At 50.5% G+C, this 57,671-nt stretch carries 49 protein-coding genes (1 of these 49 running past the window's edge); 20 read left to right on the top strand and 29 right to left on the bottom strand.

Annotated features, from left to right (window positions below):
* From wcaJ to galU (IMQ33_RS01295), 12 genes are all read right to left on the bottom strand, one after another.
* A protein-coding gene (gene wcaJ, locus IMQ33_RS01350; protein WP_098931682.1) for an undecaprenyl-phosphate glucose phosphotransferase crosses the window boundary here: on the bottom strand, positions 1-697 show its 5' end (the start). It extends 698 nt beyond the left edge of the window; only the first 697 of its 1,395 coding nucleotides appear in the window; its start codon is at positions 695-697; its stop codon lies beyond the left edge, outside the window.
* Between the two features lie 190 nt (positions 698-887).
* Positions 888-1,988: a DUF1972 domain-containing protein gene (locus IMQ33_RS01345; protein ID WP_196062897.1), complete on the bottom strand. Its 1,101-nt coding sequence runs from the start codon at positions 1,986-1,988 to the stop codon at positions 888-890.
* An 8-nt stretch (positions 1,989-1,996) separates the two neighbouring features.
* Entirely contained in the window at positions 1,997-3,079 is a 1,083-nt protein-coding gene (locus tag IMQ33_RS01340) for a glycosyltransferase family 4 protein (RefSeq protein ID WP_196067745.1), read from the bottom strand.
* 37 nt (positions 3,080-3,116) lie between these two features.
* Complete coding sequence (locus tag IMQ33_RS01335; protein WP_196067744.1) at positions 3,117-3,962, bottom strand: glycosyltransferase; 846 nt, start codon at positions 3,960-3,962, stop codon at positions 3,117-3,119.
* 24 nt (positions 3,963-3,986) lie between these two features.
* Entirely contained in the window at positions 3,987-5,294 is a 1,308-nt protein-coding gene (locus tag IMQ33_RS01330; protein WP_196067743.1) for a hypothetical protein, read from the bottom strand.
* Entirely contained in the window at positions 5,291-6,487 is a 1,197-nt protein-coding gene (locus tag IMQ33_RS01325; protein ID WP_192958275.1) for a polysaccharide pyruvyl transferase family protein, read from the bottom strand. The genes IMQ33_RS01330 and IMQ33_RS01325 overlap by 4 nt, the downstream gene beginning before the upstream one ends.
* Positions 6,474-7,739, bottom strand: a complete 1,266-nt coding sequence (locus IMQ33_RS01320; protein WP_196067742.1) for an oligosaccharide flippase family protein — start codon at positions 7,737-7,739, stop codon at positions 6,474-6,476. Before IMQ33_RS01320 ends, IMQ33_RS01325 begins: the two co-directional genes overlap by 14 nt.
* Before the next feature lie 97 nt (positions 7,740-7,836).
* Positions 7,837-10,017 (bottom strand): tyrosine-protein kinase Wzc, encoded by a 2,181-nt coding sequence (wzc, locus tag IMQ33_RS01315; protein WP_196062638.1) that lies wholly within the window; start codon positions 10,015-10,017, stop codon positions 7,837-7,839.
* 15 nt (positions 10,018-10,032) lie between these two features.
* Positions 10,033-10,464 (bottom strand): protein tyrosine phosphatase, encoded by a 432-nt coding sequence (locus IMQ33_RS01310; protein ID WP_098927952.1) that lies wholly within the window; start codon positions 10,462-10,464, stop codon positions 10,033-10,035.
* 3 nt (positions 10,465-10,467) lie between these two features.
* The gene (locus tag IMQ33_RS01305) at positions 10,468-11,604 is read right to left on the bottom strand and encodes a polysaccharide export protein (RefSeq protein WP_098927954.1); all 1,137 of its coding nucleotides are present in this window, start codon (positions 11,602-11,604) and stop codon (positions 10,468-10,470) included.
* A 306-nt stretch (positions 11,605-11,910) separates the two neighbouring features.
* The gene (galU, locus tag IMQ33_RS01300; protein WP_161739093.1) at positions 11,911-12,807 is read right to left on the bottom strand and encodes a UTP--glucose-1-phosphate uridylyltransferase GalU; all 897 of its coding nucleotides are present in this window, start codon (positions 12,805-12,807) and stop codon (positions 11,911-11,913) included.
* Positions 12,808-12,853: 46 nt separating this feature from the next.
* The gene (gene galU, locus IMQ33_RS01295) at positions 12,854-13,753 is read right to left on the bottom strand and encodes a UTP--glucose-1-phosphate uridylyltransferase GalU (RefSeq protein ID WP_196062637.1); all 900 of its coding nucleotides are present in this window, start codon (positions 13,751-13,753) and stop codon (positions 12,854-12,856) included.
* A gap of 667 nt (positions 13,754-14,420) precedes the next feature.
* Here galU (IMQ33_RS01295) and IMQ33_RS01290 point away from each other — a divergent pair.
* Positions 14,421-16,007: a TerC family protein gene (locus IMQ33_RS01290; protein WP_196062636.1), complete on the top strand. Its 1,587-nt coding sequence runs from the start codon at positions 14,421-14,423 to the stop codon at positions 16,005-16,007.
* A 76-nt stretch (positions 16,008-16,083) separates the two neighbouring features.
* Here the strand turns inward: IMQ33_RS01290 and dcuC are convergent, their stop codons facing one another.
* Positions 16,084-17,439 carry an anaerobic C4-dicarboxylate transporter DcuC gene (gene dcuC, locus IMQ33_RS01285; RefSeq protein WP_024528573.1) on the bottom strand — a complete coding sequence of 452 codons (1,356 nt, stop codon included), beginning with the start codon at positions 17,437-17,439 and terminating at the stop codon, positions 16,084-16,086.
* 569 nt (positions 17,440-18,008) lie between these two features.
* Here dcuC and IMQ33_RS01280 point away from each other — a divergent pair.
* The 7 genes from IMQ33_RS01280 (at position 18,009) to araD (ending at position 25,825) form a co-directional block, all read left to right on the top strand.
* On the top strand, positions 18,009-19,076 hold the full coding sequence (locus IMQ33_RS01280) for an alcohol dehydrogenase catalytic domain-containing protein (RefSeq protein WP_024528572.1): 1,068 nt from the start codon (positions 18,009-18,011) through the stop codon (positions 19,074-19,076).
* A 133-nt stretch (positions 19,077-19,209) separates the two neighbouring features.
* Positions 19,210-20,127 carry a substrate-binding domain-containing protein gene (locus IMQ33_RS01275; protein ID WP_024528571.1) on the top strand — a complete coding sequence of 306 codons (918 nt, stop codon included), beginning with the start codon at positions 19,210-19,212 and terminating at the stop codon, positions 20,125-20,127.
* 172 nt (positions 20,128-20,299) lie between these two features.
* A complete protein-coding gene (locus tag IMQ33_RS01270) occupies positions 20,300-21,790 on the top strand; it encodes a sugar ABC transporter ATP-binding protein (protein WP_196062635.1) in 1,491 nt (496 codons plus the stop codon).
* Positions 21,787-22,776: an ABC transporter permease gene (locus tag IMQ33_RS01265; protein ID WP_024528569.1), complete on the top strand. Its 990-nt coding sequence runs from the start codon at positions 21,787-21,789 to the stop codon at positions 22,774-22,776. The genes IMQ33_RS01270 and IMQ33_RS01265 overlap by 4 nt, the downstream gene beginning before the upstream one ends.
* Positions 22,777-22,792: 16 nt before the next feature.
* Complete coding sequence (locus tag IMQ33_RS01260; protein WP_196062634.1) at positions 22,793-24,283, top strand: FGGY-family carbohydrate kinase; 1,491 nt, start codon at positions 22,793-22,795, stop codon at positions 24,281-24,283.
* Positions 24,270-25,139, top strand: coding sequence for an L-ribulose-5-phosphate 3-epimerase (locus tag IMQ33_RS01255; RefSeq protein ID WP_024528567.1), 870 nt, complete (start codon positions 24,270-24,272; stop codon positions 25,137-25,139). The genes IMQ33_RS01260 and IMQ33_RS01255 overlap by 14 nt, the downstream gene beginning before the upstream one ends.
* A complete protein-coding gene (gene araD, locus IMQ33_RS01250; protein WP_024484885.1) occupies positions 25,133-25,825 on the top strand; it encodes an L-ribulose-5-phosphate 4-epimerase in 693 nt (230 codons plus the stop codon). Before IMQ33_RS01255 ends, araD begins: the two co-directional genes overlap by 7 nt.
* A gap of 354 nt (positions 25,826-26,179) precedes the next feature.
* On the opposite strand, the gene IMQ33_RS01245 is transcribed toward araD, so the two are convergent.
* From IMQ33_RS01245 to udk, 4 genes are all read right to left on the bottom strand, one after another.
* Positions 26,180-27,184 (bottom strand): LacI family DNA-binding transcriptional regulator, encoded by a 1,005-nt coding sequence (locus IMQ33_RS01245; protein WP_065686908.1) that lies wholly within the window; start codon positions 27,182-27,184, stop codon positions 26,180-26,182.
* A gap of 157 nt (positions 27,185-27,341) precedes the next feature.
* Complete coding sequence (gene asmA / locus IMQ33_RS01240; protein WP_196062633.1) at positions 27,342-29,183, bottom strand: outer membrane assembly protein AsmA; 1,842 nt, start codon at positions 29,181-29,183, stop codon at positions 27,342-27,344.
* 34 nt (positions 29,184-29,217) lie between these two features.
* Complete coding sequence (gene dcd / locus IMQ33_RS01235) at positions 29,218-29,799, bottom strand: dCTP deaminase (protein ID WP_024484888.1); 582 nt, start codon at positions 29,797-29,799, stop codon at positions 29,218-29,220.
* Positions 29,800-29,925: 126 nt separating this feature from the next.
* The gene (gene udk, locus IMQ33_RS01230) at positions 29,926-30,567 is read right to left on the bottom strand and encodes a uridine kinase (RefSeq protein ID WP_021180590.1); all 642 of its coding nucleotides are present in this window, start codon (positions 30,565-30,567) and stop codon (positions 29,926-29,928) included.
* A gap of 254 nt (positions 30,568-30,821) precedes the next feature.
* Between udk and IMQ33_RS01225 the strand changes: the two genes are divergently transcribed.
* Entirely contained in the window at positions 30,822-31,463 is a 642-nt protein-coding gene (locus IMQ33_RS01225) for a phosphatase PAP2 family protein (protein WP_065686906.1), read from the top strand.
* 244 nt (positions 31,464-31,707) lie between these two features.
* Here the strand turns inward: IMQ33_RS01225 and apbC are convergent, their stop codons facing one another.
* Positions 31,708-32,820, bottom strand: coding sequence for an iron-sulfur cluster carrier protein ApbC (gene apbC, locus IMQ33_RS01220; RefSeq protein ID WP_021805051.1), 1,113 nt, complete (start codon positions 32,818-32,820; stop codon positions 31,708-31,710).
* Positions 32,821-32,980: 160 nt separating this feature from the next.
* Here apbC and metG point away from each other — a divergent pair, with 160 nt between their 5' ends.
* Complete coding sequence (gene metG / locus IMQ33_RS01215) at positions 32,981-35,011, top strand: methionine--tRNA ligase (RefSeq protein WP_196062632.1); 2,031 nt, start codon at positions 32,981-32,983, stop codon at positions 35,009-35,011.
* A 204-nt stretch (positions 35,012-35,215) separates the two neighbouring features.
* Here the strand turns inward: metG and IMQ33_RS01210 are convergent, their stop codons facing one another.
* On the bottom strand, positions 35,216-35,581 hold the full coding sequence (locus IMQ33_RS01210; protein WP_196062631.1) for an endonuclease domain-containing protein: 366 nt from the start codon (positions 35,579-35,581) through the stop codon (positions 35,216-35,218).
* A gap of 228 nt (positions 35,582-35,809) precedes the next feature.
* Between IMQ33_RS01210 and IMQ33_RS01205 the strand changes: the two genes are divergently transcribed.
* From IMQ33_RS01205 to sanA, 7 genes are all read left to right on the top strand, one after another.
* A complete protein-coding gene (locus IMQ33_RS01205; protein WP_196062630.1) occupies positions 35,810-36,883 on the top strand; it encodes a sugar ABC transporter substrate-binding protein in 1,074 nt (357 codons plus the stop codon).
* A gap of 135 nt (positions 36,884-37,018) precedes the next feature.
* Positions 37,019-38,242: an MFS transporter gene (locus IMQ33_RS01200; RefSeq protein ID WP_065686903.1), complete on the top strand. Its 1,224-nt coding sequence runs from the start codon at positions 37,019-37,021 to the stop codon at positions 38,240-38,242.
* Positions 38,243-38,381: 139 nt separating this feature from the next.
* On the top strand, positions 38,382-38,789 hold the full coding sequence (locus IMQ33_RS01195; RefSeq protein ID WP_059200306.1) for a CidA/LrgA family protein: 408 nt from the start codon (positions 38,382-38,384) through the stop codon (positions 38,787-38,789).
* The gene (locus IMQ33_RS01190) at positions 38,786-39,481 is read left to right on the top strand and encodes a CidB/LrgB family autolysis modulator (RefSeq protein ID WP_021180583.1); all 696 of its coding nucleotides are present in this window, start codon (positions 38,786-38,788) and stop codon (positions 39,479-39,481) included. The genes IMQ33_RS01195 and IMQ33_RS01190 overlap by 4 nt, the downstream gene beginning before the upstream one ends.
* A gap of 137 nt (positions 39,482-39,618) precedes the next feature.
* Positions 39,619-40,503, top strand: a complete 885-nt coding sequence (cdd, locus tag IMQ33_RS01185) for a cytidine deaminase (RefSeq protein WP_024485744.1) — start codon at positions 39,619-39,621, stop codon at positions 40,501-40,503.
* Positions 40,504-40,659: 156 nt separating this feature from the next.
* Entirely contained in the window at positions 40,660-42,357 is a 1,698-nt protein-coding gene (locus IMQ33_RS01180; RefSeq protein ID WP_021805059.1) for an NAD-dependent malic enzyme, read from the top strand.
* Between the two features lie 165 nt (positions 42,358-42,522).
* Positions 42,523-43,275, top strand: a complete 753-nt coding sequence (gene sanA / locus IMQ33_RS01175; protein ID WP_074028798.1) for an outer membrane permeability protein SanA — start codon at positions 42,523-42,525, stop codon at positions 43,273-43,275.
* A gap of 297 nt (positions 43,276-43,572) precedes the next feature.
* On the opposite strand, the gene mglC is transcribed toward sanA, so the two are convergent.
* From mglC to IMQ33_RS01140, 7 genes are all read right to left on the bottom strand, one after another.
* On the bottom strand, positions 43,573-44,583 hold the full coding sequence (gene mglC / locus IMQ33_RS01170) for a galactose/methyl galactoside ABC transporter permease MglC (protein WP_021805061.1): 1,011 nt from the start codon (positions 44,581-44,583) through the stop codon (positions 43,573-43,575).
* Positions 44,584-44,594: 11 nt separating this feature from the next.
* Positions 44,595-46,103, bottom strand: a complete 1,509-nt coding sequence (gene mglA / locus IMQ33_RS01165; RefSeq protein ID WP_024528554.1) for a galactose/methyl galactoside ABC transporter ATP-binding protein MglA — start codon at positions 46,101-46,103, stop codon at positions 44,595-44,597.
* A gap of 127 nt (positions 46,104-46,230) precedes the next feature.
* A complete protein-coding gene (gene mglB / locus IMQ33_RS01160; protein ID WP_021180577.1) occupies positions 46,231-47,223 on the bottom strand; it encodes a galactose/glucose ABC transporter substrate-binding protein MglB in 993 nt (330 codons plus the stop codon).
* A 257-nt stretch (positions 47,224-47,480) separates the two neighbouring features.
* Complete coding sequence (gene galS / locus IMQ33_RS01155; protein ID WP_161711791.1) at positions 47,481-48,518, bottom strand: HTH-type transcriptional regulator GalS; 1,038 nt, start codon at positions 48,516-48,518, stop codon at positions 47,481-47,483.
* A 129-nt stretch (positions 48,519-48,647) separates the two neighbouring features.
* The gene (yeiB, locus tag IMQ33_RS01150) at positions 48,648-49,829 is read right to left on the bottom strand and encodes a DUF418 domain-containing protein YeiB (protein WP_098927983.1); all 1,182 of its coding nucleotides are present in this window, start codon (positions 49,827-49,829) and stop codon (positions 48,648-48,650) included.
* 269 nt (positions 49,830-50,098) lie between these two features.
* Complete coding sequence (gene folE / locus IMQ33_RS01145) at positions 50,099-50,764, bottom strand: GTP cyclohydrolase I FolE (protein WP_065686896.1); 666 nt, start codon at positions 50,762-50,764, stop codon at positions 50,099-50,101.
* 316 nt (positions 50,765-51,080) lie between these two features.
* Positions 51,081-52,238 carry a YbfB/YjiJ family MFS transporter gene (locus tag IMQ33_RS01140; protein ID WP_065686895.1) on the bottom strand — a complete coding sequence of 386 codons (1,158 nt, stop codon included), beginning with the start codon at positions 52,236-52,238 and terminating at the stop codon, positions 51,081-51,083.
* Between the two features lie 105 nt (positions 52,239-52,343).
* Here IMQ33_RS01140 and IMQ33_RS01135 point away from each other — a divergent pair, with 105 nt between their 5' ends.
* From IMQ33_RS01135 to fghA, 3 genes are read left to right on the top strand one after another with little or no spacing between them, the layout of a single operon-like run.
* Complete coding sequence (locus IMQ33_RS01135) at positions 52,344-53,246, top strand: LysR family transcriptional regulator (protein ID WP_161711789.1); 903 nt, start codon at positions 52,344-52,346, stop codon at positions 53,244-53,246.
* A 39-nt stretch (positions 53,247-53,285) separates the two neighbouring features.
* Positions 53,286-54,410, top strand: coding sequence for an S-(hydroxymethyl)glutathione dehydrogenase/class III alcohol dehydrogenase (locus IMQ33_RS01130; protein WP_024485753.1), 1,125 nt, complete (start codon positions 53,286-53,288; stop codon positions 54,408-54,410).
* Positions 54,411-54,425: 15 nt separating this feature from the next.
* A complete protein-coding gene (gene fghA / locus IMQ33_RS01125; protein ID WP_065686893.1) occupies positions 54,426-55,268 on the top strand; it encodes an S-formylglutathione hydrolase in 843 nt (280 codons plus the stop codon).
* A gap of 33 nt (positions 55,269-55,301) precedes the next feature.
* Here fghA and gsiD read toward each other — a convergent pair whose 3' ends face one another.
* The 3 genes from gsiD to IMQ33_RS01110 form a co-directional block, all read right to left on the bottom strand.
* On the bottom strand, positions 55,302-56,207 hold the full coding sequence (gsiD, locus tag IMQ33_RS01120) for a glutathione ABC transporter permease GsiD (protein WP_025119541.1): 906 nt from the start codon (positions 56,205-56,207) through the stop codon (positions 55,302-55,304).
* A gap of 12 nt (positions 56,208-56,219) precedes the next feature.
* Entirely contained in the window at positions 56,220-57,140 is a 921-nt protein-coding gene (gene gsiC / locus IMQ33_RS01115; RefSeq protein ID WP_024531414.1) for a glutathione ABC transporter permease GsiC, read from the bottom strand.
* A 292-nt stretch (positions 57,141-57,432) separates the two neighbouring features.
* The coding region (locus IMQ33_RS01110; RefSeq protein WP_196067741.1) for a transposase at positions 57,433-57,671 on the bottom strand (239 nt) is incomplete at its 5' end.

Genomic DNA, 57,671 nt, shown 5'->3' with positions numbered 1-57,671 from the left:
AGCATGTAGTATCTGTTAGAGCTTCAATCACTTCTTGAATAATAACTTCATCTCTCATTGGCATAGCGATGTATATCGTATCTATCAGCCCCTTACGAGCTTGATCAACTAGATTCGAAATATTTCCACCAAAAGGAATCATATCAGGCAAATCAACACCCGTTCTATTTGAGAACACTCCAATTATGTTGAAACCTAGCCAAGGTGACTTAATGAGATCCTGGGCTAAATTTACACCAACAGGCAATGTACCCAGTATGGCAACATTTTTTGTGTTATAACCAAGTTGACGAAGAAACCCAATTAATCGTCGGATTGCATAACGACTTAATATTAATCCCAAAGACACGAATATATACCATTTCGCGTAAGTTACTAACTCAGTATCTATTAGTTCAAATAGTGAAGTAATGCCTGAAGTTATTAATATACACAGTGTCCAGTTCTTTATAGCCAACTTCACTTCATTTCCAAAGCTGACTCCTCTCCATGAGCGATAAAAATCGGTAACACCGCCAAGCATCTGAAATACAACTAAAGCTGATAAAATCATCAACCAATGTGTATAGATAAAACTCTCACCCTTAAAAAGACAGACAACATAAAGCATCGATACCATTACCAAAATATCTGAGAATCTTTGAACAATAGATATCATGGATGCATTGGCCCGAAATGTACTTCTTTTATATTTCATAGGGCATATTTCCAAGTAAACCTTTATTATAGGAGTGATCATACATAGTATTCACATACGATAATCTTGTATTTATCCATATAATGAAAATCATTGATTAACTTCATTACATGAAAGATAAAGCGCTAGAGATATAATATAAGAAGAACAGACTAAAATTTTAATTGCTAGAAATCACCATTAATAGGACCTATTTTCTAGCCCATGCTAATAATAGTTCCTCATAACTCTGCAGAACATTTTCCCAAGTGAAATTGGCTCTGTACTTCGATATCGAAGAATGTCTCATTCTCTGAGCAAGATCCTGGCTGGATATTATCATTCCAATCTTTTCAGAACAACTTTCAGCATCAGAAAAGAACATTGTTTCCTCACCCACAACCCACCGGTTAAATTCATTATCATGGGCTATAACTGCATTGCCAGCACCCAACGCTTCCACTAATGAAGGGTTTGTCCCACCAACACGATGCCCGTGAATATATGCTAGTGCGTGAAATCTTAACTCTGAAACAACCGCGGAGTCATAGATAGCACCAGCAAAGATCACTTCTTCATTTGCTGCCTTTTGTATGAGTTTATGATAACTATTATTTACAAAATCATAATTTCCGAGTATAAGTAACTTAACATCTCTTTTCTGATTAGAAAAGCCCGTTACAATTTCTAGAATAGAGTTTTCTGGCTCGGCTCGAGCAATGATGATTAAATATTCTTTTTTTCTAAGACCTAATTTATTTAACGACTCACTACCTACATTATCTATAAATTTTGCACCATAAGGGATCATGGTAATCTTTTCACTATTCACTCGACTTTCTAGATGGGTCTTTATTTTTGGATGATCTGCAATTAAATGAGAACCGAACCAACATCCTAGCCGTTCATTAATCCAAAACCACCCCTTTGCAACTTTACCCCATTTGTCTCTTTTCCACTCAATACCATCCATATTTATGATGTTTTTTCTTCTTGTTATTGAATGTAAAACATTGAAAATTGCAGTATTATAACCCAAAGTTAAAATAATATCATCTGACTTAAGTGACGCTACAATAGATTTAAAATCAAAAATAACCGTCCCAAGAGAACCCCCTTGTTTAACCGGTATATTAATAAGATTCACACCATTCCACACAGTGCTTGAAACCTCTCCCTCTTCTACTTGACAATATACTGTCACCTCCCATCCTTTACTGACTAAATAAAGAGATAAATACTCAGCAAATGTTTCAAAACCGCCATGGGCTGCAGGAATGCCTCTAATACCTAAGATTGATAACTTTTTCATCTGTGGACTCATTCTTCGATAGCCTTTTTTATTTCATCTTGATATATTCTAACAGAAAATTTATTTTCATAATTTTTTCTTGCATTAGTGCTCATGATTAAATATTTCTCATCATGTGTAATATCTATTTGATTAAAAACACTAATCAGATCTTCCTTATTATTTGGCTGAAATAAATATCCGTCATGTTGGTTGATAACAATTTCGGACAAACCTCCGTGGTTTGCAGCAATAGCAGGTTTACCCGCGGAAAAGGCCTCAACAACAACGCGCCCAAATGGCTCAGGTTTAATTGACGGTACAACAATATAATCTGTCCACAAGTAATGCTCATTTGGAAAGTTCGTGAATGGAATGAGTGAAACAGTGTCCTGCAACCCAAGTTCAACGATTCTTTTTTCTAATTCGTCTTTTAAATACTCATAGCCCTCGAAAGGACTGCCAACAATTCTAGCTGAAATTTTATGCCTTGATTTTTTTGCATATTCATATAACGCATCAATAAATAATTGTTGTCCCTTCCAGGTATTTATTCTCCCAATGACTAAGAACCTTATTTCCTCACCTGAGGTATTTCTTTCAATTATATTATTATTTCCAATATCCTCAACACCATTATAAATAACCAGACCAGGTAAATTGAATGCATGTTTAGTCGCATTGGAGTTATATATTAAATTTATATTTCCGAGTTTAAAAATAGCTTTAAAAAATAAAATTTGCTTATTTGAAGGTATTTCTCTAACATGGCAAATGATTTTTTTACTTGAAAATCTAAAAAAAACTGCGGCTAACAATGCAGAAAGCATAACAACAGTATTAATATATACTATATCGTATTTTTTGTATTCATTAACATAATGGAATACAGAAAGAATTGTATCTTTTAGATACCTTAATGGCTTTTTCACCTCTTTTTTCCGTAAAATACCTTTAGAATAAACTGAAACTGAACCACAGCATTCTTCTAATAACGGATACAATTCACCATTAAAAGGCAAGACAATATCTACATCGTTGCTCTCTACTATTCCTTGAACTGTCGACAGAAAGCTTCTATCAGAACCATAGAGCTCTGCACTTTGATGCAAGCATAGCACCTTCCTCTTCATATATCTCCCGAACACTTTATTTTATTAAAAATAATTTCAAAAGTTCTATATACCTTAAATCTTTTCTCTTTATTATTGTTTTTAGTGTAAAGAAAAAATAGTAACAAAGAACTCTAACTTTAAAAAATGGTAAATCTGAAAATATAATTTTTTTAGAAAGCAATAAGTTTTTTAATCTTGGGTAGTTATCGTTGAAAGATAACGTGGTATCCCTCAAAGCCGAGTCATGTGTTAACTGTGTTTGTAATATATATAGTTTATTACCTTGAGCTAGGGTATCTCTAAAAAATTTAGTATCTACACCATAAAAACTTAATCGTTCATCAAACGGCTTTTCAGGTAAGGAAGATGACAAGTTCAGTATGGTTCCACTCATCATTGCAACTATATCTTTCCGCTCAGTGATACCTGAATCTATATCATTAAGAGCAATGCCTCGCACCCCTTTTACAAAACCTGGCGAAATCATGGAGCCTTTATTATAAATCTTCGGTACCGCTACATTTACGAGCGGATTATCAAAGCATTCCTTAACAAACCTATCTAGGCTATTAATGTAAGCCTGATCAAGCACAGAGTCATCATCTAATATAACTAGCCATTTAACTTCATCTCTATATTCTGATATTACTTTATTATATACGATAGAGAGCCTTTCATTATTCCCAGTATGGAAGTAATGTTCTTTTGACGAATTATAGTTAAGTGATCCATTTCCAAATCCTTTGACTGAATTGTCCCAAATAACTAAAGTTGCATCAAGATGTATTGATTTAAAATCCAGACACCTATAACTTTGAACAGTTTTTGTCAGCTCGGGACTTTTACTATGGATTACAACTAAAAATACTATTTTATCCATATTATTTATTTCACCCTCTATATTTTAACTGACACTAGTTTTATATTTTAATTTCGAGTTATACACTATATATAAAATCAGTAGGGTATAATATACCGAACCAGCTATATGTTGAAAACTGCAAACGAAAAGAAATATTGCTAACTGAACTAACACACATAGTCGTAATCGCTTGTTCATTTGATTACTTACGGCTTCATCATTCTTAGCTACGCTAGTTGCAAGTGAGATTAATACGAAAATGAAAATAATTGCACCGATCCCTAACTCAAGCAGTGTATAAATATAGTATGAATCAAAGGCACCAGGATAACTACCAAGACCACGTCCCAGAGGAGTAAAGTCATTAAAGAAAGTGACATACTGTAACAACCGGCCTTGAGAAGATGCATCTTTGCTAAATTCAAAATCTGAAGATAGATATAAAAAAAGCAATGATACTAAGCTTAGGGAAAATATAATTGCACTTATTTTTCTCAATTTATCAGATGAAATTAACTTAAATATTAATATAATAACAAATGCAATCACCACCATAAGCACTCCCGTCCTTACCATCGTAACATACGAAAAAAGGAGATAGAGTAAAAAATAAAATATATTGAACATCATATTGTTTTTCTTTTTTAGGATTATGATATCGCAAATTATTTTTACTAAAAAGAATCCGTATACATATGATGCTATCAATGCAGATATTAAAAATCCTGATGCTCTTAAATTATCATCTCTGACAATTTGATAAATTAGTTGCCCCGTGTTGTAACTATCATTTACACGTAACTTCGAGTCTAATAATGACTGGTAACGCCATAAACTTTCATAGTTACCTGTATAAGTTATATACTCATGTACTGCTACGACTCCATTAATCGTGGCCATTACAAAAAACACTTTAATGAATACTGAGAGTTCCGCCTCAGGGTTTTTTGACGTAATAACCAATAAAATAGCAAGAAATATAGATGAAAATATATCTCTAAAATCAGTATAGACACTCTTTGCCGTTGCACCACCAACTAAACCAAAGATAGCTGAAATCAATACTATCAATGATACTATCATTAAGTACTTAAATGATGGACGACTTATTTTTCTAGAGAAAAACATCTTAAATAACGCGGAAAGCAATATAAATTCCACACCAAGTTTATATATAATAATCTCAGTTCCAGATATCACCCCCAAATAGTAATTCACATAGTCGTACATAAAGAGATAAACAACCAGAACCCCAATTAAAATACTCCTTACTGCAGTTCTGTTAGATTGTACACACAATGCTAAAAAAATAAATATCATTAAGAATAATGCTTCAAAAAGATAATTCATTTTACTAGTCCGGATAAAAATGACTCTACTAAGTCTTTATGACCTTCTGTTACTCTTAAAATATCTTCTCTACTTATGTCAAGCGCAAGGCGAGATGCCATATAGATATCTTTAGCATCATATTGTGTTTTCAGATTTTCAGCCCCCCACGTTGCTATATATGCACTCAGTTTTTTAATATCCTTATTAAAGGTTACATATGGAACACCAAAACTTAGTGACGTAATAGCGCCATGTAAGCTTGTCCCTATATATAAGCTAGCTTGAGATATTAAGGCCATTATTTCATAAATATGAATTTGCTCATATATAAATACAACGCGTTGAGGATATTCTTCCGCTAATTTTTTATTTAAAATTGCCAGTGGTTTAAAATCTTCATGCCCTAATGCATGACCTATCGGGCAAAGCACGAGATCTAGGTTGGTTTCTTTAAGCAGTTGCTTTAAGTTTCTGTATACCTCATCTAGATTTTCAGTTTTTTCGCTTCCCACTTGGAAGAACACATAGTTATTATTTAATAAATTTGGTATTTTTGATATTTTCCAAGTATTTTCAAGTTCATTAGATAACAAGCGAGCCATCAGCGTAGCCGAGTCAGGCACCAAATGAAGGTTAGTCAACTTATTTATATTTCTTATTTTTTCATAAGTAACTTCATCTCGAACCCCGACAGAGGTATGGGTCATTAAGATCTTTGATAGTGCCTCTACTTTAGTATTGGACCATGTTGCCACCGCAGAACCACCAACACAATTATCAAAGATACTAATTTTGCTTTTTTCGATTCGATCTGGGAATGTAAATGGTCGTTGTGTCTTACCACCACATCTAACTTTGGCGTAATTTGAGAATACACCGACGCGTCTATCTACGGCCCTCACATATTTGTTTTTGTAAAATGAGTTAAACGAAGGATCAAGATATGAGTACAGATCGGCCCAAGATGTGCATAGTGATTCACCACCGGCAATGATTACTTTATCGTTATCTTTTATTTCTGAATAAAAATCTTTTATATTCTTAGTTTTCTTTGCCCCAAATTGTGATAAATCACTAGAAATCAGGCCATAATACTCGACGGTGAAAGGCTTAGTGGAATATTTCTTTATATAAGCTTCTAGTATTAATGGGAAAAGTAAATCACCATAGTTGTATCTATCAAATGGGCCTAAAATCTTATAACTTTCCATTACCATCCTCAATTGCTTTGATATAAATAACTTTCGAAATACAGCCTAATATATAGAATATTATAACACCGACAACAATTGTTATTGATATTATTTCATTAAAAAGCCAACACCCACATAAAAACAATATCGCTATTAAAAACGATAGGATATTCGTATATAAAATCTCTTTATCTTTACCATGGGAATACAATATATATTGTAGTGCAAGGTTCAGTGCATTAACAATTATTGTGCACATAACTAGCCCCAACAGTACAGAGTTTCCCTCTAATTTAAATAGCGGATTATCGCTGAATTCCCCTGCAATTAAAAGGGATAAAGGAATTCCTACGAAAAATAATGTAGAAATAAATATCGTTGATAGAAGCAACTTCTTCTTTATCCGGCGATAAAGGGTACCATCACCAGCTTTTATAGCTAATATAAGCTGAGGGTAAATACGACTAGGACCAAGAAAAATGAAAACAGCCCCTGCAGATATAGCCAAACTGGTATAGAAAACATATAATCCTAGAGCATCTTTGGTATCAATTACTCCAACAAGGTACCTATCAAAAACCTGAACAAATCTTAGTATCAATGTTCCTAGCAAATACCAGAATGCTGTTTTTAACGCATTAATTATCCATATAAAATTAATTTTAGGTATTACTATTCTTTTATTACAAAACTTAATGGATATATATAAATAAGATATGATGGATGTTACAAGACCAAATGAAAACCAGTATTTAAATATCAAGTCAATATTGACATTCATACCCAGAAGTACAAATAAGACTATTATATACGTCCACAATGCACTCCTAACAAACAAAAGTATAGATGCAGCTAACTGATCTCGTAAAGCAATCAGAGTACGGTAAGACTCCTGACCAAAATGTTCAACTAAAGTTATTAGTATAAAATATATAAAATAATTTTTATCTAAGAAACCACTAAAAGAGAGAAGATACGCCGATGGAATAAATAACGCGATAGTTAGTACAAATAGGCCCAGTTGTTTAGATATTAGATAATGCCAGTGATCTGGTTCGCTACCTATACCTAATCGATTCACATAGGAATGTGTTTCAAAACCAATGAAATAAATTGCATAGCTGGTAAACGAGGCCATTAGTCCATATAAACCGAGCTCTGATAATGGCAATGACCAGCCAAGTATTAGAATAAAAAGTAGCTTACTACCCAATGTAAGAACTCTTAGCCCTCCACTAATCACTATTTCCCAGCGATTCTCTACTTTCACTTTATAGACTAACCTCTTTATATTCTCATTTTGTCGCCAAGAAGAAATTTCTAATTAATTACTTCTCAGCGACAATCTGTTTTGTTACTGATAGCTATTACTTTTTTGTTTCATCACTTTCATATTTATAGTCAACATACTCATAGTTGCCATAACCATAATAACTAGCGGCACGTTTAATAACAGCATTAAGTATAATGCCCTTGATATCAACACCGTTTTGCTCAAAACGTTTAAAGCTCATTTCGATCTCCTTGAGAGTTGTACCTTCAAATTTAGCCACCATTAGCGATGTGCCGACATGATGTCCAACTAATACAGCGTCTGTAACTGCAAGTATCGGTGGAGTATCGACAATAACCAGATCATAGTCTTGGCTTACGCTAATCATTAATTCACTTAACCTGGCATTCATGAGCAATTCTGACGGATTTGGTGGTACTTGCCCTCTTGTTAGTATATCGACGCCAGAATAAAATGTTTGCTTGATAGCTGATGTGTAGTCAACACGCCCAGATAGAACATCTGATAAGCCAGTATTAGTATTCACATCAAATAACTCATGCAGGTAGCCTTTTCGCATATCTGCGTCAATTATTAAAACTTTTTGTTGTGATTGGCTGATCACTGCAGCTAGGTTAGCACTTACAAATGTTTTACCAATTGCGGGTGTGGCCCCCGTTATCATGAGAATATTATTCTTAGACTCAAGCATTGCAAAATGCAAACTAGTTCTCAGGCTCCGCAAAGCTTCAATAGCTAAATCGCTAGGGTTTCCGTAAGCTAGTAAATCATGCGAACGTGCATTTTTTTTCTTACCTTTGTTCAAGATAGCCAATGTATTATCTTTTTTCTTTTGCCAAAGCGAGATAGGTATGCTTGAGTAAACGTTAATTCCTCTCTCTTCTAATTGGCTTGCACTTTCGATACCTCTATGCATTGCTGTTTTTATAATAACGTAAGCTACGGACAGCACGCCTCCAACCATTGTCATAATTAGTACTACTAATATTTTATTTGGCTTAACCGGTTTCGGTTGGGTGATTGCCCCATCGATAATCCTGACGTTACCAACAGTACTTGCTTTACTAATGTTCAATTCCTGCTGTTTGTTGAGCAATTGCATATAAACTTCTTGCCCCGATTGGACATCTCGAGTCAAACGCAATATTTCTTGCTGCGTTTTAGGCATTCCACTAACTCTTTTGTCTAATTTTTTCTTTTCGTCTTCTAATGTTTTTCTTTTCTCAAGTAAAGCTTTATACGATGGATGTTCTTTAGTATATAATTTCGATATCTCAGCTTCTTTAAACGTTGACTCATTTAGTTGTGATTCTACCGATACCATAGTATCCAATACAGACTTAGCTTCCAATGTTAAGTCTACAGAGTCATTTTCTTGTCTATACTGATTCAGTTTACTTTCAGATTGATTTAAATTATCTCGAATTTTCGGCAATTGCTCATTCAAGAAAATCAAGCTCTTTTCAGCTTCTTCAGATTTTCTATCGACATTTTGCATCAAATAATTATTGCTTATACTTTCCAAGATTTCCCTAGTTTTATCTGGATCATCTCCATCTAGGGTTAATGCTAATATTCCAGTGTCTTTTCCTTTATCAGCGACATTGAAATTATCTAATATTTTATTAAACACAGCTAGCTTAGAGTACTTGGTTATTTTAAAAACAGTCCCTTTATCCGCGCTAATATCACTTACTAGAATTTTTAGATTATTCTTATCGACTAACTTACCAATTTGCCCCGTCGTATCCATTCCATTTGGATCCGTTATCACAAACTGACCATTACCAATAAATTTCAATTGATATGGTGATTCCAAATTCTCCGTCGGCACCTCAAAAAGAGTTACTAACGCAGTGCTCTTATCCTCATCAAATAACTTCGCTAACCTCTTTCCAATTATTGGAAAGAACTTCTCATCTACAACTGTATCTAATTTAAGTTCATCTATGGTTTTACCAATAACCATTCTAGATTTGATAAGTTCAATTTCAGCTGCTGAAGCTGGTTGATTCGAAGGTAACATCTGGGATATATCGTTTAAAATAGAATTGCCTACATTTTGTTCAACTTGTATTAAGGCTTCAGCACGATATATTGGGGTGGCTAGTATTGAATAAAGAATGCTAAAAAATAAAAAGGTACACACTACTCCAAGAATCAGCCACTTCGAGTCAATCAAAGCCCCGATATAGCGGCCTATATCTATATCTTCGTTCGTTTCAACATTTGCCATTTGAATTTTATTTGTCATCACGATTCCAATCAACTAAATTAGTGCTTTAGCCCACAATGATGCAGACCTATCAATTAACTGATAAACTGCTTCAAAGATTTCTCGGCTTTTTCGGTAAGGGTCAGAAATATCTTGCTTATCTAACCAATGCCCAAATAGCATCGTTTTCCCTCTAACTTCAGGGGCTATTTGACAGACGCTATCAATATGTGATTGTTCCATAACTAGAATAAGTTCAAACTCTCTACACATAGACGACGTAAGTTGTCTACCACAATGACCTTCTAATGAAAGGTCATGCTCTAAAGCAACAGATGTGGCTACTTTATCCGCAGGATTACCAACTACAGCCGAAATCCCGGCCGACTCAATTCTTTTATTCGGTAGATGCTTTAATAACAATCGTTCCCCCATTGGGGAACGACAGATATTTCCGACACAAACAACCAAAATTGAATCAAACATAAATTAATTCCATTGATTAATATAACGCACAGTTTCAGTTATATCATGCACACCTGTGATAGTTGGCACTAACTGACTAATTACACGATTCCAACGAACGATCGGTGCAGTAGTTACATAAACTATATCGTAAGGTTGTAACTGGAATTCCGTTCCCATAACCAGCGCCGAAGCATCTGCCGCATTTAATTGGAAGATATTAGCTATTTTACTTCCTTCAGCACCACGCAGAGGCCGGATGACAAATACCCCTGTCGCATCAGACATCGCCTGATCCATACCTTCAGCATTACCCAGAGCTTCGGTTAACGTCATACCGCTTCTATCCATCCGCAGCGTTGACTGTTTTTTCACTTCCCCCATCACGAACACTTTCAAGCCGTCATTACGTGGGATATAAAGAATATCGCCAGGATAGAGCAAATGATTCTGCGTCAGATCGCCCTGCTGCATCAAAGCTTGCAGAGAAATACGCTGCTCTTTACCATTGTGCGTTAGCACTACATTACGCCAATCCGCGTTCTCAGCAAGGCCACCCGCATTATTAATCGCATCCATCACGGTTAGCGGCACGTTGGTAATCGGTTGTTGGCCTGATTTTGCCACTTCACCTGTCACATACGCTTTTTGCGAACGGAAGGCCGCAATGCTCACATCTACCTGTGGACTTTCGATATACTGTGCCAAGCGACCAGCAATATCGTTGCGAACTTGGCTAGCCGTTTTCCCGGCAACCTTCACCTTGCCAATATACGGATAGAAGATAGTGCCATCGGCATTCACCCAGTTACCTGTGTCGCTAGCGCTACGGTATTGGCCGGCCGGGGTTGTCAGCTCTGGGTGATCCCAAACGGTGACCATAAGCACATCGCCCACACCGATACGATATTCATAGTTCTGTAGTGCAAGTTCCAGCGCTGGGTTGGTTTGCGCGATGACCGGTTTTGGCCGCATTTTCTCAACCAGGCTCGGCGTCATCGGGTAGATATTGACCAGCTTATTCAGGTTAAAATCGCTGTCTTCCTGCTTAACAACGTTTTTCCCGCTGGTAGAGAGGTGTGAACCTGGAACCACGGTACAACCGCTGATCACACTGATCGATACCAAGAGCGGTATCAGCTTCCATTGTTTCTTTGCCATCGAATTTTCATCACTTTCAAAGTAAGTAAACTTGCAACGCTAAACACCTGGCCAACCGTGGCCGCTTGGGGTGGTGCTTAGCAAAATTTTTGGTTTGCGCTATGTATAGGCATCCAGCGATACATGCATGAAAGCACTCATTGAGCAAACGTTGAGCCTGAGTCTGCTAAGATGCTTTCCTCAAACTGGCGCTTGCACCAGGAGTGTTTTCATGTGCGTTCGATCTCGGACAAGTCAAAAGGCCCGCTGAGATTTCCGCAGGCCTCTAACTATAAAGATTTTTCTGCTCTTTTTCAGTACTAATTACTACAATTTTAGCTGCTCGGCCCATTCACGGAAGGCTTTGCCCTGCGTTGGGTGGCGTAGGCCATAGGTCACAAAAGCCCGGAGATAGCCTAGTTTCTCACCGCAGTTGAACGATTCCCCCACCAGTTCCATCGCTTCTACCGTCTGTTGTTTCATCAGGTCAGCAATCGCATCGGTCAGTTGAATTCGGCCCCAGGCGCCTGGCTGCGTTTTTTCCAAAATCGGCCAGATGTCGGCAGAGAGCACATAACGGCCTACAGCAGAATAATTGGATTTCAGTTTCACTTCACGGCTTGGCTTCTCAATGATCGACGTCATGCGTGAACTTTCCCCTGGTTGCAGGGTAGTTGTCTCACATTCTGCCACTGAGTAGTCATGCAGCACATTTTCATCCGCTGGCTGCACCAGTACCTGGCTTAGCCCGTTATCTTCGAAGCGGGCAATCATATGCGCCAGGTTGTCTTTGTGCATATCCGCCTTGGCGTCATCCAGCAGCACGTCCGGCAGCACCACCACGAAAGGTGAATCACCTACCAATGGTTTGGCACACAGTACCGCATGCCCCAATCCTTTCGGTTGTCCTTGGCGAATGTGCATCAGGGTTACGCCCTTCGGCGTGATGGATTTAACTTCATCCAGCAACTGACGCTTCACGCGCGCTTCAAGCATCGCCTCAAGCTCATAAGACGTATCGAAATGGTTTTCGATCGCGTTCTTGGAGGAGTGGGTAACCAGAATGATTTCCTTGATCCCGGCAGCCACGCATTCGTTGACGATATATTGGATCAACGGCTTATCAACGATCGGCAGCATCTCTTTTGGGATCGCTTTGGTCGCAGGCAACATGCGCATACCCAGACCAGCAACAGGAATGACGGCTTTCAACTTCTTCGACATGGTGTTCCTCTTAAAATCTTGTGGTCGTGCTAACCGGCTAGGGCAATTACTTGCTGTTCAGGGTCTGTTTCATCCACTGGGTGAAGTTTTCGCCTTCGGAAGGGTGGCGCAGGGCATACTGTACAAACGCCTTCATATAGCCCAGTTTGTCACCACAGTCGTGGGATTTGCCGCTCATATGGAAAGCTTCTACCGTTTCCTGCTCCATCAGCATGGCAATGGCGTCGGTCAGTTGGATTTCATCGCCAGCTCCCGGAGGCGTTTTCTCCAGCAACGGCCAGATATCGGCTGAGAGGACATACCGCCCCACTACGGCCAGGTTAGATGGCGCATCTTCCCGCGCAGGTTTCTCTACCACCGCAGTCATTGGCGTACTTGCACCAGCGGCTAACGCCACACCACCGCAATCGACCACACCGTATTTTGAAACGTCCTCTTCTGGCACTGGCTCAACCATAATCTGGCTAAAGCCGGTTTGCTCGAAGCGCTGGATCATTTTGGCCAAGTTTTCTTTCTGCAGATCAGCGGTAGATTCATCCAATAACACGTCCGGCAGCAGCACCACAAATGGGTTATCCCCAATCATCGGTTGAGCGCATAACACCGCGTGACCCAGTCCTTTGGCTTGCCCTTGGCGCACTTGCATCACCGTCACATCTGGCGGGCAGATACTTTGTACTTCCGCAAGCAGTTGGCGTTTTACTCGAGCTTCCAACGTCGCTTCCAGCTCAAAGGAAGTATCAAAGTGGTTTTCGATCGCGTTTTTCGATGAGTGCGTAACCAGTACGATATCCTTGATGCCAGCCGCAACGCATTCGCTCACGATGTACTGAATCAATGGCTTATCGACCACAGGCAGCATTTCTTTAGGGATCGCCTTGGTTGCGGGCAGCATACGCGTGCCCAAACCTGCTACTGGGATAACGGCCTTCAATCTTTTTTGCATGAATTTTTTCCACCGACAAATAACAAGTAAGTGTAACAGAGCCAGGAAAAGTGGTTACCCCTAACGTCTCAATGAATTTTTAACTTTAAAAATCAATTGATTACAATCGTAAAGTGACGTTTTAGGCACGCTACCGCCCTTGGCTTGCAGCTACCAATGCACTGTAGACAATGTTTGAACTGACAAGCGTGCAATCAACTCCACGCTCGTAGATGAGCCTTAGGTTCTACTCAGAATTTAATGAGAGGCAAGTCGCAGTGTAGGGAAAAGGCTATGCCTTCCTGGCCAAGTGGTCAGTCTTGCTATCATTTATAGGATGCTAAGATTCTTATACTATTGACCCGGTGAAACAAGTCTTAGTGGCTTCATTAAGACCTTTTCAGAATAAGACTACTAAGGATACGCGATTTTTAAGATTTTACTCGTTTAACTACTTTATAACAAATTGATTATAATGGTGATTATCTAAGCGTAGGATTTATAAGCAGCTATTTGTTCTATGTTTTCTGGTGCTTACCTCCAATGACAAAATCCTGACACTGTTTAATTATTCTACTAGCATAGATTACCCGCACCTCATGCGGATTTAGTGTTGAAATCCCCTCCTTCAGCGTCCATCATTCTCAATGCGGCATAAGCCGTCGAACTAAAAGGTGAAATTAGGCGTATGGAATGGATCGCAGATCCAACAATTTGGGCCGGCTTGGCCACCCTGGTTGTACTGGAAATCGTACTGGGCATTGACAACCTGATCTTTATCGCCATTTTGGCGGAGAAATTACCTAAAAAACAACGTGATAAAGCCCGCGTTGTCGGTCTTTTACTGGCGTTGCTGATGCGCCTGGCGCTGCTTGCCTCTATATCCTGGCTAGCTACCCTGACCAAACCGCTGTTTGTGGCCATGGGGCACGCTTTCAGTGGCCGCGACCTGATAATGCTGGTCGGTGGTATCTTCCTGCTGTTTAAAGCCACCATGGAGCTGAACGAGCGGCTGGAGGGTAAAGACGAGGAACACCATGGGTCACGCAAAGGAGCGCGTTTCTGGCCGGTGGTCGCGCAAATTGTGGTGCTGGATGCCGTCTTCTCGCTGGATTCGGTGATCACCGCAGTCGGGATGGTCGATCATCTGGCCGTGATGATGATCGCGGTGTGTATCGCCATTGGTTTGATGTTGCTGGCCAGCAAACCGCTCACGCGCTTTGTGAATGCCCACCCCACCATTGTTATTCTGTGCCTCAGCTTCTTGCTGATGATTGGTTTCAGCCTGGTGGCAGAAGGCTTTGGCTATGCCATTCCGAAGGGCTATCTCTACGCGGCGATCGGTTTCTCGGTGATGATCGAAGCTTTGAACCAGTTTGCCCAATTTAACCGCCGCCGTTTTCTTTCCAAGGTGCGGCCTTTGCGTGAGCGTACCGCAGAAGCCGTATTGCGCATGTTAAGCGGCAAGCATGAAGAGGCCGAGATCGACAGCCATTCGGCACATCTGCTGGCAGACAGCTATAACGAAAATGGTGAAATCTTCAACCAGCAGGAACGCCATATGATCGAGCGGGTGCTGGGCATGGCACAGCGCACCGTTAGCAGTATCATGACTTCGCGGCACGATGTGGAATACCTTGGGCTTAACGGCCCGCTGGATAAGTTGACGCAGCTGTTGGAGAAAAACCAGCATACGCGCATCGTGGTAACAGAAAATAGCGCCAGCGATGAGCCATTAGGCGTGATCCACACCATCGACGTGCTGAAACAACAGTTGCAGCAATCACCGCTGGATCTGCGGGCTTTGGTGCGCCAGCCGCTGATCTTCCCGGAGCAGTTAACGTTGCTGTCTGCGCTGGAACAGTTCCGCCAGGCCAAAACCCACTTTGCATTTGTGGTGGATGAGTTTGGTTCGGTCGAAGGTGTGGTGACGTTAACCGACGTGATGGAAACCATCGCCGGTAATCTGCCAGAGGCCGATGAAGAGGTTGATGCACGCCATGATATCCAGCAAACCAGCGAAGGTTACTGGATTGCCAATGGCCATATGCCGCTGGAAGATCTGGTGCTGTATGTGCCACTGCAGATAGAAGAAAAGCGGGAATATCATACCTTGGCAGGGTTGCTGATGGAGCATTGCCAGCGCATTCCACGCGAAGGGGAACAGCTGAAGATTGGCGACTATCTGTTTGAACCGTTGGAAATCAGTAGCCACCGCATCGTGAAGGTGAAGATCACGCCGTTAGTGACACCTAACGAAGAGGACGAAGAGTAAATCTTTGCTGGGCACCCGCTTGAGGTGCCCAGCATTGATGTCAAACGGGGGTTGCATGCAGCCCCACCTGCATAGCTTACAGGTGCACAGGCACCAGCAACTCCGTCGCCACAATCACCACCACCAGCCCGACAATCACCGGTACCGAGGTGCGTTTCACCACTTCGAACGGTGAGATTTTTGCCATGCCGGAAACCGCAACGACCACGCCAGAAACCGGCGAGAGCGTACGGCCCAGGTTGGAAGCTTGCAGCATCGGGATCACCAGGTAAGCCGGGTTAACCCCCATCTGTGCCGCCAGTTTCGGGATCAGTTCAACAAACGCATAGAACGGCGCATTACCAGAGCCGGTCGTCATCGCCGCCAGCATGGTGATCACCACCAGCACCAACATCATGATTATCCCACCGGTGCCAAACGACTGTGCCAGGCTGATCAAGCCGCTGATAAAGCCAACGGTGCTCAAGCCTTGGGCAAATACCCCAGCCGCGACCAACAGCATCACCACGCTGGCAAACGCATCGGCCATGCCACGGTAAGCCACTTCTAAACCAGCAAACACCGTTTTGGCATTGAAGCTGCGGATAAACTCGATCACCGCGGCCATGAACATACAAATCACCAACACGGTAATGATGTGCAGCTCCGGCCCCCATTTACCATCAAAGACCAGCACCCCCAGGATCGGAGTAAACGGCAAGATGGCGTAAAAACCGGGGGCGTTGGTTGTGATTTCACTCACGTCCATGATGTGGTGCTGTTCGTTGGCTTTACGGTCGAGATAGCGCTGCCAGAAGAAGTGGGCAATCGCCATGCAGATAATGGCGGCGATGGAGATCGGCAGCGTGGTTTTGAAGGCGAAATCCACCAGCGGCATTTCGGCCGCCTTGGCTGCCAGCACCACATCACCCGAAGTAGGCGAAAGGATAATAGCTGCTGGAGAAGCACAGATAGCCGCTGCCGCGCCACGGCTGATCCCCACGTTAACCATCAGCGGGAACAGCGTTGCCATCAGTAGCACGCCCAGCCCTGTCGCCGAAGAGACAGCCAGTGACATCAGGCAGGCAACAAAGTAGGCCGCAATCATCAGCAAATACGGGGAGTTGATCATCTGCAATGGGCGGGAGGCCAGCTTGACCACCACGTCATTGGCGCCAATGTGCGTCATATAGGCGGCGAAGCCACACAGCATCATGATCATCATGCCGAGATCGCCACCGCGGCTCATCAGCAGGATTTTGACATATTCGAAAATATCGGTGGCGCGCCACCCGGTCGAAGTCGCACTGGCGGGCAGCAGATTTTTGCCCATAAATGCACTCACCGCCAGCAGCACCAGGCCGCCAACCATTAATACCCCAGTGGCAGAATAGCCCTTGATGATGTAACGGCCAACGAACACCGCTACCAAGGCTCCAATCAGAAGTTCCATTGTTATTCCTCGATTTAATTATTTTACTTCAGCTCATCGCCCGATAGCAGCCGAATAACGCCACACTCTGCCGAAAAGCACTACAAGATATTATGACATTCATCAATGTTACGGGGGGAAACTATCAACAAATCGTGAAATTTCAAGCCAGCTCGCTTTGGCGATCCCCTTCCTCTTTGCAAGTAGATAACTGAAGCCGCAGCCAGACAGCCCAGAGCAAGCAAACATGCCATCAAGCCGGATAATAATTGATTTAATTTCAATAAATTAAATGACTACCTCGCCCCCGATCTTACATACATCCGACATAACATTGTGATCATGATCTGAATTTGTAGAATCTTTACGCCAGATGTTAACGATGTGTGAGTTTGATCAAACAAATGTTTTCTCCAGTTTGGTTATATGATCGCGAATGTTCACGTTGTCATTTTTAACCAAGAGTTAAAATAAATTTATAACATCATGAATAATTTAACTTAAATAAAATTTTACCTTTTTATTTCCTTAAAAATGACAACGTTAACATTGATTTCGTATCGCTATCTAGCCTGATAATGGAGAGGAAAATGAGTCAGTTACCCGAAAAGATGAGCGCGGTAGTTTGCCACGGCCCGCAGGATTACCGGTTTGAACAAGTCCCTACCCCGCTACCTAAAGCCAAGGAGTTGGTGATCAAGGTTGAAGGCTGCGGGATCTGTGCCGGCGATTGTAAATGTAAAAACGGTGCCCAGATGTTTTGGGGTGAAAACCCTTGGGTAAAACCGCCAGTCGTGCCCGGCCACGAATTTTATGGCCGCATTGTTGCCATGGGGGAAGGCACAGAGCAGAAGTACAAGATTGGCGAACGCGTCATTGCCGAGCAGATCGTGCCCTGCTGGGAATGCCGTTACTGTAAGTCCGGCAGCTATTGGATGTGCGAGACGCACAATATCTACGGCTTCCAAAAGGACGTGGCCGAGGGGGGTATGTCGGAATACATGCGTTTTTCCGCCAATGCCATCGTGCACAAGATCCCGGAAAGCCTCAGCCATGAAGATGCCGTGCTGATCGAGCCGATGGCCTGTGCCATTCACACCGTTGCCCGTGGGGATATCCAGTTAGACGACGTTGTGGTGCTGGCCGGTGCCGGGCCGCTGGGTCTGTGTATGGTGCAAGTTGCCAAGCTGAAGACGCCGAAAAAGCTGATCGTGATCGACGCCATCGACGAACGTTTGGAGCTGGCAAAAGCGTTCGGTGCCGACGTGGTCATCAACCCGCTCAAGGAAGACGCCGATAAAATCGTCAAAGCGTTAACCGATGGCTACGGCTGTGATGTTTACATCGAAGCAACCGGCGCACCGATCGGCGTGACCCAAGGATTGCAGATGATCCGTAAGCTCGGCCGCTTTGTCGAGTTCAGCGTATTTGGCAAAGAAACGACCGTAGACTGGTCAATCATCGGCGATCGCAAAGAGTTGGATATTCGCGGTGCGCACCTGGCACCTTACAGCTATGAAATTGCCATCGACCTTTTTGAACGCGGTCTGGTGACCTCCAAAGGTGTAGTAACCCACAGTTATTCATTAAACGAATGGGATCAGGCATTCGCCCTGGCTGATTCAACGGATTCCATTAAGGTTATTTTGGTTCCTTAATATTGAGTGATTAGTTTTAAGCAAATAATGACAACGCGCTTTTATAGCGAGGCCGACTTCTGGCCGATAACCACCTAATTATTATAAATAACACTGAAAGAAAGACACCGCCCCTACAACAGGAGAATAAACTATGTTTTCATTATTCAAGAAAACCTTACCCGTAATGCTCGCCGGTGGCATGCTGCTGGCCAGCCAATCGGCATTAGCCAAACAGATCACCATTGGCGTTTCATTCCAGGAAATGAATAACGACTATTTTGTCTCCATGAAACAGGCATTAGAGCAGGCTGCCGGTGATATTGGCGCCAAGCTGTATATTGCGGATGCCCATCATGACGTCTCAAAACAGATTAATGATGTGGAAGATATGCTGCAAAAGAAAGTCGATATTTTACTGATTAACCCAACAGATTCGGTTGGCGTGCAGTCGGCGGTGATCTCGGCCCATAAGGCCGGGGCGGTGGTCGTGGCAATCGATGCCCAGGCCGAAGGCCCGTTGGATTCCTTTGTCGGTTCGGAAAACTATGATGCCGGTTTCCAGGCGGGGGAATACCTGGCCAAATCCCTGGGCAACAAGGGCAAAGTAGCGATCCTGGACGGTATCCCGGTGGTGCCGATCCTGGAACGCGTCCGTGGTTTTGAGGATGCCATTAAAAAGCACCCAGAAATGCAGATTGTCACTAAGCAGAACGGCAAGCAAGAGCGTGATACCGCACTGACAGTAACCGAAAACATGCTGCAATCCACTCCCGACCTGGCCGGTATCTTTAGCGTCAACGACGTAGGTGCCCTGGGTGCATTGGCAGCCATTGAGAGTAACGGTGCCAAGGTCAAGTTGGTCAGCGTCGATGGCCAGCCTGAAGCGATTAAGGAGATCCTGAAACCTGGCTCACCGTTTATCGCCACCTCAGCACAGTTCCCTCGCGACCAGGCCCGTATCGCCTTAGGGATTGCGCTGGCCCGCCATTGGGGTGCCAACGTGCCAAGCACCATTCCGGTGAAAGTGAAACTGATCGACAGCAGCAACGCCAAAGGTTTTAGCTGGTAAACGCCCGGCCTCGAGTTTGATGACCACGCGGCAATGCTGCTGAATGTGTAAACCAACGCATTGATTATCAAAGCGGGCGCAAAATACGGCGCCCCTATAACACAACGAGCCGGTTGAGGTTTGTACCCGACCCATTTTGCAACGGTGGGTATAAAACCCGAAGGAGTTAACCGTGACGGCGTTATTAGAATTAAAACAGATCAAGAAGTCCTTTCCGGGCGTGAAGGCGTTGGACGGTATTGACCTCACCATTCAACACGGCCAAATACACGCCTTGCTAGGGGAAAACGGAGCCGGTAAATCGACGTTGGTGAAAATCCTGTGTGGTATTCACCAACCGGATTCTGGCGAAATAATCATGGAGGGTACCAGCCGCCAGTTTGATAATTATCGGCAGGCCATTAACGCAGGAGTGGGGATCATATTTCAGGAATTCTCGCTTATTCCTTATATGAACGCCCTGGACAATATTTTCCTCAACCGGGAAATCAAGAACCGCTGGGGATTATTAGATCGCAAAGCCATGCGCAAAAAAGCCGAGGCTATTTTCAAACGGCTGACGGTGAATATCGATCTGGATTGCCCGGTGGCGCAGTTGAGCGTGGCGCAGCAACAGTTTGTCGAGATTGCCAAGGCGCTGTCACTGGACGCCCGCGTGCTGGTGCTGGATGAGCCTACCGCCACCCTGACGCCGGGTGAAGCCGATCACCTGTTCAGCGTCATGAACGATCTGAAACTGCTGGGCGTCGGCATGATTTTCATCTCGCACCACCTGGATGAAATCTTCACCATCTGCGATCAGATCACCGTCTTACGCGACGGCACCTATGTGCAAACGCTGCCCACGGCCGATACCAACGTGGATGAACTCGTGAAGCTGATGGTCGGACGCAAAATCGAAAATGCCTTCCCGGTGAAATCGCACCCTGTCGATACTTCGGTTCGCCTGCTGGAAGCCACCATTCAGCGCACCAAGCATCAGCAGGAAGATCGCTTCCACCTGTTCAAAGGCGAGATCCTGGGATTTGCCGGATTAGTGGGCTCGGGCCGTACCGAGACGGTCTCCGCGCTGATCGGTGCCAGCACCTGCTATCGCAAGCAGGTCAGCCTTAGTGGGCGACCAACCACGCTGCGTAACCCGGCTTTGGCATTGAAGCAAGGCATTGGCCTGCTGCCGGAGAGCCGTAAAACCGAAGGGCTGGTGCTGCCTTTTTCCGTAGCACAGAACATCACCCTCAACCGCCACGAGCGGTTCGGCAAGATATTCGTTAACGCCCGCAAGGACGACGATATCGTTCAGCGGCTGATCCGTGCGGTAGGCGTGAAAACCCCGGATGCGGATACCGCCGTCAGCACCCTGAGCGGCGGCAACCAGCAAAAAGTGGTCATTGCCCGCTGGCTGAACAATGACTGCAACATCCTTATTTTTGATGAGCCTACCCGTGGCATTGACGTCGGCGCTAAATCCGAAATCTATCAGCTGATGCAACAGCTCACGCAGAAAGGCATTTCTATCATCATGATTTCGTCCGAATTACCGGAAATTATCGGCGTTTGCGATCGCGTGCTGGTGTTCCGTGGCGGCCACATTGTTGCCGAATTGGCAGGGGATGAAATCGAATCTCATAACATCATGCTTCATGCAACCGGGAGTGCATTATGATCGGAATTGAACAATCCCCACCTACCCACGCAGCCCAGAAGCAGAGCCTCGGCAAGCGCTGGGAGAAGTTGCTGCACCACCCCGCGATGCTGCCTTTTATCGGCTTCGCCATTCTGTTCCTGCTGATGAGTGGGCTTAATGACAGCTTCCTGACGGTCAACAACCTGACCAACGTGGCACGCCAGGTGTCGATCAACGCCATTATTGCCGTGGGCATGACCTGCGCAATCCTGACTGGGGGCATCGATCTCTCGGTCGGGCCAGTGATGGCACTGTCTGGCTCAATTGCCGCTGGCTTAATGTTGGGAGGGATCCCTATTCCTCTGGCCATGGTCGCCGCGTTGGTGATTGGTGCCCTGTTTGGCCTGGCCAACGGTGCCTGCATTGCCTATCTGCGCATGCCACCGATTATCGTCACCCTCGCCTCAATGGGTATCGCCCGTGGTTTGGCGTTGCTGTACACCGGCGGCTATCCGATTTCTGGCTTACCAGACATGTTTTCCTTCTTCGGCCGCGGTTCCGTATTGGGTATTCAAGTACCGGTGCTGATCATGGTCGGCGTTTATATTCTGGCCTACCTGATGCTTAACCACCTGCCGTTTGGCCGCTATGTCTACGCCATTGGCGGCAACGAAGAAGCCGCGCGCCTGAGCGGTATTCGCGTACCTCGCTACAAAGTCTTGGTGTATGTGGTGAGCGGAACAACCGCCGCACTGGCTGGCTTGGTACTCACTTCACGCCTGATGAGCGGGCAGCCCAACGCCGGTGAAGGTTTTGAACTGGATGCCATCGCCGCCGTAGTGCTTGGTGGGGCCGCCATCTCCGGAGGCAGAGGCGCCATTATCGGCACTCTGGTAGGCGCCATGATGCTTGGCGTACTGAATAACGGCCTCAACCTGATGAGCGTATCGCCTTACATCCAGAACGTGGTCAAGGGTGGCATTATCCTCGCCGCTATCTACCTCAGTTCCAGCCGCCGTAAATAAGCTAGGGAGAACCGATATGGGATATTTTCTGGGCATTGATATTGGCGGCACGCTAATCAAGGCGGGGCTATACCGGGCTAACGGTGAGGAAATTGCCGTAGCGGAGTGTGATGGGGAAACCGTATCCCCACAGCCTGGCTTCTCTGAACGCGAGATGGAGCCCTTGTGGCGTGACCTTTGCCAGACCATTCGCCAGGTACTCAGCTTCGCGGATATAACCGGCGATCGGGTGCGTGGCGTAAGCTTCTCTTCACACGGCAAAGGGCTATATGCCATTGATAAAAAGGGCCAGCCGGTCCGCAACGGCATCGTTTCTTCGGATACTCGTGCCGGGGCGATGGTGGTTGAGTTACAGCAGCAAGGTATCGAAGCCGTCACCTACCCGCGTAGCCTGCAACCCATCTGGAACAGCCATCCGGCAGTGCTGTTACGTTGGTTGAAACAGCATGAGCCCGCGCAATATGAGGCGATTGATCGGGTGCTGATGGCTCATGACTACCTGCGTTTCCGCCTGACGGGCGAAGCGACGGCGGAGATCACCAACATCTCCGGCAGCAACCTGTTCAACCAGCAAACGGCCGACTACGACCCAGTATTGATGGCGGCATTCGGTATTGAGGAAGTGGCCGATAAAACCGCGCCGCTGCTAGGTTCTGCCGAGCTTGCCGGGCAAGTAACCGCCACTGCCGCCGCCCAATGCGGATTACCGGCAGGAACGGCGGTGTATGGCGGCCTGTTCGATGTGGTTGGTGCGGCCTTGTGCTCGGGAGTGGTCGACGATCGCACCCTGAGCGCAGTGGCGGGTACCTGGTCGATCGCTACCTGCGTAACGGAGAACCTAATCCCCTCCTCCCATCCTTTTGCCTGGGGGCGTTATTGCATGGAGGGCCGCTACTTTGTTCACGAAGGCAGCCCAACCTCAGCGAGTAATCTGGCCTGGTTCTTACGGCAGTTTTGCGACAACGATCATCAGCGCTATGCGCAGTTCAACCGTTGGGTACAAGAACGCAGCAAGCAGCCGAGCGACATCACATTCCTGCCCTACCTGTTCGGCTCCAACCTCGGTAGCAACCTGCCGGGCGGGTTGATTGGCCTGAGCGGGCACCATGACATGGCAGATATCGTCCATGCGATCTATCAGGGCATCGTGTTCTCTCATCTGGTTCATCAGGATCGCCTGGTGGCACTGAATCCACGCGTAGAGCGTATTCGCATGACCGGCGGCCCCACGCAGTCCGACGTTTGGATGCAGATGTTTGCCAACGCCGGTGATTTGCCGCTGGAAGTGGTGAATATCCAGCAAAGTGGCTGCCGTGCCGCAGCGATCTGTGCCGCCGTGGGTGCCGGGGAGTACAGCAACTTTACCGAGGCCGTGCAGGTTATTCAGCCTGAAGTACATACCTATTATCCCGACGCGGTAGCTAACCGACGCTTACGCGATCGCTTTGCGGGCTACCTGAATATCGCCCAAGCATTAAATGAGGCCAACCAGCATGCAAACCACTAATAATGTCTCACTTGGGCTGTACGAAAAAGCCTTGCCGGCAGATCTTGATTGGGCACAACGCCTTGGTATCGCCAGCGAACTGGGTTTCCAGTTTATGGAGATCTCCATTGATGAGCAACCGGAACGCCAGTTGCGCCTGGACTGGGATCGTCAACAGCGGCTGGCGCTGATCAACGCCCGTTTTGACAGCGGTATCACGGTGCCCAGCATGTGTTTATCCGCCCACCGTCGTTATCCGTTTGGCAGCCATGATGCCGCCATCCGCCAACAGGCGCGCACGTTGATGGAAAAGGCGTTGGATTTCGCCGTCGACGTCGGGATCAGGAATATTCAGCTAGCGGGTTATGACGTCTATTACGAAACTGCCGATCGCCATACACGCCAGCGTTTTATCGAAGGTATGCAATGGGCGGTAGAGCTGGCGGCCAAGGCACAGGTGATGCTGTCCGTGGAGATCATGGATACCACCTTTATCAACAGCATCAGCAAATGGCGCGAGTTTGCCAGGCAGATTGAAAGCCCATGGTTTACCGTCTATCCCGATATCGGCAACCTCAGCGCCTGGGGCAATGACGTCGATTTTGAGCTGGAGCAAGGCATCGACAAGATCACCGCCATCCATTTAAAAGACACCCTGCCGGTGCTGCCGGGTACTACAGGGCAATTCCGCGATGTGCCTTTCGGCAGCGGCTGCGTCGACTTTGCCCATACGTTTGCCGTGTTAAACCGGCTCAACTATCGCGGCCCATTCCTGCTGGAAATGTGGACGCGCAACGATGGCCAGGATATCCAGCATATCACCCAGGCCAAAAGCTGGATCGAGCAACAGATGAAACAGGGAGGCATCACATGTTAAGCGAGTTGAAGCAGCAGGTGTTGGCGGCCAATCTCAGCCTGCCGGGTTATGGTTTGGTGACCTTTACCTGGGGTAATGTGTCGGCGATCGATCGCCAGCAGGGGCTGGTGGTGATCAAACCTTCGGGGATCGCCTATGAAGTAATGACGGTGGATGACCTGGTGGTGGTGGATTTGGACGGAGTGATCCAAGAAGGGCAGCGTAAACCGTCCTCGGATACCGATACCCATTTGGCTCTGTATCGTGCATTTCCTGCGATTGGCGGCATCGTCCATACCCACAGCCGTAATGCCACCATCTGGGCACAGGCTGGCCAGGCGATCCCGGCTCTGGGCACCACGCACGCCGACTATTTTTATGGTGACATTCCCTGTACCCGCCCTATGCGTGAGGACGAGATTGCTGGCGACTATGAGCGGGAAACCGGCCAGGTGATTATCGAGACGTTCCAACAGGCGAAGCGCGATCCGCAACAGGTGCCGGGGGTGTTGGTCTATTCTCACGGGCCTTTCGCCTGGGGAAAAACGGCGGCGGATGCGGTGCATAATGCGGTGGTGATGGAGGAAGTGGCGGCTATGGCGATGGCCACGCGGCAATTGACTCCAACGATCCCGCCAATGCAACCCGCGCTGCTGGATAAGCACTTTTTACGCAAGCACGGTAAAAATGCTTACTATGGGCAGTAATGGGGTGGGATTAGCCTGATATTTCAACGAATTGCCCCTCACCCTAACCCTCTCCCACAGGGAGAGGGGACCGAACGTGCCACAGATTAATCCAGGAAGCCTACTTTGGCTAGGTCAGAACACAGTCTCTATGACTGACCACCGCTTGGCACCAATTCAGGCTACAAATTAATCTAGGGAGTCTACTTTGGCTAGACCAGAACATAGCCCCCGCTCGGCACCAATTAGGCCACAGACAGCCCCTGAGTCTGACTAGTTACCCTTTTTGGGGGTCACAGATTAGCTTCCGCACCCAATAACATCACCGGAGCAGCTCCCTCTCCCTGTGGGAGAGGGTTGGGGTGAGGGGTCACATCACTCTACAAGCAACATCCCGGTAAAGAATTCCCGTCTTAATGGCTGATCGCTGTGATTATTTTTAATTGCATTAAACAATAATTCCGCCGCGATTTCCCCTAACACCTGCGTATCGTGATAAACCCCGGCAATATGCTGCCCATAATCCCGCGCCTTGGGCGGTTCATCGATCGAGAAGAATTTCACCCGATGGTAAATATCCAGTTGGTGGCACAACGAAATAGCACCCAGCGTGATAATACCGTTGAGGCCCACGATATAATCCGGCTGATGCTGTTCATCGGCAAGATATTCTCTCACCCGTGCCGCCTGTGAAATAAAATCATAGTCGCCATTGATAATGGTGATTTTACTCCCCTTCTCCTCCAGAGCATCAATAATCCCCTGGGTTCGTGCCAAGGTAATTTCCGAGTCGGCCGGGCCGCCCAGGATCAGGATATTACTTTCCGGCTGCTCGGCCAGATATTTCCCGGCCAGTTTGCCAATTTCTTGGTTGTTGAGGAACACGCCGCTAAGCTGTTGATTATAAATGTCCCTGTCGATCAGGATCAGCGGGGTATGGTAGCGTTCGGCCTGATCAAGGTAGGCGGGTTGATAATGCCGATCGTCGCGTACAGCAGAGAGCAAGATGCCCCGCGCCTTATAACCGAACAACGCCTGCACCGCCTGCATTTCAGCCTCTTCGCTGCCGTCGGTATCAAACAGCATAATCTGATAGCCCTGCATGCGGGCAATGCGCGATACGGTTTGGATCAGGTTGGAATAGAAAGGGTTATACATGCTGCTGGTAACAATGCCAATAATTTGGCTACTGCTTTTCTTTAATCCTTGAGCGAAAGCATTGGGAACATAATTAAGCTCTTTGGCAATAGCATGAATTTTCTCGAGGGTTTCAGACTTTACCAGTTCGGGTTTATTAAAAGCACGGGAGACAGTGATATTGGTCACGTTGGCTCGGCGGGCAATATCCACAATGGTGGCATTAGAATTCGCTTTTGACACCGTCAATCCTTGCTTTATTCATTAACAGATCCCTTATTGTAGGGAAGCCATCAGCAGTATGCCAGATGAATATCAAAGGTATTGATTTTGTTGTTCGAGGGGGGCAAACCCGCGCTCACCATAACCTAAAGAGAGCGCGGGCAGTGTTTGATAAGGTTTACAACTTATCGAGCAGCTTTTTCAGATCCTGGCCATCCTGGGAGCCTTTATTCTTCTCGGCCCACTTGTTCAAGGCGTCTTTGGCACGATCCTGCAACTTTTTACGCAATAGCTGATCGACCTGCAACTGATAATTGAGCTGATCCCAAGGGCCATAGACACGCAGTGGGATCGGCGTTTCGCGCAGTTGTGCGATTAACGCATTGTTGCCTTGCCAGCCCCCCGTTACCAGTACGTTCATGGTTAAGTCGCACTGTTTGCCAGGCATATTGAGCGTACCGCTGCCGGTCAGGCTCATCACCGGTGACTCTGCCTGTAACTCGCTGAGCGTGATCTGCCCCTTGCTCAAGCTGGCCTTGGCGCTCATTTGTTGCACCGCAGTGTAGCGCTGGTTGTTATCCTCACCACGCACGCTACTGTCATTACGCGCCACGGCTTGCTGGATAAGCTGTTGAATATTCAGACCATGAAGCTGCGCATTCTGCATGGACAGTTCCGCAGTCCCGTGCCAGCGGTGCTCGAACGCCGTGGCGTTGAAGCGATCGCCACTCAAATCGCCCTGCATGTTGAACGTGCCGGTCAGCGCCAATGGCATATTGAAGGCCTTGAGTACTTCACCCAACTCAATGTGCCGTAACTGCGGCTGCAGTTTGATCAGCGGTTTATCAGCCCGCACATCCATCGAGCCTGGTAGGGAGAAATCACCGCTGGCCAACTTGCCAGACAGCGTTGCCACCGTCATTAATCCCTGTTGGTTGCTTGCCTGTACCGCCAGTTGATTAACCGACATCCCACGATAAGTGACCTGATCCGCCTTCAACTTAAGCTGCGCATTGAAGTCACGTAACACCTGTAAATTCTGTTGTGGGTCGTCCGCCTGATTGGCGATCACCGGGGATGCTGTCACCGGCTGCGGCAGCTTCTCCTCATCAGGATTTTTTGTCTGCCAGCCCGAGAGCGCATCCAGATTGAGTTGTGTGGCACTGAGATCCAAGGTGTAAGCAGGCACTTGCCCGAACTGTGCACTAGCGCCCCCAGTCAACTGGCTATCATTGGCACTGAGCATCAGTTGGCTCAAGACAACCTGCTGCGAAGCCTGCTGATAAACCGCCTGTACGCTCCCTTCCCCCTTGATGGCACCGGCAAGAATATCTGCGCCCTCAAGCTGGTAGCTAAACTTCGTGACCTGCGCGCCTATCTGGCGGGGAAACTGTTGCAGATCGAGATTGGCCGCCAGATTGAAGCTCAGATCGCGTTGGTCGCGATTCACCCGGCTGGAAAGCTCTATCTGCGCCTGATGCTTTTCATTCTGCTGCAGGGTTAAATCGATATCACGAACGTTAATCTGCTCGTTGTTGGCCCGCTGCCAGATCAACAGACTGTCCACCACCCGCAGGTTGTCGATATCAAATTTCCACAGGGATCCCGAGCTATCATCCGCCTGGTTACCACCGGGGGCGATAGGAGCATCGGGCTGGCTTTGCTCTGCGCTATCGGGGGTCAGGCGGATGACGGCATTTTTCAGCATCACCTGCTTAACGTAAAGCTGGTGGGAAAGGAGCGGCAGCAGTTTGACATCCAGACGCATATTATCCGCGCTGACGGCCGGAGCCGCTGCCCCTGGCGCCGTCAGCGTCATTCGCCCGGCAAGAATGCTCAGTTGCGGCCAGACATGCCAACGAAGGTCGCCTTCCAGCGTCAGATGATAGCCGCTGCTCTGCTCAACCTTCTTGATCATATAGCCGCGGAAATCATTCGGATTAACCAACAGCACCAAGGCAGACATCCCTGCCACCAGCACCACCAGCAAAATCACCAAAGTCGTCAGTAGTCTTCTCATGCCATCCTCGTGTCAGCGTAATACCGGTTCGCTGTTAATCCTTGTCAATACGACTGGCCACGGCCCCTTGCTGATCCCTGTATTTCGCGTCCTGGCGGCTATTGTATGGCCGTGCCGCAGGCCCGGAAAGCGGTTCGAAACTCAGCGCGCCGATCAACATGCCAGGGCGTAATGCCAACGGCAGCTTACCTGAATTATAGAACTCCAGCACAATACAGCCTTGCCAACCGGGATCGATACGGTGTGCGGTAACGTGCACCATCAATCCCAGGCGGGCTAATGAAGAGCGGCCATCGAGCCAGCCAACCAGATCGTTAGGAATGGTGACCGACTCCAGCGTCACCGCCAGCGCCAGTTCACCTGGATGTAGGAAGAAGGCTTCGCCTTCCGGCAGCACGATTTCATCGCTCATTACGCGGTCGAGGGCGGCGCTCACTTCATCCTTTGGGCCACTGAGATCGATAAAGGCAGCGGTATGGCCACGGAACACGCGGAACTGATTGCCGAGACGGACATCCACTGTGGCCCCGTTAATACGCTCAATGGGAGGACGCGGTGAAATCACCAGTTTTCCGTTATCCAGCCAGGCTTCGATATCGCGGTCGCACAGTCTCATTATTTTCTCCATTCCATCAAGGCGCATAAACTTATACGAAAATTGCCACACAACGGGCTCAAGGTCTATGTCGGGGCTCAAATAGTTCGCTAAAGGCCAGTAAAAACAGGCTGGCCTGTTAATGACTTATTCAAAGAATTGGCTGATTTTTGCCTTCAGGATATCTATCGCGATACGGTTTTTACCCCCGCGCGGTACGATAATATCGGCGTATTGCTTTGAAGGCTCAATAAACTGCAGGAACATTGGGCGGACGGTTTTCTGGTACTGCGCCATCACGGAATCCATGGAGCGGCCACGCTCATTCACGTCGCGCTTCATACGGCGCATCAGGCAAATATCCAGCGGGGTATCGACAAAGATCGAGAAGTTCATTTCCTGGCGCAGGCGGATATCCGTCAATAACAGGATCCCTTCCAGGATGATGACTTTCTTGGGCTCGAGATGGATCGTCTCTTTCTTACGCGTATGTTCGGTGTAGCTATACAACGGCAGCTCAATCGCCTGGCCGGACTTCAGCATTTGCAGATGCTGGAACAGCAGATTGTGATCCATGGCGCTGGGGTGGTCATAGTTGGTTTTGACCCGCTCTTCCATGGTCAGGTGCGTCTGGTCTTTGTAGTAACTGTCTTCCGGGATCACACCGATATGTTGATCGCCAACCTGATCGCGGAGTTCGCGGTATAACGTACTGGCAATAAGGCTTTTTCCGGAGGCTGATGCGCCAGCTATACCAATAATGACGCACTGATGCGACTTGTCAGTCATAAAATTAAAGACCTGGTTTCAATGTGGGGAAAGGGGTGTAAAACACGCTAATTATAGGGAGTTAGTGCCTTTGGCGCCAGCGTTTAGACGGTAAGGCGGGAGATTATCCCCACAAACCGGCGTAATTGACATGCGGAGTATCTTTTGCCGGGGGATTTAAGATTTTTTACGCTACTGCAAATCGGCGACTCAGGGTACAATTCACGCCATCATCAAGACCGTCTTCGATCCTATTTCTTAGAGTACAACCGCACATGAACTGGCATTTTCTGACTTTTTTTGGTGACAGCATGCTGCTGCTGCCCTGCGCAGCCATCGTCTTTATTATTTTACTCCTGTCCCCCACCAGCAGAAAACCGACCTGGCAATGGATGCTGCTGTTTGGCGGCGTGGGTGCCGTAGTTTGCGTATCGAAGCTGGCGTTTATGGGCTGGGGCATTGGCAGCCGCCACTGGGATTTTACCGGGTTCAGCGGCCACTCGGCCCTGTCTGCCAGTATCTGGCCGGTTTTGCTGTGGTTGCTCTGTGGACGTTTCTCGTCACCCGTCAGACGCACCGCGGTGATCGCCGGCTATCTGTTGGCCGCCGTAGTCGGTTATTCACGTTTGGTGATCCACGCCCATTCCACTTCTGAGGTGATCACCGGCCTGGCACTCGGCTTTATCGTCAGCAGCACTTTCTTAATGCTGCAACGTGGCACGCAGCCACCACGGCTGTCCTACCGCAAAATTGCCGTTACGCTGGCGCTGCCCCTTGTCCTGATCAATTCCGGCACTGCGGCACCGACCCAGGGGTTACTGGAAAGGATTGCCGTGACCATTGCGCCGGTAGAAAAACCTTTTGTCCGGGCTGATTTGCACAAAAAACCACAGGTTTCAGCACCTCAGAGCCGTTAATGCCCCCTCACCCTAGCCCTCTCCCACAGGGAGAGGGAACCGATCGAGTTAGGTTGAAAGTGTAGTGATTCTTCATCAGTACCAGCTGACTGACCCTGCTCATCCTGGTTAAAGTGACGGTCGAGCTGCCTGATCACCTTATTACTTCCAAAAGAGCAGGGGCTATCAGCTCCCTCTCCCTGTGGGAGAGGGTTGGGGTGAGAGGGGGACGAGAGCACTAAACTAACAATTTAATGCAGGGCAATCACAGAGCGCGGAAGGAGATCTCGGTAGGAATAGCTTCCCCCTGCCAATACATCTGAGCCGCGACGCGCCCCGCCAGTTGACGGTACATCTCCGCAAACTCGCTGTCCGGGCGGCTGACCACGGTCGGTTGTCCGCGATCCAGATCTTCACGCAACGAGATATGCAACGGCATCTGCCCCAACAGGCGGCTATGGTATTTCTGCACCAGCTTCTCTGCCCCACCGGTGCCGAAAATAGGCTCGTGATGCCCACAGTTGCTGCACACATGCATGCTCATGTTCTCAACGATGCCCAATACCGGCACATGCACCTTTTCGAACATCACAATGCCTTTGGCGGCATCAAGCAGGGCGATATCCTGTGGTGTCGTCACCACCAGCGCACCGGTCACCGGGATATTCTGCGACAGGGTCAGTTGGATATCCCCGGTGCCTGGCGGCATATCCAGCACCAGATAATCCAGATCCGGCCACAGCGTATCCTGCAACAGTTGCAGCAGCGCCTTGCTGGCCATCGGCCCACGCCACACCATGGCGTTGTCGTCTGTCACCAGGTAGCCAATAGAGTTGGTCGCTAAACCGTGCGCCATGATCGGAGCCATATGCTGGCCGTCCGGCGAGGTTGGGCGTTCATGTTCAGTCCCCAGCATGTTGGGGATCGACGGGCCATAAATGTCCGCATCCAGGATACCCACTTTGGCACCTTCGGCGATCAGCGCCAGTGCCAGGTTGACTGCGGTACTGGATTTCCCCACACCGCCTTTGCCGGAGCTGACGGCAATAATGTTACGCACACCTTTCACACCGGCCTGGTCGTTGGCACGCTTCAAGGTGGTGATATCGTGCTTCAGCTTCCATTCGATAGCCTGAACGCCGGTCACGCGCAGCAGTTCGGCGCTCACCGATTCTTTCAGCGCCTCGAACCCGCTTTGCCAGGCAAACGGCATGACCAATTCGATATGCAGGACATTGTCCAGCAACGTGCAGTGGTGAATGGCTTTCAGTGCGGTCAGATTGTTTTTTAACGTCGGGTGTTCGAAGGCGGCCAATACTCCGGTCACCAGGGCGCGCAGAACTTCAGGGTTGGTCTGCTCAGGGGATTTGGCGTTCATCCCGGCTCCTTGATTTTGAATGGGTAGCAACCCGATAAGCATATCAGAACTGCAGGGTAACTCGCTCGTATAACCCGAAAGAAACCGCCCTAGCAGCAGAGAGCGCGATCGGGTAACATCAAAGACCCTTTTCACTCATTAAAGAAAGCAACTTTTCATTATGGCTCAAGTCGCGAAAAAATTATTGGTGACGTGCGCGCTACCGTACGCAAATGGTTCCATCCATCTCGGCCACATGCTCGAGCACATCCAGGCAGATATCTGGGTTCGTTACCAACGAATGCGCGGCAACGAAGTTCATTTCATCTGTGCGGATGACGCGCACGGTACGCCAATCATGCTCAAAGCACAGCAGATGGGTATCCCGCCAGAAGAGATGATCGCGGAAATGAGCCGCGAGCACCAACAGGATTTCGCCGGTTTTGGCATCAGCTATGACAATTATCATTCGACCCATAGCGAAGAAAACCGTGAACTGTCAGGTGTGATCTATGGCCGCTTGAAAGAGAACGGCCATATCAAGCGACGCACCATTTCTCAGCTTTACGATCCCGAGAAAGGCATGTTCCTGCCGGATCGTTTTGTGAAGGGCACCTGCCCGAAATGTAAATCTCCGGATCAATATGGCGATAACTGCGAAGTTTGTGGCGCAACCTACAGCCCAACCGAGCTGATCGACCCTAAATCCGTGGTTTCCGGCGCTACCCCGGAAATGCGTGATTCTGAGCACTATTTCTTCGACCTGCCCGCTTTCAGCGACATGCTGCAAGCCTGGACACGCTCCGGCGCGCTGCAAGAGCAGGTGGCAAACAAGATGCAGGAATGGTTCGAATCCGGCCTGCAACAGTGGGATATCTCCCGCGATGCGCCGTATTTCGGCTTCGAAATTCCGGATGCGCCAGGCAAGTATTTCTACGTCTGGCTGGATGCACCAATCGGTTACATGGGCTCGTTCAAGAACCTGTGCGATAAACGCGGCGATCTGGATTTCGACGAGTTCTGGCGTAAAGACTCCACTACCGAGCTGTATCACTTCATCGGTAAGGATATTGTCTACTTCCACAGCCTGTTCTGGCCGGCAATGTTGGAAGGCAGCGATTTCCGCAAGCCTACCAGCCTGTTTGTGCACGGCTATGTGACGGTGAACGGCGCCAAGATGTCCAAGTCGCGCGGCACCTTCATTAAAGCAGGCACCTACCTCAAGCACCTGGATGCCGATTGTCTGCGTTATTACTACGCCGCCAAGCTCTCTTCACGCATCGACGATATCGACCTGAATCTGGAAGACTTCGTGCAGCGCGTGAATGCGGATATCGTGAACAAAGTGGTCAACCTGGCTTCCCGTAACGCTGGCTTCATCAACAAGCGTTTTGCCGGGCAGTTAGCCGACCACCTGGCCGACCCTGCGCTGTACCAGACCTTTGTTGATGCTGCCACCAGCATTGCGCAGGCCTATGCCAGCCGTGAAACCAGCCGGGCGATCCGCGAAATCATGGCGCTGGCCGATCTGGCCAACCGCTATGTCGATGAGCAGGCTCCTTGGGTAGTAGCGAAAGAAGAAGGCCGCGACGCCGATCTGCAAGCTATCTGTTCAATGGGCATCAACCTGTTCCGCGTGCTGATGACCTACCTGAAGCCAGTACTGCCTGCGTTGACCGAACGTGCCGAAGCGTTCCTCAACTGCGAACTGAGCTGGGATGGCATTGAGCAGCCACTGCTGGGCCATCAGGTGAGCACCTTCAAGGCGTTGTTCAACCGTATCGATCTCGACAAAGTGAATGAAATGGTAAATGCATCAAAAGAAGATCTGGCCGCCAGCCAGAAAGTTGTCAGCGGCCCGCTGGCAGACGATCCAATTCAGGACACCATCAGCTTTGACGATTTCGCCAAGGTCGATATGCGTATCGCGCTGATCAAGAGCGCCGAGTTTGTTGAAGGTTCCGACAAGCTGCTGAAGCTGCAGTTGGATCTGGGCGGTGAATCACGCCAGATCTTCTCCGGTATTCGCTCTGCCTACCCTGATCCTTCACTGCTGGAAGGGCGTTTGACGATTATGGTGGCCAACCTGGCGCCGCGTAAAATGCGCTTTGGCGTTTCCGAAGGGATGGTGATGGCGGCTGGCCCTGGCGGCAAGGAAATCTTCCTGCTCAGCCCGGACAGCGGCGCACAGCCTGGTATGCAGGTTAAATAAGTTTTTGTAATATCAAGCAAAGTCCCCTCACCCTAACCCTCTCCCGCAGGGAGAGGGGACTGATCGAGTTCGCTGGTTTCTCTGAGTCATACCCAACCTTTCTTCTTACCCCATAATTTCCTAAGCTACCGAAGCAGCACGGGCTAACTATATGCTCCGGACAGCTCCCTCGCCCTACGGGAGAGGGTTGGGGTGAGGGGTATCTCAGAAGCTAGAATGAGGGGAAACACGATCCTGCAAATGCCATAAAATCACCTGCCTCACCCCCTCCCAATTGCGCAATACTTCATCGTTCCAAAAACGAATCACGGTAAAACCCTGCTGCTCTAGAAAGCTTGTGCGCTGCTGGTCATAAGCCACCTGTCCAGAATGCTGGCCACCATCCAGGTCAACAATCAGCTTCGCCTGCCAACACCCAAAATCGGCAAAGAAAGGCCCAACCGGAAATTGCCGCCGAAACTTAAACCCCGCCAAGCGGCGATCGCGCAGCTGTAGCCACAAGGCTTGTTCTGCCTCGGTCATATCAGATCTTAAACGGCGCGCCTTAATCAGCGTGATTGCATTCTTCATCAGCCAAGATTACTGCTACCAGCACCGTCGATCTCCCGGCTCCTGCCAAAACTGCGTACCTCATCCAAACCAATCGTTATAACACCTGAGAAAAATTCATAAGCCGGTGGATTCCCAATTGCCGGGCATCTGGTTATGATGCTGCATCGCACATAATAGACATCTAGACATAAAGACAGCCATACATCCAATTTTACCGGGAACTCTTCACCTGCTTCGGAGCCAATAATGAAAATGATAAAGACCTCACTGCTCGCCCTCAGCCTGCTGACCAGCCTGCCCCTGCTGGCCGCTGAAGCCACGCTTGCCCCCGTTCCTGACGCTATTGCCCAGCATCAAGGGCAGATCCGCGTCGCGGTGATCCGTAATCTGGGTTCCGATGACAACACCACCCAGTTTTTGGCCGGAGCAATCCAGGAGGGGCGCAAGCTCGGTTTCAAGGTGGATACCTTCCTGAGCAACGGTGATGACGCGCGTTTTCAGGACTTCGTTAACCAGGCCATCAGCCAAAAGTATGACGGCATCATTCTTTCTCAAGGCCGCGCGCCCTATTCCACCGATCTGGTCAAGCGCATCGCTGCGGCAGGTATCGCGGTGTCGGCCTTTGATACCGACGTAAGCGGCGAGATCCCTGGCGTCACCGTTTCCCAACAGGATGATGCCTCGCTGGCCAATGAATCCGTCGGCCAACTGATTAAAGACTTCGACGGCAAGGCCAACATTATCAAGCTGTGGGTTGCAGGCTTCCCGCCGATGGAGCGCCGCCAGGCCGCTTACCAGCAGTTGCTCAAGCAAAATCCGGGTATTCATGAGTTGGAATCGATCGGGGCGGTATCTTCCGACGTCCAGGGCGATACCGCCAATAAAGTCGGTGCGGTGCTGGCCAAATACCCGAAAGGTAAAATTGATGCCATCTGGGGTACCTGGGATGCCTTCAGCCAGGGAGCCTATAAGGCGCTGCAAGAAAATGGCCGCACCGAGATCAAACTCTACAGCATCGATATCTCCAACCAGGATCTGCAACTGATGCGCGAAGCCGGTAGCCCGTGGAAGGTCAGCGTTGCGGTAGATACCAAGCTGATCGGGGCCGTCAACCTACGCCTGATTGCCAACAAGCTGGCGGGTGAGCCAACCCCTGCCACCTATCAGTTTAAAGCCGCCGCCATCCCGCAGGCCTTGCTGGTCAGCCAGACTGGACCAATCAACGTAGCCTCACTGAGTAAAATTATTCCAGGCTGGGGCAGCAGCGAAGATTTCATCCAACCCTGGTTTGCCACCCTGCAGGCTAAATCCGGTAAATAATGCTGTTTTACCGAGGGGCTACAGACGTAGCCTCTTTTTTTTAAACAATTTTTCCGTTCCCCCCTTCTCTGCATCACAAAATAAGCTACTGTAGTTGCACTGGCGTAATAACTGTATGCATCAACAGGTTTGGTTATGAAGGGATTCCCCCCACTGATTAAGATATTGCTGGCAAGTTCGCTGGTGCTGACCATAGGCCGTGGCGTCACGCTGCCCTTTATCACCATTTACCTGACCGAGCACTTCCACCTGCTGCCGAAAAGCGTGGGCATTATCTTGGGCGTCAGCCTGACTATCGGTATCATCAGCAGCTTTTATGGCGGCTATCTGGTCGATCGCTTTAATAAAAATCCGCTGATCCTGCTCGCCATCCTGCTATTTTCGCTGAGCTTTTTTGCTATCCCATGGGTCACGCATCCCGCTGGCGTTATCTTGGTGCTAGCCATCTTACATACTGCCTATGCGGTGCTCAGCATCGCCATCAAGGCCTGCTTTGCCAGTTGGCTGCCGGTAAACCAACGTATCAAGGCGTTCTCGATCAACTATACGCTGGTGAACGTTGGCTGGGCCGTCGGCTCATCATTGGGCGTGATGGTAGCCGGGTACAGCCCACTGCTGCCATTCTACCTGTCTGGCGGGTTGGCGTTACTGACTGTGATAACCCTGAGCTTCCGCCTGCGCAGCTATCCATCGCCACCGATAGAGGACACCGGCAACACTCCACCGTCGGTTCTCAACTTCCGCCAGACGTTGAATGTGCTGCGCGGCGATCGGCGGCTGATTTATTTCACCCTTGGCAGCACGTTAGGCGCGGTGGTGTTTGGCCAATTTACCGGCTATCTGTCGCAGTATCTGATCATCGTTAGCGATGCCGAATTTGCTTACAAAGTGATTGGCGTGGTGATGATCGTCAACGCCTGCATCGTGATCGCCCTGCAGTATCTGCTGAGTCGCGGTATGCGCCAGGACAACATGCTGCGCTGGCTGATGCTGGGCACGCTGTTCTTCGTCCTGGGGCTGATCGGCTTTATGCTGGCAGGCCTTTCGATATGGCTATGGGTGCTGGCCATGGCGATTTTCACCCTGGGGGAAATCATCGTCATTCCGGTTGAATATATGTTTATCGACTTTATCGCCCCGCCGCACCTGAAAGGCAGCTATTACGGCGTGCAGAGCCTGAGTAATCTGGGGGGGGCCATCAACCCGGTGATGTGCGGTTTCCTGCTGAGCTATGCGCCACCGCCGGTAATGTTCCTGGTGTTGATCGCCGCTGCATTGTTCAGCCTGCTGTTCTTCTTCCTCGGCCATCGGTTGGCGGAACAGCAAAAGCCGCTTGCCAGCCTGAGCAGCGCGGAATAGCCTGGCCCGCTACACTTAAGGTGGGCCACGATCTTGCCAAAATGGCATGATAGGCATAGCGAGAATTCATGATGCGTTTTGTGGCGTAGCTCACAGTTTAATTGTATGATGAATGCGTCAACGTCAACGAGAATGCACTATGGGCAACCTATTTAACCTGTGTTGGAAATATGTCAGGGCGATCGTGCTGATCTACCTTAGCCTGTTCGCCGGTAACGCCATTGCGGCGCTGTTGCCGATCGCCATACCCGGCAGCATTATCGGGATGTTGATCCTGTTTGCCCTGCTCTCCTCACAAATTCTACCGGCCAAATGGGTCAAGCCTGGCTGCCATCTGTTTATCCGCTATATGGTGCTGCTGTTTGTGCCAATCGGCGTCGGTATCATGAAGTATTACGACCAGATAGTTGACGATCTGGCTCCGTTGATCGTGTCTTGCCTGATCAGTACGCTGCTGGTATTTGTGGTGGTTGGCTATACTTCACATTACTTCCACCGCGAGCGCCCCATCCTCGGTAAAGCAAAAAATGCGGAGGATGAGCAATGATGCAAAATATCTGGTGGTCTTTACCGCTGACCCTGGTGGTATTTTACGCGGCACGCAAGCTGGCGCAAAAGCTCCACATGCCGTTACTGAACCCATTATTGGTCTCAATGGCGGTGATTATCCCGCTGCTGTTGCTGACCGGCATTCCTTATGAACGCTACTTTCAAGGCAGCAAAATCCTCAACGATCTGCTGCAACCGGCGGTGGTCGCCCTTGCCTTTCCGCTATACGAGCAGATCCATCAGATCCGCGCGCGTTGGAAATCCATCATCACCGTCTGCTTTATTGGCAGCATGACCGCGATGATCAGCGGCGGTGCCATTGCCCTGCTAATGGGAGCCAAACCCGAAATTGCCGCCTCGATTTTGCCAAAATCGGTGACGACCCCGATAGCCATGGCAGTAGCCGAGTCGATTGGCGGCATCCCGGCCATCAGCGCGGTGTGCGTGATTTTTGTCGGTATTCTGGGGGCGGTCTTCGGCCATTCGCTGCTGAGTCTGTTGCGGATCAACACCAATTCATCGCGCGGTTTGGCGATGGGCACCGCTTCGCATGCGTTGGGTACAGCACGCTGCGTAGAAATGGATTACCAACAGGGCGCATTCAGTTCGCTGGCTCTGGTCATCTGCGGGATTATCACTTCGCTGACCGCGCCGTTTGTGTTCCCGATACTGCTGCGGCTGTTTGGGTAACGGCTTAAAACCTGCGATACATCTCGCATTTATAGTTTTCATTGCATCTGTTTCATTAAAAAATAGATACAAATCACATTTTGTTGTGGGCCGGTTGCCTAGAATGTTAACCCGTTAACTTGTTGAGAGACTTCCTTATGCATTCTCGCTTTCACTCCGCCTACAGCGAATTGCCTGCGGCCTTGCAATCCGCCCTGCTGCCTTATTTAGATGCGCCTGATTTCGCAGCCATGTTCAAGGCCGAGCAGATTGCGGCGATCAAGCAACAGTGCGGGTTGGATGACGATGCTCTGGCCTTTGCTCTGCTGCCATTGGCGGCTGCCTGCTCGTTAACGCCGATTTCGCATTTCCACGTGGGGGCTGTGGCGCGTGGCGTCAGTGGCAACTGGTATTTTGGTGGCAACATGGAATTCCGTGGTGCACCTATGCAACAAACCGTGCACGCGGAACAGTGCGCTGTCACGCATGCCTGGCTGCGTGGCGAAGCCAAGCTGGTCGCGGTCACCGTCAACTACTCGCCATGCGGCCACTGCCGCCAGTTTATGAATGAGCTTAACAGCGGCACCGAGTTGGAGATCCACTTGCCTGCACGGGCAACCGCCACGCTGGGCGATTACCTGCCTTACTCCTTCGGCCCGAAAGATCTGCAAATCAGCGAGTTGCTGATGGATCCGGTCGATCACGGTTTCCAACTGACGCTGGATGATGAATTGGCGAAAGCTGCCCTAGATGCCGCCAACCGCAGCCATGCTCCTTACAGCACCGCCCATAGCGGCGTAGCGCTGGAAGCCGAAGACGGCAAGGTTTACGCTGGCCGCTATGCAGAAAACGCCGCGTTCAACCCTAGCCTGCCGCCATTGCAGGCCGCGCTGATCCTGATGAATGTCTCCGGTGGTGATTGCCAGAAAATCCGCCGTGCCGTATTGGCAGAAGCGGAAGGCGCAATCCTGACCCAGTGGGATGCCACCCGCGCCACCCTGGCGGCCTTGGGCTGCGAAGACGTCCAACGCGTCACCTTCTGATCCCTCAGGCGGAGCCACCGTGCTCCGCCACAATCCGGCTAAAAAACCAGCAGCAAGCGACAATTCCTCATTATTTACTAACAAATGCTGTACATATTTTGCCGATATCTTAGGATCGGCAGTAATAAAGCTTACCCTAGGCAAAGAGTAAAACTGATGGAACTGGAATACGAAAGCAAACGCCCTCTCTACATCCCCTACGCTGGCCCCATTCTGTTGGAGTTCCCGTTACTGAACAAAGGCAGCGCCTTTTCTGAAGAAGAACGCAGTAACTTCAACCTGCACGGCCTGCTACCGGAAGCGATAGAAACCATCGAAGAACAGGTGGAACGCGCTTACCGGCAGTATCAGGATTTCAAGAACGATAACGACAAGCACATCTACCTGCGCAATATCCAGGACACCAACGAAACGCTGTTCTATCGCCTGCTGGATTCGCACCTGAGCGAGATGATGCCCATCATCTATACGCCAACCGTGGGTGAAGCCTGTGAGCATTTCTCCGATATCTATCGCCGCGCGCGTGGGCTGTTCATTTCCTACCCTAACCGCGATCGTATCGACGATATGCTGCAAAACGCCACCAAGCAGAACGTTAAGGTGATTGTGGTCACCGACGGGGAACGCATCCTTGGCCTGGGCGACCAGGGCATCGGGGGCATGGGTATTCCAATCGGAAAACTCTCTCTGTACACCGCCTGTGGCGGCATCAGCCCGGCCTATACCTTGCCGGTGGTGCTGGACGTCGGCACCAACAACCCGCAACGCCTGAACGATCCGCTCTACATGGGGTGGCGGCATCCGCGTATTTCTGGCGATGAATATCACGCCTTTGTGGAAGAGTTCATCCAGGCGGTGAAACGCCGTTGGCCGAACGTGCTGTTGCAGTTTGAAGATTTCGCCCAGAACAACGCCACGCCGCTGCTTAATCGCTATCGTGATGAGCTGTGCTGCTTTAACGACGATATCCAAGGCACCGCCGCCGTGACGCTGGGCAGCCTGATTGCCGCCAGCCGTGCCGCTGGCAGCCAATTGCGCGATCAAACCGTTGCCTTCCTGGGGGCCGGTTCCGCAGGTTGTGGTATTGCCGAGCAGATCATCGCCCAGATGAAATCCGAAGGGTTGAGCGAAGAAGAAGCCCGCTCTCGCGTGTTTATGGTTGACCGTTTTGGCCTGCTGACGGATAAGTTGCCGAACCTGCTCGATTTCCAGAGCAAACTGGTGCAGAAAAGTGCCAATCTGGATCAATGGCAGGTGGAGAGCGATGCGATCTCCCTGCTGGAAGTGGTACGCAACGCCAAGCCGACCGTGCTGATCGGCGTCTCCGGCCAGCCGGGGCTGTTTACCGAAGAGCTGATCCGTGAGATGCACAAGCATTGCCCGCGCCCGATCGTGATGCCGCTGTCCAACCCAACCTCCCGCGTGGAAGCCCGTCCAGAAGATATCATCAACTGGACCGACGGTGCCGCACTGGTCGCCACCGGCAGCCCATTCTCACCGGTAACCTATAAAGACCAGCTATTCCCAATTGCCCAGTGCAACAACTCCTATATCTTCCCGGGGATTGGCCTTGGCGTACTGGCTGCTGGGGCAAAACGGGTCACCGATGCCATGCTGATGGCCGCCAGCCGTGCCCTGGCCGACTGCTCTCCGCTGGCTACCGACGGCCACGGCGCACTGCTGCCGAATATCGATGATATTCAGGGCGTATCCAAATGCATCGCGATGGAAGTGGGCAAAGCCGCTCAGTTACAGGGTGTAGCAGTGGTGACGTCGGAAGAAGCATTGTCTAAAGCCATTGAGCACAACTTCTGGCGCCCGCAGTATCGTATCTACAAGCGTACATCGTTCTAAGTTCCTCACCGGGCCTGTTAGTCAGGCCCGGTTATCACGCCAAGACCAGATTTTGCTGAAAAATGCAGCGTAATACCTGCGCTAAACGGCACGCCGCTTGCGTCTGCCGAGCAGGTAAAGTAGCCTTGAGTCTTACTTTAGCCCTCGTTCGCGCAAGGCATCAACATGTGGAAACGCCTGATAATTAGCCTGTTCATCATCATTTCGGTGCTGATGCTGTCGGCTATCGCGCTCGATCGCTGGATAAGTTGGAAAACCGCGCCTTACATTTACGAAGAAATGCAAACGCTACCACACCGTCAGGTGGGGGTGGTGCTTGGCACCTCCAAATATTACCGTACCGGAGTGCTTAACCAGTATTACCGCTACCGTATTCAAGGGGCGATCAACGCCTATAACAGCGGCAAGGTGAAGTATCTGCTGCTGAGCGGCGATAATGCCCAGCAAAGCTACAACGAACCGATGACCATGCGCCGCGATTTGCTGGCCGCTGGCGTTGCGCCTAGCGATATCGTGCTCGACTATGCCGGTTTCCGTACCCTCGACTCCATCGTCCGTACGCGCAAGGTGTTCGATACCAACGACTTTATCATCATCACCCAGCGTTTCCACTGCGAGCGCGCCCTGTTTATCGCCCTGCATATGGGCATCCAGGCGCAATGCTATGCGGTACCTTCGCCAAAAAACATGATGACGGTACGCGTGCGCGAGATCTTTGCCCGCCTGGGAGCCTTGACCGATCTGTATATCCTCAAGCGTGAGCCCCGCTTCCTTGGCCCATTAATCCCGATATCTGCGATGCATAAGGTGCCGGAAGATGCACCGGGTTACCCGGCGGTGTCTCCGGAGCAGTTGGTGGAGTTGGAGCACAAGCTGGCGGCAGAAAAGCTTAAGGCTCAGCAGCAGAAGAAGAGCTGAAGTGAATGCCCCTCACCCTAACCCTCTCCCAAAAGGAGAGGGAACCGTTCGTGCCACAGATTAACCCCCTGCGTCTGACTACAACACCAAATGCTTAAGCGAGCGCAGCATGGCCACAAATAAACTCCTGTCCCTGAACGCAGCTCCGTTCTGCCCCCTCTCCTTTTTGGGGAGAGGGCTGGGGTGAGGGGGAACAGCGACGACTGGAATAACAATAAGATGGCATCTCTGCCGTGTGACATAGCAAAAGCAAACGGCCAGCAGATGCTGGCCGTTATCGTAAAGCATAAAACAGACTTATTTTTTCTTGGCGTACTTCAGGGAGTCCAGCGCTACCGCGAAGATGATAATGCTACCCTTGATGATGTACTGCCAGTAAGGGTTCACGCCGATATAGGTCAGGCCATAGTTGATGACGGTAAAGATGATCACCCCGGTCACCACGCCCAGCACCGTACCGACCCCACCGGCGAACGACACCCCGCCGACCACACAGGCCGCGATAGCATCCAGTTCATACATAAAGCCGAGGTTGTTGGTGGCGCTACCGATACGCCCCGCTTCCAGTAAACCGCCAAAGGCATAGAACACCCCGGACAGCGCATAAATCATGATCAGGTTCAGCGGGACGTTGACGCCAGAGACTTTCGCCGCTTCCGGGTTACCACCGATGGCGAAGATATTCTTGCCGAAGCGGGTTTTATTCCACAGCACCCAGACAAAGGCGATCGCAATAATGGCGTAGAAGGTGATATATGACAGCTTGAAGTCACCGAATCGCAAGAACCCTTGGGCAAAGGTGGAGAATTTCGGATCGAAACCGGCCACCGGTGAAGCGCCCACGTAATCGTAATACAGGGAGTTAATCCCATAAACAATGATCATGGTGCCCAACGTGGTGATAAACGGCGTCACGTTGAGGTAGGCGATAATCAAGCCGTTGACCAGGCCAATCACCGCGCCCACGGCGCAAACCAGCAAGATCACCAGCGGGATCGACCAGGTTTCCATATGTGGGAACACTTTGTTGACGTTATCCATCGATTGCAGCAGGGTCGCGGCAATTACCGCTGCCAACCCTACCTGACGCCCGGCGGAAAGGTCTGTCCCCTGCGTGACGATCAGCCCGGCCACGCCCAGCGCAATGATAATACGCACCGAGGATTGGGTCAGGATATTACTCAGGTTCATCAGGCTTAAAAAGGTCGGGTCCTGGATAATAATAATCGCCAGTAACACCAACAGGACCAGATAAATGCCACCTTCTTTAAAATAGGTGAACAAGGTTTTTTTATTCAGTGCGCTCATAATTACGATCCTTAAAGATGCAAGGAGGCTAGCCGCAATATTTCATTTTGCGAGGTCTGTTTGGTATTCACAATGCCCGCAACCTGACCATTACTCATCACCAATATTCTGTCGGTAATTCCCAAAAGCTCCGGCATTTCGGAAGAGATTATAATGATCCCCTTGCCCTTCTTCGCCAACTCGGTCATTAACTGGTAGATTTCAAACTTGGCCCCCACGTCGATACCGCGCGTTGGCTCATCCATCATCAGGATTTCCGGCTGTGTCAGCAGCCAGCGGCCAATGATCACCTTTTGCTGATTACCGCCGGAAAGCGAACCGATATTGGTATGGTGGCCCGGCGTTTTCACCCGCATGGCATCGATCACCCATTGGGTGTCGCTTTTCATCCGGCTGTTATCCAGCAGGCCCATTTTGTTTTTGTATTGACGGATATTGGAGATCAGCGAGTTAAAGCCAATATCCAGATAAGCATAAATACCGGTGGAACGACGTTCTTCCGTCACCAGGGCAAAACCGTGGTTGATGGCTTCGTTCGCACTGTTATTGTTGATATTTTTACCGTGCAGCTTGATGGTGCCAGCCACCTTCTCGCGGATGCCAAACAGGGTTTCGACAATGTCGGTACGCTTGGCGCCCACCAGCCCGGCAATGCCCAGGATCTCCCCCTGATGCAGATCGAAAGAGATATCGCGGATCGAAGGCTGGCGCAAAGAGGTCAGGCCTTTCACCTCTAAAATCACCTCACCCGGCGTATTCTGACGATCGGGGAAACGCTGGCTCAGCGAGCGCCCAACCATCATCGAGATAATCTTGTCCATATCCAGCCCTTCCAGCGGCTGGGTGGCGATCCATTGGCCGTCGCGCAGAATGGTGATTTCATCGCATAGCTGGAAGATCTCTTCCATCTTGTGCGAGATATACACGATGCCGCAGCCACGCTCTTTCAGCTTACGGATAATGGTGAACAGATGATTCACCTCCTTCTCGGTCAGAGAAGAGGTTGGCTCATCCATAATCACAATTTTAGCGTTGTAGGAGAACGCCTTGGCAATTTCGATCATCTGCATCTGGGATACCGACAGCGTGCCGACTTTGGCGCGGGGATCGATATCAATATCCAGTTCGTCGAAAATTTCCTTGGTGTCTTTGTACATCTTGTCCTGATCGACAAACAGCCCTTTGGTGGGGTAGCGCCCCAGCCACATGTTGTCCATCACGGTACGTTGCAACACCAGGTTCAGTTCCTGGTGTACCATCGAAACGCCCTGCTCTAGCGCTTCTTTGGAACTTTTGAAATCGACCTCCTGCCCCTGAAACAGAATACTGCCGGAGTCTTTTTTATAAATGCCAAACAGGCATTTTAATAAGGTGGATTTTCCGGCGCCGTTCTCCCCCATTAATGCATGAATGGAGTTTGGACGTACGCGTAAATTCACTTTGTCTAATGCCTTTACGCCAGGAAACGACTTACTGATATCCGTCATTTCCAGTAGCCACTCACGAGAGTTTTCGGCCATAAATAGTCCTGGCTAATTCTGGAACCAGCACTCTCCCAAGCTGGCTTGCAGCAGTGGAGAATTAACGGGTTCTTCTAATAAGTTCCCCCACTGAGAAAACAGTGGGGGCATTTCTCTCTATCTCGGTTTATTTCACGAACTGAGACAGGTTATCTTTATCTACACCCACGTAAGGAATACGCACGATTTTATCGACGATCTTCCATTGGGTGCCGTCAGCAGCAGGTTTGCCCGCGGCCAGGTTCTTCGCCAGATCAAAGGTCGCCTTCGCCTGATTGTCGGCATCGTTCAGCACGGTACCGGCCATCGCTCCGGATTTCACCATTGCCAGTGCTTCTGGCAGGGCATCGACACCAAAGACCGGAATGCTGCTCTTGTTATGAGCTTTCAGGGCTTCAACCGCACCCATTGCCATCGCATCGTTGTTGGCGATTACCACTTCGATCTTGTTGGCATTAGGGCCAGATAACCAGGCGTCCATCTTGTCTTTAGCCTGAGCGGTATCCCACATCGCGGTGTCCATCTGCAGTTGCTGAGTCTTATCGCCTTTTTCATTCAGCGTTTTGATCACGTAGGTGGTACGCGCTTCTGCATCCGGGTGGCCCGGCTCACCTTTCAACAGCACATATTGGATCTGGCCGTCTTTGTTCAGATCCCAGGCCGGGTTGGCTTTCCAGTGTTTGGCAATCAGTTCGCCCTGGATCACGCCAGACTCTTTAGAGTCGGTACCAACGTAATAGGCTTTGTCGTAGCTATCCAACGCCTTGCGGGAAGGTTCTTTGTTGTAGAACACCACCGGGATATCGTTGGCACGTGCCTTGTCAATCACTACCGGAGCGGCGGCTGGGTCCACCAGGTTGATTGCCAGCGCTTTTACGCCTTTGGCAATCAGTACGTCGATCTGGTCATTCTGCTTGGACTGGTCATTCTGTGAGTCATTCATCAGCAGCGTGACATCCGGAGAAGCTTTGGCATCTTTCTCGATCGCCTTGCGCACCACCGACATAAAGTTGTCGTCATATTTGTAAATCGTGACGCCAATGCGGGTATCAGCATGCGCAGCTGCGCCAAACATCATGCTTGCGGCCAGCGCGGCCAGGGTGAAAACCTTCTTATTCATTGTCTGTCTCCGGTTTGTAGAGGGTCGTACTCGGTATTAAGCCTTTAGCCACAATGCACACAGTTGGGCGTGGCAGTTTCAAAAGAATTCCTGTCATCCGTGTTGCTTGTTATTCCTGTGATGCTGTGTCAGCGCCAGATTAAAAGCTTGGCTGGCAAGAGCCTTTGCGCTGGAAAACGACTAGAGCATAGACGGCACTATGTTAATAATCTGTGAATTTTCTCACAGATTGAAAACGGTTACACAATATTAAATGTTCAGAGAGTGACCGAAGCCTCACTTTGCCACGGCGCGACAGAATGGCGGCGTACCAGCGTCGGCATAAACAGGTGTGATGCCTGAGGTTCAAGCTGCCCGGCAGCGCCCTTGAGCGCCAGCTCGGTAGCCAGGGTGGCCATTGAAACGATCGGATAACGGATGGTGGTCAGCTTGGGGCTGGTATAGCGGGCAATCGGGATATCATCAAACCCCACCAGCGAGAATTGCTGCGGCACCGTGATACCGTTTTCTTTCAGCACCGCCATGGCGCCAGCGGCCATGGCGTCGTTATAGGCGAACACGGCGCTCAGGTGCAGGTTGCGGCCCAGCAGTTCAACCATTGCCGCTTCACCGCCTTGCAGGTCCGGTGAGCCGTAAGCCCGCCAGCTATCCGGTGGGGAAAAACCGGCTGCGGCCATCGCCTGGCTATAGCCTTGCTGGCGCAGCGGGCCGTCTTCGATAGGGTGATCGGAGCCCAGATAACCGATCCGCTGATGCCCCTGCGAGAGCAGCAAGCGCATGGCAACTTCAGCGCCAAACACATTGTTCAGGCCAACGCAGCGGTGCTCATAGCCCGTTACAATTCTGTTAATTAACACCATGCCCGGGATCTGATCCATAAAGGCGATCAGTTCCGCGTCATCTAACGCTTTTGCATGAACAATCAAGGCATTGCAGCGTTGACGGATCAGCACCTCGATGGCATGACGCTCTTTGTCCGCCTGATGGTAACTGTTGCCGATCAGCAAATATTTATGGTTTTGCTGCGCCACCGTGTCTACCGCTTTCACTAACGCGCCGAAGAACGGATCGGAGACATCCATCACCACCACGCCCAGCGTTTCACTGCTCTGGGTAGCCAATGCCTGCGCGTTGGCGTTTGGCCGATAACCCAGTTCCGCCACCGCCTTCAGCACCTGTTCGCGGGTCTCTTTGCTGGTCAGGGCACTGTTGTTCAACACTCGCGAGACGGTAGCGACGGACACACCCGCACGCTTCGCCACATCGCGAATGGTGGTTGAATGCACAGAATTCATGAAACGTCCCGAGGTCGACAGAGTAGACAGTGGCGTTATCCTACCCCGTTTGTCATCCTCCTCAGCGTGAATTCCGTCACAGGAAAGAAAACGTTTACATACAATTTTTTAACCTACCTGCGCCAGATCTCATTTTGTCGGCTGACGGAGACTTTCGCCCGCTGCAAGGGACGTCAGCTTGCGCCATAGCCATTCCATCGGGCCCTGTGCGAAGTAACGCAGCCACAGCGTGGAAAACAACAGGTTAGCCAGCCACACCAGGGGGACGACCGCCAATAGCTGCAAACGGTCGAGTTGTTGGTAGAGGCCAAAACGAAAGAACAGCGTGCTGCAAATCAGGGTTTGTAGCAGGTAATTACTTAGCGCCATCCGCCCGACCTGGGTTAACCAGTGGCTGATACGCAGGCGGGAAAGCGTTGGCCAGAAACCGTAGACCAGAGCCAGGTAGCCAATGGCCTGCAACGGCGAGCCCAACTCACGCGGCACCTGCAGCAGAAAGCCACTCCAGCGATACTCCCAATTCAGCTGCCACTGCAGCAGCACACCGGGTAACTGGATCAGCAATGAAAGCGGTATCAGCCAGGCGGCCTGGCGGCGGTAGTAAGCAGGTGAATAGCTGTTACGCAGCCAACCGCTGCGCATCATGCCTGCACCAAACAGCATCAGCCCGGCCAGTTGCCAGCCATACTGCGCACCGATGGCTATCAGGCTGGAAGAGAGCAGATCCAGGCGGCTGCGCCAGGCTTCCGGCCCACCTTGCAGCTTCCAGAACGTCTCATACTGCAATTCGGCCACGCTCGGCTGCCAGAAACTGCCCGGTTCACCATGAGAGATAAACCCTAGCAGCAGCAACACCGCCACACCGATCAGATACAGCACCGCACCGGTTTTCAACAGAGTGAAGGTATTCTGTGCGTCACGGATCATCCGCCAGCACACCAGGCCGATTAGCCCGTAGGCCAGCAGGATGTCCCCATCCCATAAGAAAATAGCGTGCCCAAGGCCAATCAGTAGCAACCAGGATAACCGGGCGCGGATCCAGACTTTGCCCCGCCGTAGCAACAGTTGCAGACCGGCACCAAACAGCAGAGCGAACATGGCCAGGAACTTGACCTGAGCGAACAGATCCAACAGCGCCCAGGTCCAGACATCGCGTGTGGAGGGCATCCCCAGATAGGCGGGGTTGAGGTAGGCGGCTTTCGGCAGGCCAAATGCGCTGATATTCAGCAGTAGAATGCCAAGGATGGCGATACCGCGTACGCAGTCCAGCGTAGCAATGCGTGGTAGCCGGGGAGTTTCGTTAGCGTTCATGTTATTCCGCTGTATTTCAATCAGTAACAAGACCCCTCACCCTAACCCTCTCCCGCAGGGAGAGGGGAACGATCGAGTGTGCTTGAAATTATAGTGATTCACTTTCGATGAGGAGGTTGATTGAGTTTGTATTCTAGTCTAGTAAAAGTAGAAACCCCATTAAGCAGCAGCCTCGTATTCATTTGCTGATATGACCCTTTTGCTTCCAAAAGAGCAGGGACTATCAGCTCCCTCTCCCTATGGGAGAGGGTTGGGGTGAGGGGCAGCTATCAACCGTGATGGTGACGCACCGCACGCAGGAACTCCTGGCGCGTATTCTGGCTGGACTTGAACAGCCCGCCCAGCGACGTAGTGGTGGTAGCACTGGTAGCGTCACGAATACCGCGAGCTTTGACGCAGTAATGCACTGCATCGATCGAGACCGCCACGTTGTTGGTGCCTAGCAGCGTTTGCAACGCCACCAGGATCTGCTGAGTCAGCCGCTCCTGTACCTGTGGGCGGCGGGCAAAGAACTGCACGATGCGGTTGATTTTCGACAGGCCAATCACCGAGTCTTTAGGAATATACGCCACGGTGGCTTTACCATCGATGGTGACGAAGTGATGTTCGCAGGTGCTGGTCAAGGTAATATCACGCACCGTCACCATTTCGTCCACTTTCATCTTGTTTTCGATGACGGTGATCTTCGGGAAGTTGGCGTAATCCAGGCCGGAGAAGATCTCATCGACATACATTTTCGCAATACGGTGCGGCGTTTCTGCCAGGCTGTCGTCGGACAGATCAAGGTTCAACAGCTGCATGATTTCAGTCATGTGCTCTTTGATACGGCGCTTGCGCGTCTCGCGATCCAACACTTCCCCACATAGCGGGGTTTCCAGGCCGCGCGCTTCAAGCGCCGCGTGCACCAGTACAGCTTCATTACTTAACGATGTCATGGCGATGTATCTCCAGCAGGCTGGCCCCAACAATATACCCGTCGTCTTTCAAATTGCAGCGTTGTTATCTGCTGCTGGTTACTCGCCCGGATTGGTTAGGGCGCCGTATACAGCGCCCCTACAAATACAGGGGGGGAGCTAACTGCAGCTTGAAAGACGACGGATAGATAACGTGAACCCGATCAATATTTTCCCCCACTCTAGATGAGAGTGAGACGTTTATCCAGTGATTGTGTTTCATCCCGGTATGAAAAATCCGCATCCAGCCCGTAGCAGGCTGGCTGCGGCTATTCCACATTTTTTGTATGTATTTTACTCAAGATAATGTTGGCTTGCTGGCCGTGGCCCGCGCCGGGGTATTGATCACCAGCACGCCGGCGATCAACAGCCCTAGTACCGCCACATATAGCGCGGGTTCCAGGCGATGCGTCAGCGCCGTTGACACCGCCGAGAGCATCGGGCCAACCAACTGGCCGATGGCATACCCCGTGGTCAACAGCCCGGCCATATAGCGTGCGTGATTCGGAGCCAACTCCCTACCGTGCTGGATAGATAGTTGGACCACGCTGAGGAATCCACCGCCGGTTAGCATGGCCCCGAGTGCCAGGCCGGTAACGCCGGGCACCACTTCGGCACAAAGCACGCCCAGAGCCTGTACCCACAGCGTGATTGCCAGGCGGGTCTGCGTGGTGAGCCGATGACGGGTTGCAATCCCGATGATAATCCCCAGCACCGCCGCACCGCCAAAAATCGGCCAGACAAACTGGGCGAACAGGCTGTCAGGGAAACGGGCCGCCGCCATCTGTGACAGGAAGGTCGCAGGCAGGATATAGCCAAAGCCCGCCAGGCTGTAGCTCCACACCAGGCGCTTCAATGCCGGTGTGAGTACCAGCGGCTCAGGCTTCACATCGGGACGATGCAGCTCCCCTGCCCTTGGCAAATTAATGCTGATCGCGGCAATTAACACCAACGCCAATGCACCATACACCAGCCAGGCCTGTGAAGCGCTCAAGCCCCAGCTGTTGATCGCCACCGCCAGCATGCCGCTGATGAATATCCCGGCCCCAGGCCCGGCAAAGACCGCAGCACTTAGCGCGGGACGGCCATAATGCGCCAACCGCTCGTTAGTCCAGGCCGCCACCAGCACCATCGACCAACCGCTGGCCCAGCCAATCGCAAAGCGCACTGCACCGTGCAGCCACTCCCCCGACACCAAGGCAGACAGCAGCGTCAGCGCTACCGCTCCCCATACGCCAAGCCACAGGCGGCGCTCCACATGGCGGCTGGCACGCATCGCATCATAGGCACCGCACAGGTAACCCAGGTAGTTGACCGCCGCCACCAGCCCGGCCCCCGTCAGGGTGAACTGGTGCTCAGCAATCATCAGCGGCACCTGCGGGGTAAAGGCAAACCGGCCAATCCCCATCGCCACGATCAAAGCAATAAAACCACTCAAGGCTATTTTTAGCGCCATCGCTGTATCCAACCTGTTAAAAGAAAGTTGCGGCTAGCATGCCGCAGTATTACACTCACAAAAACTGAATAATACTCATCAAGTTCATCACGAAAAGAGAAGGCTATGGATCTCACCCAACTGCGCATGTTCTGCTGCGTGGCCGAAACCGGCTCCGTCGCCCGTGCCGCCGAGCAACTGCACCGCGTGCCGTCAAACTTGACCACGCGCCTGCGTCAGCTCGAGCAGGAACTGGGCACCGATCTGTTTATCCGTGAGAAGCAGCGTCTGCGCCTCTCGCCGATGGGCCATAATTTTCTCTGCTACGCCCACCGCATTCTGGCGCTGAGTGAAGAAGCCATGAGCATCACCCATGCCGGGGAACCGGCCGGTAACTTTGCGCTTGGCTCGATGGAAAGCACCGCCGCCACCCGGCTACCTACCTTGCTGGCAGCTTATCATCAGCGATTTCCGCAGGTTTCCCTTTCGCTGGCTACCGGCACCTCAGGAGAAATCATCGAGCGTGTACGCGCGGGAACCTTGGCTGCCGCCCTGGTAGATGGCCCGTTGCAGCATGATGAACTGAACGGTTGCGTCGCTTTCCCCGAGCGGATGGTGGTGATCACCTGCCTGGATCATCCGCCCATTCACAGCGCCCAGGATGTCAAAGGGGAAACCCTGTTTGCCTTCCGCGCCAGCTGCTCTTATCGCCTGCGCCTGGAGTCCTGGTTCAAGCGTGACGGTTCATTGCCAGGCACCATCATGGAGATCCAGTCTTATCACTCCATGCTGGCCTGCGTGGCCAGCGGTGCCGGGCTGGCGATGATCCCGTATTCGGTGCTCAACCTGCTGCCCGGCTACAAACGGGTCAAAGTTCATTCACTCCCTGCCGACATTACCGAAACTGCCACCTGGCTGTTATGGCGGCGTGATGCGTTTGGGCCAAACGTCCGCGCGTTAAAACAACTGATTATAGAACAGGCTGAAAGTACGGAGATGGATGCAGAATCCATCCTCCTGACAGAGTAGCCAAAATCTGCACCACTAGAATTTAATGAGGAGAGAATCATGGAATTTATCAAAACCCGTGCTGCCGTAGCTTGGGGCCCGAACCAGCCGCTGAAGATTGAAGAAGTCGATCTGATGCCGCCACAGAAAGGTGAAGTGCTGGTGCGCATCGTCGCTACCGGCGTTTGCCATACCGATGCCTATACCCTGTCAGGCAAAGATCCAGAAGGCGTGTTCCCGGCGATCCTGGGCCACGAAGGTGGCGGCATAGTCGAAGCGATCGGCGAAGGCGTGACCAGCGTGGCCGTCGGCGACCACGTGATCCCGCTGTACACCCCAGAATGCGGCGAGTGCAAATTCTGTAAATCCGGCAAAACCAACCTGTGCCAGGCCATCCGCGCTACTCAGGGCAAGGGCCTGATGCCAGATGGCACCACCCGCTTCTTTAAAGACGGCAAGCCGATTTTCCATTACATGGGCACCTCCACCTTTGCTGAACGCACCGTAGTACCAGAAATCTCACTGGCAAAAATCAGCAAAGAAGCGCCGTTGGAAGAAGTTTGTCTGCTTGGCTGTGGCGTCACCACCGGCATGGGTGCGGTGATCAACACCGCCAAGGTCAAGGCTGGCGATACCGTGGCGATTTTCGGCCTGGGCGGCATCGGGCTGTCGGCGATTATCGGGGCTCAGATGGCCGGTGCCAGCCGCATCATCGGTATCGATCTCAACACCAGCAAGTTCGAGCTGGCTCGTAAGCTGGGTGCGACCGATCTGATCAATCCAAAAGATTACGATAAACCAATTCAAGACGTTATCGTCGAGCTGACCGACGGCGGCGTCGACTTCTCCTTTGAATGTATCGGCAACGTCAACGTGATGCGTTCTGCACTGGAGTGCTGCCACAAGGGTTGGGGTGAGTCGGTCATTATCGGCGTTGCCGGTGCCGGTGAAGAGATCGCGACCCGTCCGTTCCAACTGGTGACTGGCCGCGTCTGGCGCGGTTCCGCCTTTGGTGGCGTGAAAGGCCGTAGCCAACTGCCGGGGATCGTGCAGCGTTATCTGGACGGCGAGTTCGCACTGAACGACTTTATCACTCATACCATGGGGCTGGAGCAGATCAACGAAGCGTTCGATCTGATGCATGAAGGCAAATCGATCCGTTCCGTGATCCATTTCGATAAATAAGCCAGGAGGCAGAGGATGACGATGTCATTAGAACTTCTCGAAGAGCACCGCATGTTCGGTGGTTGGCAACAACGTTACCGTCACGCGGCGCAGAGCCTGAATTGCAACATGACGTTCAGTATCTATCTGCCACCACCGCGCGACGATAACCCGCCGCCGGTGCTGTATTGGCTGTCGGGGCTGACCTGCAATGATGAAAACTTCACGTTGAAGGCCGGTGCCCAGCGCATTGCCGCAGAATTAGGGTTGGTGCTGGTGATGGCGGATACCAGCCCACGCGGCGATGAGGTGCCGAATGACGAAGGTTACGATCTGGGCCAGGGGGCGGGGTTCTACCTCAATGCCACTCAGGCACCTTGGGATCAACACTTTCGCATGTATGACTACATCAGCGATGAGCTGCCAGCGCTGATCAAGCAGCATTTCAGCGTCAGCGATCGGCAATCCATTGCGGGCCACTCGATGGGCGGCCATGGTGCGTTAATGATGGCAATGCGTAATCCGCAGCGTTTTCGTTCGGCATCGGCCTTTGCACCGATCGTCAATCCTTGCCAGGTGCCTTGGGGCCGTAAAGCCTTTGCGGCCTATCTGGGGGATGATGAAACGCAGTGGCTGCACTATGACAGTTGCCATTTGCTGGCCAGCGGGGCGGAGCAGTTGCCGATGTTGATTGACCAAGGAGATGGGGATCAGTTTCTGGCGGATCAGCTGCAACCGGCCAAGCTGGCGGAGTTGGCACGCCAGCGTGACTGGCCGTTAACCCTGCGCATTCAACCGGGTTACGACCACAGCTACTTCACCATCGCTACCTTTATCGAAGATCATCTGCGTTTTCATGCCGAGCATCTGTTCCGCTGAGTGAGTTGCTCCTCTCCTTTTTGAGGAGAGGGGCTACCCTTTCAGTTTCGGATCTAATGCATCACGTAATCCATCGCCTAGAAGGTTAAACGCCAATACGGTGAAGAAGATTGCCAGGCTGGGGAAGATCGCCACATGCGGGGCTATCACCATATCCGCCCGCGCTTCATTGAGCATCGCGCCCCATTCCGGCGTTGGCGGCTGCGCCCCCAATCCCAAGAATGACAGGCTGGCGGCGGTAATGATTGAAGTACCGATACGCATGGTGAAATAGACCACGATCGACGAGATGGTGCCCGGCAAGATATGCCGCAGAATGATGGTCCAGTCCGAAGCGCCGATGCTGCGCGCCGATTCAATGTAGGTCAGATGCTTCAGCACCAGAGTATTGCCACGCACCAGGCGAGCAAACGCCGGAATGCTGAAGATGGCCACGGCGACAATCACGTTTGCCATGCCGCTGCCCATGATCGCCACCACGCCAATCGCCAGCAGAATACCGGGGAAGGCAAACAGCACGTCGCTGATGCGCATAACGATGCGATCCCACCAGCCTTCGTAATAGCCCGCCAAGAGCCCAAGCACCGTGCCAATCACGCTGCCAACCAGCACCGAGAACACCCCCGCAGCCAAAGAGATCCGCGCGCCCATCAGAATACGGCTGAAAATATCCCGGCCCAACGAATCTACCCCGAGCCAGTGCACCAGCGAAGGCCCTTCATTGAGCCGGTCGTAATCAAAGAAGTTTTCCGCATCATAAGGCACCAGATGCGGTGCCAGCAGCGCAGCGGCCACCAGCAGCAACACAAACACGCCGGCCACCATTGCGACCTGCTGGCGACGAAAGCGCCGCCAGAACTCATGCCAAGGCGTACGCACCGCGTTGGGATTAATCACCGGCATTGCCTTGAGCGCGGCATTACGCCGCCAATACTTCATCATACGGCCTGCCTATTGATAACGAATCGAAGGGTTGATGGCCGCATACAGCATATCCACCAACAGATTGATCAGAATAAATTCCAGCGAGAACAGCAGCACTTCGGCCTGGATCACCGGGTAATCGCGCATTTCTACCGAATCCACCAGCAAGCGCCCCAACCCCGGCCAGTTAAACACCTTCTCGACCACGATTGAGCCGCCCAGCAGGAAACCAAACTGTAGGCCCATCATGGTGATCACCGGGATCATGGCGTTGCGTAGCCCGTGCTTGACGATCACCAATGACTCCGGCACGCCCTTGGCGCGGGCGGTGCGCATGTAATCTTCCTGCATCACCTCAACGAACGAGGCTCGGGTGAAGCGGGCCATCACCGCCGCTACCGCAGCACCCAGCGTGATTGAAGGCAGGATGTAATGCTGCCAGGTATCCGCTCCCACCGTCGGCAGCCAGCCGAGATTGACTGAGAACACCTGCATCAGCAGCATCCCCAACGCAAAGGCCGGGAAAGAGATACCCGACACGGCCAGCGTCATCCCCACCCGGTCCGGCCAGCGGTTGCGCCACACGGCGGAAATCATGCCGATCGCCATGCCAAAAATCACCGCCCACACCATGCTGGCGATGGTCAGCCAGAAGGTTGGCATAAAGCGCGAGGCGATCTCTGCACTGACCGGGCGTTTGGACACCATCGACGTGCCGAAATCACCCTGCAAAATATTGACAAAGAAATGCACAAACTGCTGTGGCAACGGCTTGTCCAGCCCCAGATCCTGACGCACCAACTGGACGACGGCTTCATCTGCCTCCGGCCCCGCGGCCAACCGCGCCGGATCGCCCGGCAGCATATGGACAAACAAGAACACCAGCACGGCCACGATCAGCAGCGTCGGGATCAGGCCCAGCAGGCGTTTTAGAAAATAATTAAGCATTCCCCTCACCCTAACCCTCTCCCACAGGGAGAGGGGACTGAATGTGCTACTGATTAAGTTCCGTTGTTAACCTCACCACCGGAACAGTGCCATAAATTAACGCCTGTAAATGTTCACAACACCCATCCGCTCTCTCCCACAGGGAGAGGGGACTGAATGTGCTACTAATTAAGTTCCGTTGCTAACCTCACCACCGGAACAGTGCCATAAATTAACGCCTGTAAATGTTCACAACACCCATCCGCTCTCTCCCACAGGGAGAGCAGCTGTGTTTAAAGTCAACGGGTGATGATTAATTTGTCACCCATTTTTTATTATCCCGCAGCATCGCATTCAGGATAGTTAGCAGCTTTCTCACACAAGCCGTCACCGCCACCTTGAACGCTTTCCCACGCCCTATCAGGCGTTCGTAGAACGCCCGGATTGTCGGGTTGTACCGCACTGCTGACAAGGTCGCCATGTACAGCGCTGAACGCACTGCACTTCGCCCTCCCCAGATACTTCGCTTCCCTTTCATTTTTCCACTGTCGT

This window comes from Serratia sp. Res13-Sevr-LER1-36-b (assembly GCF_015673035.1).
Lineage (GTDB): Bacteria > Pseudomonadota > Gammaproteobacteria > Enterobacterales > Enterobacteriaceae > Chania > Chania fonticola_C.
This window is presented reverse-complemented; position numbering and strand designations above follow the sequence as displayed.

Coding starts and splice junctions, on each gene's coding strand:
- IMQ33_RS01345 (WP_196062897.1), bottom strand. CDS start 1,988: ATGAAAAAGTTATCAATCTTAGGTATTAGAGGCATTCCTGCAGCCCAT.
- IMQ33_RS01335 (WP_196067744.1), bottom strand. CDS start 3,962: ATGGATAAAATAGTATTTTTAGTTGTAATCCATAGTAAAAGTCCCGAG.
- IMQ33_RS01330 (WP_196067743.1), bottom strand. CDS start 5,294: ATGAATTATCTTTTTGAAGCATTATTCTTAATGATATTTATTTTTTTA.
- IMQ33_RS01325 (WP_192958275.1), bottom strand. CDS start 6,487: ATGGAAAGTTATAAGATTTTAGGCCCATTTGATAGATACAACTATGGT.
- wzc (WP_196062638.1), bottom strand. CDS start 10,017: ATGACAAATAAAATTCAAATGGCAAATGTTGAAACGAACGAAGATATA.
- IMQ33_RS01310 (WP_098927952.1), bottom strand. CDS start 10,464: ATGTTTGATTCAATTTTGGTTGTTTGTGTCGGAAATATCTGTCGTTCC.
- IMQ33_RS01305 (WP_098927954.1), bottom strand. CDS start 11,604: ATGGCAAAGAAACAATGGAAGCTGATACCGCTCTTGGTATCGATCAGT.
- galU (WP_161739093.1), bottom strand. CDS start 12,807: ATGTCGAAGAAGTTGAAAGCCGTCATTCCTGTTGCTGGTCTGGGTATG.
- galU (WP_196062637.1), bottom strand. CDS start 13,753: ATGCAAAAAAGATTGAAGGCCGTTATCCCAGTAGCAGGTTTGGGCACG.
- IMQ33_RS01290 (WP_196062636.1), top strand. CDS start 14,421: ATGGAATGGATCGCAGATCCAACAATTTGGGCCGGCTTGGCCACCCTG.
- dcuC (WP_024528573.1), bottom strand. CDS start 17,439: ATGGAACTTCTGATTGGAGCCTTGGTAGCGGTGTTCGTTGGCCGTTAC.
- IMQ33_RS01280 (WP_024528572.1), top strand. CDS start 18,009: ATGAGTCAGTTACCCGAAAAGATGAGCGCGGTAGTTTGCCACGGCCCG.
- IMQ33_RS01275 (WP_024528571.1), top strand. CDS start 19,210: ATGTTTTCATTATTCAAGAAAACCTTACCCGTAATGCTCGCCGGTGGC.
- IMQ33_RS01265 (WP_024528569.1), top strand. CDS start 21,787: ATGATCGGAATTGAACAATCCCCACCTACCCACGCAGCCCAGAAGCAG.
- IMQ33_RS01260 (WP_196062634.1), top strand. CDS start 22,793: ATGGGATATTTTCTGGGCATTGATATTGGCGGCACGCTAATCAAGGCG.
- IMQ33_RS01255 (WP_024528567.1), top strand. CDS start 24,270: ATGCAAACCACTAATAATGTCTCACTTGGGCTGTACGAAAAAGCCTTG.
- araD (WP_024484885.1), top strand. CDS start 25,133: ATGTTAAGCGAGTTGAAGCAGCAGGTGTTGGCGGCCAATCTCAGCCTG.
- asmA (WP_196062633.1), bottom strand. CDS start 29,183: ATGAGAAGACTACTGACGACTTTGGTGATTTTGCTGGTGGTGCTGGTG.
- dcd (WP_024484888.1), bottom strand. CDS start 29,799: ATGAGACTGTGCGACCGCGATATCGAAGCCTGGCTGGATAACGGAAAA.
- udk (WP_021180590.1), bottom strand. CDS start 30,567: ATGACTGACAAGTCGCATCAGTGCGTCATTATTGGTATAGCTGGCGCA.
- IMQ33_RS01225 (WP_065686906.1), top strand. CDS start 30,822: ATGAACTGGCATTTTCTGACTTTTTTTGGTGACAGCATGCTGCTGCTG.
- apbC (WP_021805051.1), bottom strand. CDS start 32,820: ATGAACGCCAAATCCCCTGAGCAGACCAACCCTGAAGTTCTGCGCGCC.
- metG (WP_196062632.1), top strand. CDS start 32,981: ATGGCTCAAGTCGCGAAAAAATTATTGGTGACGTGCGCGCTACCGTAC.
- IMQ33_RS01210 (WP_196062631.1), bottom strand. CDS start 35,581: ATGAAGAATGCAATCACGCTGATTAAGGCGCGCCGTTTAAGATCTGAT.
- IMQ33_RS01205 (WP_196062630.1), top strand. CDS start 35,810: ATGAAAATGATAAAGACCTCACTGCTCGCCCTCAGCCTGCTGACCAGC.
- IMQ33_RS01200 (WP_065686903.1), top strand. CDS start 37,019: ATGAAGGGATTCCCCCCACTGATTAAGATATTGCTGGCAAGTTCGCTG.
- IMQ33_RS01195 (WP_059200306.1), top strand. CDS start 38,382: ATGGGCAACCTATTTAACCTGTGTTGGAAATATGTCAGGGCGATCGTG.
- IMQ33_RS01190 (WP_021180583.1), top strand. CDS start 38,786: ATGATGCAAAATATCTGGTGGTCTTTACCGCTGACCCTGGTGGTATTT.
- cdd (WP_024485744.1), top strand. CDS start 39,619: ATGCATTCTCGCTTTCACTCCGCCTACAGCGAATTGCCTGCGGCCTTG.
- IMQ33_RS01180 (WP_021805059.1), top strand. CDS start 40,660: ATGGAACTGGAATACGAAAGCAAACGCCCTCTCTACATCCCCTACGCT.
- sanA (WP_074028798.1), top strand. CDS start 42,523: ATGTGGAAACGCCTGATAATTAGCCTGTTCATCATCATTTCGGTGCTG.
- mglC (WP_021805061.1), bottom strand. CDS start 44,583: ATGAGCGCACTGAATAAAAAAACCTTGTTCACCTATTTTAAAGAAGGT.
- mglA (WP_024528554.1), bottom strand. CDS start 46,103: ATGGCCGAAAACTCTCGTGAGTGGCTACTGGAAATGACGGATATCAGT.
- mglB (WP_021180577.1), bottom strand. CDS start 47,223: ATGAATAAGAAGGTTTTCACCCTGGCCGCGCTGGCCGCAAGCATGATG.
- galS (WP_161711791.1), bottom strand. CDS start 48,518: ATGAATTCTGTGCATTCAACCACCATTCGCGATGTGGCGAAGCGTGCG.
- yeiB (WP_098927983.1), bottom strand. CDS start 49,829: ATGAACGCTAACGAAACTCCCCGGCTACCACGCATTGCTACGCTGGAC.
- folE (WP_065686896.1), bottom strand. CDS start 50,764: ATGACATCGTTAAGTAATGAAGCTGTACTGGTGCACGCGGCGCTTGAA.
- IMQ33_RS01140 (WP_065686895.1), bottom strand. CDS start 52,238: ATGGCGCTAAAAATAGCCTTGAGTGGTTTTATTGCTTTGATCGTGGCG.
- IMQ33_RS01135 (WP_161711789.1), top strand. CDS start 52,344: ATGGATCTCACCCAACTGCGCATGTTCTGCTGCGTGGCCGAAACCGGC.
- IMQ33_RS01130 (WP_024485753.1), top strand. CDS start 53,286: ATGGAATTTATCAAAACCCGTGCTGCCGTAGCTTGGGGCCCGAACCAG.
- fghA (WP_065686893.1), top strand. CDS start 54,426: ATGACGATGTCATTAGAACTTCTCGAAGAGCACCGCATGTTCGGTGGT.
- gsiD (WP_025119541.1), bottom strand. CDS start 56,207: ATGAAGTATTGGCGGCGTAATGCCGCGCTCAAGGCAATGCCGGTGATT.
- gsiC (WP_024531414.1), bottom strand. CDS start 57,140: ATGCTTAATTATTTTCTAAAACGCCTGCTGGGCCTGATCCCGACGCTG.